Origin of the sequence: Arsenophonus nasoniae (genome assembly GCF_004768525.1) — a bacterium.
GTDB lineage: Bacteria > Pseudomonadota > Gammaproteobacteria > Enterobacterales > Enterobacteriaceae > Arsenophonus > Arsenophonus nasoniae.
Window position 1 is genome coordinate 114,643 of the sequence record NZ_CP038614.1, and the last position, 57,345, is coordinate 171,987.

Genomic DNA, 57,345 nt, shown 5'->3' on the forward strand with positions numbered 1-57,345 from the left:
GGGCGCAAATGGGTAAAAAAGCAACGGAATTGTTGTCAGAAAGACTGCATAACCTGGAGAAAAAGCGATGGTTACGCAGCTAAACGCAGGATCAATGTGTCTAAAATAAGGAAATCAGGTTAGAAATTACACTCTCTGAGGAAATGTTAACTGGCACTAAACACAATAAATCGATCCCCATCTCCTTTTTGCAATAAGGGATGGCTTTTGCTACTCACTTTAAAAGCGATTCAATTTCCTAACCATGAACACTGACATAGAGTGTTATTTTTTATTCACAATCACTTTATCTTTTTCATCAATTTTACAAGACCATCCTGTAACAGAAGATAATTCAGCAAGAGACTTTTTTATCATACGTCGAAACTCTTTAGTTTCTGAGTTACTTCCTGAAATGAGCTTCAATGTTTCTATTTTTATTGGAAACGGCTTAAAATGACTACTGTAAAACCCGTATAGCCATTGTGTTAGTTGTTTTCCTCTCAATGCTAATCTTAAAGCATGATTAATCGCTGTCCAACTAGAACTTTCAAAACAATCAATGATTTTATCATTTATTATCAAACAATTATCACCTTTTATTTTATCTTGATAATACTCGTGTAGTAGACTACCGCAATACATAAATCGTCCGTCAGATATTTCAATATCTGTAAATCGCATTCTTTTTAATGAAGTTTTAAGCCATTCATGCTGACTTTTTCCTGTCTTTCTATCAATTGATCTTAAAAAATCATTTGCTGCAAATCGTACTATTGTTCCAAGTTGACAACTTTGGCTACGTCTAATACATTCCAACCAAACATCAAGATCAGACTGATCTAATCGTTCTCCTGAATATTTTATTGAATATCCATTAACTGTTGCCTTCAAAACTCCTTTTTCTAAAATTCTCTTACCTTTTCCCACAACTCCAAATAATGCACTACGCAGTACAGTATTAGGAGTTGGGATAGTGGATTTTTTACTAATTGGTAGATAAACCACATTAGGCTCAAGTTTGTCTTTTTCGTCTAATTCATTGCTTGTTGTTATTTTATCTAGCCCACTATTTTTTAGTTTATTGCGTTCTAGCGATTTTTGTCGAAGAGATTTAACTCGTTCTATTAATGAATTATTCACAGACTAACCCCTCAATAGAAAAAATGAGAGGTTGCATAAAATTAGCTAACTGTTCTAAAATGGGAATCGTAGACATATAATTGTCTCCATCATTTAGTTATTCAGTCCCTTTTCTGTGGTAGGTGGAGGGACTGAGCTCAATTTAATAAATAATTTCTAACAGTATTTAATGATACAATAATATCTTTCCTGGCTAAGAATTCTACTATCTGACGATATGAATATCCTTTACTTCTCATAGAGAAAAGCTCTTCCCGATACTGATCTAATAATTTAGTTTTTTGCCCTAAAGGTTTTTCCACTTTCACCCTGTTCTTTTCCAAAAAATTCAATTATTTCATTTTATACTAAATTTTCATTTTTTTTAAAATCATTTTTTTAAATAAGATAAAACACGGCATATCACCCACCAAACTACGGCATATCACCCACCAAACTACGGCATATCACCCACCAAACTACGGCATATCACCCACCAAACTACGGCATATCACCCACCAAACTACGGCATATCACCCACCAAACTACGGCATATCACCCACCAAACTACAAAAGATTAAGACTACAAGCATAAAATGGGCTATAATAAAAGCAAAAAAATGAGATATAATAGCAATAAATACAATAACTTATAGTAATTCAGTGCAATAAAAAGGAAGGAAATAGTTCAATTCAGTAAATTTATAAACATTTGATTTTAAAGGAAAATAAAAAAATAACTGAATTTATAATTTATTGAAAATAAAAGGAAAAATAAAATAACAAATCCACCAAAAAAGCCAGCTAATCTTTTATAATCAAAAAAAATATAGTCTTTTTTAATCGGCTTTACCCCTGTGGATAACTTTTCTTCCAAAAAAACCCTAAACCAAAAAATATGTTACTACTGAGTGACCGTATTTCTTTTTGGCTAGTAGTGATATTCCGCTTCCTCGTCTGCTCACTCGCTTCGCTCGGTCACAGACTTGTGGCGAGCGGTGGGATTTTAATTAAAAAGATTTTTTGGTTAATTAACGCTGAAACATTGCACTTTTTAGTTGCTACAGCTAGCATCACTAGAATTAAGATATCCATTAATTCAGGCACAACATGAACAAAACAGAACTCATCAATCAAATTGCTGAAAAAGCTGACTTAACCAAAAAAGATTCAGAGAAAGCACTGAACGCATTGATTGAAACCGTGACAGAAGCGCTAAAGGCGGGAGATGAAGTACAACTCGTTGGCTTTGGTAGCTTCCAAGTTAAGCCAAGAGCAGCAAGGGAAGGTCGTAATCCAAAAACGGGCGAGGCACTTAAAATTGCTGCTTCAAACGTACCGAGTTTTAAAGCGGGTAAAACTTTAAAAGAAGCCGTTAATTAAAACTTCTGGAAAAAAAAGCCAACAGGCTGAGTTGGCTAACGGTGTTGAAAGGAAATTTTTATATAACTTTTTTATTTCTAATATGTAATGAGCAAATCCATCATAAACATTCTTTAAGCCAAAATTTGCCTAGAAGATCTCATCTTCGACAATTAACATCATTATCGCTGTCATATCGTGCCAATAGGCTTTGCAGGGATGCTACGCATGGGTTACGTGCAATATATCAATCTCTCACTGCTTCGTGGGCTTCGGCGATTTAATGGTTAGGAAATTGAATCGCTTTTAAAGTGAGTAGCAAAAGCCATCCCTTATTGCAAAAAGGAGATGGGGATCGATTTATTGTGTTTAGTGCCAGTTAACATTTCCTCAGAGAGTGTAATTTCTAACCTGATTTCCTTATTTTAGACACATTGATCCTGCGTTTAGCTGCGTAACCATCGCTTTTTCTCCAGGTTATGCAGTCTTTCTGACAACAATTCCGTTGCTTTTTTACCCATTTGCGCCCCGGTGAAAAGTAGCCTGTCGCCACACAGAATACATTTGTACGGATCGGTACGCAGAAATCCTTTCATCAGCACAGAAAAACCTGGGTTCATGGTTAGGAAATTGAATCGCTTTTAAAGTGAGTAGCAAAAGCCATCCCTTATTGCAAAAAGGAGATGGGGATCGATTTATTGTGTTTAGTGCCAGTTAACATTTCCTTAGAGAGTGTAATTTCTAACCTGATTTCCTTATTTTAGACACATTGATCCTGCGTTTAGCTGCGTAACCATCGCTTTTTCTCCAGATTATGCAGTCTTTCTGACAACAATTCCGTTGCTTTTTTACCCATTTGCGCCCCGGTGAAAAGCAGCCTGTCGCCACACAGAATACATTTGTACGGATCGGTACGCAGAAATCCTTTCATCAGCACAGAAAAACCTGGGTTCTCCGGTTTTTTACGTGCCGTCATCTCAAGTGCCTTATACACTTTCGGCAATAGTTTTCCCCGTTTACGATTCGACAAAAAACCAGAGTAACGCACCATTTTAAAATGCCTGGCCGGAATATGGCTTATATAGCGTCTAATCATCTCTTCCTGCGGCAGAGTCTGCTGCCGATGCTGGCCAGTTCGGTGGTCATGGTAGTGATGAACAACGGCACCCCCTCGGTAATGCCGCAGTTTTGACGCAGATACCGGTGGGCGTTTAAGGTAGCGACCGAGGTACTTAACACTATGCCATGCCCCTTTCGTTTTTTTAGCAAAGTGCACTTTCCAATAACGTCCGTACTGCGCCCTCAAGTAACGCCGCCAATGTTTTTTGTCACGGATATGGCCAAGACCGGGAAGAAGGCCAGGGTTAATTAAATCATAACTGTGACGCAGTAGTCGGATAACAGCCCCTCGCCAGATTTCTTCGACATCCTTTTTTTTGAAAAACAGCTTTCGCCATACACTATGTTTACTATCCAAACCCCCTCGAGTGACGGAAACATGAACATGCGGATGTTGATTGAGTTGCCGGCCATAAGTATGCAAGGCACAGAAAATACCAATTTCGATACCCTGTTTGCGAGCCAACTGCAGCATAGCTCGAGTGGCTGCCCGAAACAGAGCATTAAGTAGCGGCCAGTTATTGTTAAAAAAAGGCCAAAGGAGATGTGGCATGGTGAAAGTAATGTGTTGCCAGTCGCAGTCGGGTAAAATATGAACCTGCTGTGCTAACCACTGCTCGGTGGCTTTAAAGCCACATGAACTGCAGGCTTTTGACTTACAGCTTTGGCAGAAAAAACGGCTGTGAGAACAATCAGACGAAGCGCAACAATAGCGCCGGACACCCATGGCACAAGTGCCGCAGGCAAGCATGCGCTCCACAGATAAACTCGTCCACGAACTAACGCTATCGCCGTATTTTTCGAGGAATTTATTCCAACCGTCATCAATGGTGAAAAGTAGTTTAGCAGGACGAGGGATATACATCTGACTCAATTACCTTATGGGCATCTTGCCAAAGAAACAGAAATTGTCAGATTCGTCAGCCCAGTTATCGGTGTGTTTATCCCAGGGTTCAAAGGAAACAGGGATTATTCCTAGCTCCGTATAGGTGATGAATTCATCGGCAGGCAGACTTTCAGTTATTACCCCCTCAGTGTAGTCGTATCCAGCGTCATCGGCTTGGTCTTGGCGTTGTTCAAAACCCCTGATAATCGTGACTAGCGGCGGGTAATACTGCGTGTCGAGAAAAAATTGGGGGCCGAGTCGGACGCAGTGGCGTATGGCTTCTTTTAGGGTGTCATAAAAAAATTCAGGCGGTCTGTCATCATCATTTTCGGGTGGGAGAGAGATCATAAAACGTTTCGGATAAACAGGCGCTGTGGCACGTGAAGTGACGGGCAGCCTGCCTGATTTAACCGGTTTACGCTTTCTGGGAGATTTATTGCGAGCCATCGAGATGAATCCCTGAAAAAAATTAACCTACTGCAGAGTATAAAACAGTACTCAACTCATTAACATCCCCGAAGCAGCACCGCTGCGCCGCTCACGCGTAGCGTGCTACGTTCATGTCACACCGGTAGTGTTAAATGGTGACAGTGTCATGTTAACGGTGAAATCAAAAGCGGACAGTGTTTCAAATATTTCCAATGCAACGGATATTGTTTTTAATCAACGCTCAATTGATACGACGGTTCAGTTGAAAAATGGCGATACGTTGTTGATAGGGGGCTTAATCCAGCATAATGCGGTTAACTCCACTTCTTCGGTTCCTTTTATTTCTGCCATTCCGTTGATAGGTTGGTTGTTCGATGCCCGGTCAGATACGAAGGATAATACGGTGATGTATATTCTGATTAGAGCACGGGTATTGAATGTTGTTTAACTGACGGAAGGCCATACCCTAGCAGGCGCAGCCTGATGGGGTATGGTTGGAGTCAGTTGTTAAATGTTGTTTGTTATGCGTTAAGTTGTTGTTTAGCGCTGCATAGCCAGACGTCCATCTGACTATACAGCTATCACATAAACCTAAGTTGGAGGTCTATATGACTGTGTTCGATCCTACTCAATATCCGGAATTACGCAATCTTTTTCCTGAATTAACGCCAGTGCAGTTTGAAACGGCAATGTTATATGCTCTAGGATTAACCAAAAAAGAGATTGCCTGGGCGCGTGATGTGTCTTATCCGGTGGTAAGAGATACGTTACAAGACATTAAGAATAAATTTCAGTTTTATTCATTGAGTAATCTTATTTCGACGTTTCATATCCGTTTGGTCTTGTTCGCGTTTTATCAATGTACCTTGCCAAAGAGAAAATAGCCGTTTTTTTCTTTAAAGTGCCCTACATTTTGTAGGGTGTAATCTTTATTGTCATTTTTTATACTGACTGGGTATTAGATCATAACTTCTAAAATCAATCATGAAATACCGCCACTTCTGATTTTGAGTCGCATCACACTAACATCAGGAAAACCCGCTACTTTATGGCGGGCTTTTTTTTATGTTTTAAAATGTCCGTCAGGACATGTAAGGCGGCAGATTGAAATCACAAAGATAACTGAATGGAAAACCGCCGAAGCCAGGGGGGACTAATCGAGTAGCAGGAAACCCTGCGCTTGCGCCTCCTGCCAAGCCATCTTTTTACGGTAGCTAAAGCAACTAAGGCGCTTAAGGGGCGAAGAAAAAAGAACTTTTAACTATTTTTATGACTCAGTTTCTTTGAATATATTGGTCTATAATTAATGCTGACAAAAGAAGTTGTGAAAGTTTGTCGTAATCAGTTTGAATTAATTGATTTAAGGAGATTTATGATTATACGGTTATTATTTTTGTTGAGTTCTTTTAGTTTTTTTGGCGTTGCATTAGCTGAAGAACCACCTGTAGGATCTCCAGAATGGTGTGCTATTCATAAAGTTTGTGATGATCCGGCCACAGGTCCTAATGTTGGAAGTGATGAATGGAAACGTTGTCACGCTAGAGGTGGTTGTCAATATAATTAATCATCATTTAATTTTCTGACGAAGTAATTTAAGGTTCGCATAATATATAACACCGTTATGTTGAATAGCCGTCTGCGAAAATATCTCTTCGCAGACGGCGACCATTTACACATAACGCCATTGTGCGAACCTGTGGTTATTTAGTTTTTAGCGGATATTTTGCGCGATTGATTTGTTCATTTCAGCTATCATAGTTTGCATGCTATTAATTAAGCTAACTGTTATGTTATAGCTCTGCATGACTTTTTGAATTTGTAATTGTGATTGAGAAACAAAATCAGATGCTCTATCTGATACGGTTTTGATAGCAGCTTTAACAGCATTTAGTTGACCTTGATCTAAAGTTTGACCTTTTGGAACGTAATCATTGATGTTCTTTCTGTCAACAGTAATATTATTTTTTTCCATAAATTTTCTGACATCGTCAGGAATCTCTTCTTTAGCTTTATCGCCTTCCTTAGCTACCTTAGCGATGATTTCATCAACTCGGTTAGCCATTTCCTGCGAATCTCTTGAAAAATTCGCTTTATTTTGCATTTCATTAAATTTTGATTGAGCTAAATTTGTTAGTAACTCCATGAATGTAAATAATACTTCTATGCCTTGAGATAATATAGGATCTTGGTTATAGCTATATCCATTATTATATGATCCCCAAATAGCATTACTGTTAAATGATCCTACTGGCGAATTAATCATAATTTATTTCCATGGTTTATAAAGGTTATTTTGGTTTTTTCCATTTTAAAAAATACATATAACGAATTTTTATTGTTAAAATCAATTTTAATGGCGAATGGAAGAACTTATTCGACTGTGGAGTTCAACTAAATCTTTCGTAAAAGCTCTCATTTGTTCAGAAACTTGCCGAATTTTGTCTGCTAAATCATTAGTATTTTTTGCGTAATTTTGCGCATTGGTTGTTTGAAGTTCTCCTGTCAATTTATCTAGTTCTGCTAATTTTGTGTCGTTAGCCGATTGTATTTGTGTAATACCTTGAGTGCTTAGACCTAAACTATTTCCAAATTGTCCTCCAATTTGAGCTGAGCCCAAATATTTACCCGCTCCGATTCCTGCCAGACCAACTACTCCTGCAGCTATTTGTCCCCATGCTGACCATTTTGCTGCAGAATTTGCGTTATCTATTCCTTCACGTTTTTTATCCATTGAGGCAACTTGGATATTCCATCCTAGTTCTTGCTGTTTCTGGTTAAATTCTTGCAAGGTGTTACGGAGTTTTTTTAGCATTTCAGTTAGCATCATCATCAGTTCGTTGATTTGAGAAATGCTTTCCATACCATCACTGTATGACGATGTATTATATTGAGTTATTGAATTTGTATCGTGTAAGGTTGATTGAATATTATCCATTATTATTTTCCTTTTCATGAGAAATATTGAAACAAAATATATGATAATTTTGCTTGTACTTGGTTAACTTAAACTTCTTTATCTTCTAATATTCAAAAGCGATCAATCAGTTAAATACCGGAATTGTTTAGTATAAATTAAATAGGGTATAACCGATGAAGTCAGGGTTATTTTCTGTAAATGCAATTTCCATTTACATTAGTCATTTGTTAATTAAATGTTACGTAATTAAGAGTGCATGACTCTTTAATTATGTACTCTAATTATGTACTCTTGTATCATTTTGATATACTTTTACTTAAACTTAACTTTTATTTCCACATTTAATAACAATGATATTGTTATTTTATCTATGCTTTCCTGACAGTTTTTTTAGCTATTATATCTTTTACTGCATCATCAAGATAATTATCTATAAGATAACTTACTAATTCTGATTGTTTTAGTATATCTCCTGTTTTATTTCCTATTTCTAGTATTTTCCTTTTTAGTTCTAGCTTTCTTTCTTCGTTTATTCTTACTGTTGTATCTGCTCTCTTGGATGTCATAACAAATTTCCCCTTTTAGTTACTAATCATATCTTTTTTTTATTCAACATTTCACGCATGCGTATTTACAACATGCAAATGTTTCTTATATCATGTGTGCATGATGTAAATATTGAGATTTGTAAATGATAGATTTCCTTGAATTGCAGATTCCATTTAAAGACGAGTATGTGATGAGAACATCCCGTGATAGAGAGCACAGAGGGGGCTCTATCGATTTTATTCAGATTGCTAAATTAAGTGGTATTCGCCTGTCTGCTCGTGATGTGGAATTTGAAATAAAAGGGGATTTATCTGTTCAGGGATTAGCGCATCCTTTTGAATCGTTACCAACGCATTTTGCCAGTTTGGGCATGAAGATTTATCAGGGAACCCATTTGATTTTTCCGCGTGTCAATCTTAAAGCTTCACCTGCCAAACTTTTACAGGGGCATAACGTATTTGGTTCATGGTTAGGAATCTCAATCAATACAGTAAGGCATTAATGGAGGTGTTTTGAACTCAATATTTCTATTAAATTCTGACAGTTTTCTCGTTGATTAACCATGAGAACAGTAATTCGGTTAAATTATCATCTAAAAGCCTAATAATAGGCACACTGCTCCTAGGCTGCGGTTTGTAACCATCGTTTTTTGACCATTTTATCCCGCCTTTCTGACAGTAAAGTGACGGCGTGTATTCCTTTTTCCGCACTCATAAACCGCAATCGGTTTCCACATAAAATACATTGGTACGGGTCAGTATTTAAAAAACCTTTGATAAGGGTGTCACCGATCATGCAAAACTGATCCACTAACGATCATCTAAAACTGATCCACTTGGTATTATTCGCACATTTTTGTACGGATAATTTATGTTAACCAAGGAGATATTTGTGGATATTCATGTTCGCTTTGCACAAGGACAAAGCCTTCGAAAAATTGCCAGTGAGTTGGGTATATCCCGTAACACCGTAAAACATCATTTACAACAACAGACAATGCCAACTTATGCTAAAAGAAGTCAACAACCGACTAAATTATCCCCCTTTAAACCTTATTTGCTTCAGCGAATTGAACTGGCTAAACCTGATTGGATCCCTGCAACAGTCTTATTTGATGAGGTAGTTGAAAACGGCTATCAAGGTGGTATTGCTCAATTACGCCGATTTGTTTGTCAATTTAAACCAAGCATTGTTCCCGAAGTAGTCGTCCGTTTTGAAACACAGCCAGGTCAACAAATGCAAATCGACTTCACCAGCATCCGGCGAGGTAAAAAATCGCTGAAAGCGTTTGTTGCAACGCTAGGCTATTCGCGTGCGAGTTATGTAAAGTTCTTTGATAATGAACGAGCAGAATCGTGGCAGCAAGGTTTAAGAGAAGCTTTCGACTACTTTGGTGGTGTACCACAGGAAGTATTGTGTGATAACGCAAAATCCCTCATCATCGAACGGGATGCTTATGCAGAAGGTGATCATAAATTACATGTCGAAATGCTTCAAATGTCGAAAGATTACGGGTTTAAATTGAAGGCTTGCAAGCCCTACAGGGCAAAAACGAAAGGGAAAGTAGAGCGCTTTAACCACTATTTAAAAAACAGCTTTATCGTGCCATTAAACACCGACCTTCGTGCTCATAATCTTGAACTGGATATTGAAATAGCTAATGCAAAAGTGGGTCCATGGTTACAACGCGTTGCCCATCAGCGAATTCATGGAACAACGTTAGAGAAGCCAGCAGATAGATTAGCTAAGGAAGTGAAGTCTCTTCTACCCTTACCAGCAAGGGTTTGCCAATCTATCCCACAGACTAATACGCTTAATATCCCTATCGTACCGCCCCTTGAATCTGTCAGTTTGCAACACTCAATCAGCGTATACGAAGCATTACTGGGAGGTGAACATGTTATTGCATGAACAAATTGAACACCTGTGTGAGTCATTGAAATTAAATTCTATTCCGACTCATTGGTCATCACTTGCCGAAAAATGCATTGCCCAAGACAAAAGCTACGGAGAGTTTTTACTGTCCCTGTTAAAATGTGAGCAACAACAACGAGATGAACGAACTCGTAATCTTTTGAGTCGGATGGCAGGATTCCCAGCACATAAAGAACTTAATACGTTCGATTTTAAGTTTGCAACGGGGATCCCCAAACAACACATACAGGAATTAAGCGCATTAACGTTTATTGAACGTAATGAAAATGTCGTGTTGCTTGGCCCAAGCGGTGTAGGCAAAACGCATTTAGCTATTGGGTTAGGATTAAAAGCAGTACAGGCCAAGAAGAAAACCCGCTTTACCACGGCAGCTGAACTGATGTTGCAACTCTCAACTGCCAAACGACAAAATAAGCTCAAACAATATCTATCACGTTCGGTGATGGCCCCGAAGTTGTTGATTATCGATGAGATTGGATACCTGCCGTTTGGGCGAGAAGAAGCAAACCTGTTTTTCAATGTGATTGCCAAGCGTTATGAGCATGGCAGTGTCATATTGACGAGTAACCTATCATTTGGGCAATGGCCAAGTGCTTTTGCTGATGACGCAACATTAACTGCCGCTATGCTTGATCGTTTACTTCATCATTCGCATGTACTGCAATTAAGCGGTGAAAGCTACCGATTGAAAGATAAGCGGCGCTCAGGAGCAATAACTGAGTAAAACAGTGGATCAATTTTGATTGATCGGATTTAGATAAAAAGTGGATCAGTTTTCGGTGATCGTTGACATCATAAAACGTTTCGGATAAACAGGCGCTGTGGCACGTGAAGTGACGGGCAGCCTGCCTGATTTAACCGGTTTACGCTTTCTGGGAGATTTATTGCGAGCCATCGAGATGAATCCCTGAAAAAAATTAACCTACTGCAGAGTATAAAACAGTACTCAACTCATTAACATCCCCGAAGCAGCACCGCTGCGCCGCTCACGCGTAGCGTGCTACGTTCAAGGGATCGTTAATTATTTTCTTTATTTTGAATTTATCGCATTAATAATTAAATATTTTAATTCTTTGTATCATTTTCCTTTACAATATTTTGTCTATATAGGTGTTACTGCTATCATTCGATTAATTATCGTAGAACATAAGGATTCATTTTCTGTATTGATTTATGCAATCTCGATATTATTTATGGTCTTAGCCTTGTATTTAGCTAACGCAAAACGTCTCGTAGAATAAATAAACTATTGATTAAAACGATAAAGTATGGCTTAATTAAATCTCTCTCTGGAGATTAACAATCTCTTTTTATTAGTAAAAAATTTTAAGTAATTCAAAATTTAGCGATATCAATACCTCTCTTCATTAATGAGTTCCTTTGGATTAAATACCATTAGTAAAATTATGTTAATCTTTGAGATTTTTGATTAATTAACAAAATTAAGGAACTTATATGTCAAGCATCAATACAGGTATTGTTAAGTGGTTTAACGCGGACAAAGGTTTTGGATTTATTTCACCTAAAAACGGCAGTCAGGATGTGTTTGTTCATTATTCTGCGATTCAGGGTAATGATTATAAAACGCTCTATGAAGGGCAAGAAGTAAACTTCTCAGTCGAAAGTGGCCATAAAGGACCTTCGGCAACTAATGTAATAGCCTTATGCTAGTACATTGATTTATATTATCGCATAGTATAAAGATAACTATGCGATAATCACATTTAGTACCTATTAAAAGTTAATCCCGATACTCTTTTTCTTTGATTTTTTGTTTTTTTTCTTCCTCATGATGATATGAAATATTTATCTCATCATTTTCTTTTTCCAGTTTCGATGGTTCTTCTTCAAGTTGAATATCCGGCATCTTTTCTTCATCATGTAAGCGTATTGATTCGAAAATTACATCTTTATTATCATCGACTTTTTTTAATTTATCTTCTTGAGGTAATTGCGGTGATACTTCATTATCCGGTTCATGGTTAGGAAATTGAATCGCTTTTAAAGTGAGTAGCAAAAGCCATCCCTTATTGCAAAAAGGAGATGGGGATCGATTTATTGTGTTTAGTGCCAGTTAACATTTCCTCAGAGAGTGTAATTTCTAACCTGATTTCCTTATTTTAGACACATTGATCCTGCGTTTAGCTGCGTAACCATCGCTTTTTCTCCAGGTTATGCAGTCTTTCTGACAACAATTCCGTTGCTTTTTTACCCATTTGCGCCCCGGTGAAAAGCAGCCTGTCGCCACACAGAATACATTTGTACGGATCGGTACGCAGAAATCCTTTCATCAGCACAGAAAAACCTGGGTTCTCCGGTTTTTTACGTGCCGTCATCTCAAGTGCCTTATACACTTTCGGCAATAGTTTTCCCCGTTTACGATTCGACAAAAAACCAGAGTAACGCACCATTTTAAAATGCCTGGCCGGAATATGGCTTATATAGCGTCTAATCATCTCTTCCTGCGGCAGAGTCTGCTGCCGATGCTGGCCAGTTCGGTGGTCATGGTAGTGATGAACAACGGCACCCCCTCGGTAATGCCGCAGTTTTGACGCAGATACCGGTGGGCGTTTAAGGTAGCGACCGAGGTACTTAACACTATGCCATGCCCCTTTCGTTTTTTTAGCAAAGTGCACTTTCCAATAACGTCCGTACTGCGCCCTCAAGTAACGCCGCCAATGTTTTTTGTCACGGATATGGCCAAGACCGGGAAGAAGGCCAGGGTTAATTAAATCATAACTGTGACGCAGTAGTCGGATAACAGCCCCTCGCCAGATTTCTTCGACATCCTTTTTTTTGAAAAACAGCTTTCGCCATACACTATGTTTACTATCCAAACCCCCTCGAGTGACGGAAACATGAACATGCGGATGTTGATTGAGTTGCCGGCCATAAGTATGCAAGGCACAGAAAATACCAATTTCGATACCCTGTTTGCGAGCCAACTGCAGCATAGCTCGAGTGGCTGCCCGAAACAGAGCATTAAGTAGCGGCCAGTTATTGTTAAAAAAAGGCCAAAGGAGATGTGGCATGGTGAAAGTAATGTGTTGCCAGTCGCAGTCGGGTAAAATATGAACCTGCTGTGCTAACCACTGCTCGGTGGCTTTAAAGCCACATGAACTGCAGGCTTTTGACTTACAGCTTTGGCAGAAAAAACGGCTGTGAGAACAATCAGACGAAGCGCAACAATAGCGCCGGACACCTATGGCACAAGTGCCGCAGGCAAGCATGCGCTCCACAGATAAACTCGTCCACGAACTAACGCTATCGCCGTATTTTTCGAGGAATTTATTCCAACCGTCATCAATGGTGAAAAGTAGTTTAGCAGGACGAGGGATATACATCTGACTCAATTACCTTATGGGCATCTTGCCAAAGAAACAGAAATTGTCAGATTCGTCAGCCCAGTTATCGGTGTGTTTATCCCAGGGTTCAAAGGAAACAGGGATTATTCCTAGCTCCGTATAGGTGATGAATTCATCGGCAGGCAGACTTTCAGTTATTCCCCCCTCAGTGTAGTCGTATCCAGCGTCATCGGCTTGGTCTTGGCGTTGTTCAAAACCCCTGATAATCGTGACTAGCGGCGGGTGTAGTGGTCTAATAAAACTGTAGAGATTTATAGCTTATAATTAAGCAAAATCTTATAGGTATAAATATGACCCGAAAAGTAAAAGTAACCTTTAGCGGAAAGCAAAAACTGGAATATGCAAAACTCATGGTTGAAGGTGGATATAGCAATATCCAAGTTGAAAAAATATCCGGTGCGGGTAAATCTGCCGTATCACGATGGAAGCAACAATATCTTGCCGAGTTAAATGGGAATACGCCTGTAAAATCAAAAGCGTTAACACCCGAGCAACAGCGCATACAAGAATTAGAAGTTCAACTTAAGCGTGCTCAGAGGGATAATGACATATTAAAAAAAGCCGCGGCTTACTTCATCCTCGACAATCAAAACTCAAAATCGTGAAGCAACTGAAAATCATGTACTCCAATTTTACGGTCACTGAGTTATGCCATCTTTTTGAAGTAAGCAGCAGTAGTTTTTATTATGAAACGAAAATACCGACAGTTGAAAATGAAAGACTGTGTGGCGAAATCAAACGTATTTTTTATACATCGGGTCAAATTTATGGCAAAAGACGTATTCAAGCCGAGTTAAAGGGTTTAGGGCACCAAATTGGCACTTATAAAATATCGAACATCATGAAATTAAATCAATTAGTTGCAATTAGACCAACGAAAAAGCACTACTATCACTCATTGGGTAACGAACATCGATATGCCCCTAATTTGCTTAAACGACAATTTTCCCCTGAACAGCATAATCACTATTATGTCGGGGATATCACGTATATTAGACATCACTATGGGTGGAGCTATTTAGCCTGTGTGTTGGATTTAGCCACCAAAGAAATTATTGGTTATGCCTTATCAACAAAACCGGATTCGAAATTAGTGAAAGAAGCCTTAGATAACGCAATTGAACGGCAATTACCGGATACGACAAGTTTGATGTTCCATTCAGATCAAGGTTGCCAATATTCATCGGAGGAGTTTAGGGCGCACCTCTTTGAACGGAAAATAACTCAAAGCATGAGTCGGCGAGGTAATTGCCTCGATAATGCCGTGATGGAAAGATTTTTTAGGAGTTTAAAGACAGAAAGACTTAACCGTTTATCGTTTATGAATCATCAATCTGTTGTCTGTGAAGTTGAAAATTATATTCAGTTTTACAATTATTATCGACGCCATTCAACGATTGGTTATTTAACGCCACATCAAAAATATCATGAACTAAAAAATGCCGCTTAGATCTTCTACAGAATTTGTTGACCATTACACAGCCTGCCTGATTTAACCGGTTTACGCTTTCTGGGAGATTTATTGCGAGCCATCGAGATGAATCCCTGAAAAAAATTAACCTACTGCAGAGTATAAAACAGTACTCAACTCATTAACATCCCCGAAGCAGCACCGCTGCGCCGCTCACGCGTAGCGTGCTACGTTCATGGTTAGGAAATTGAATCGCTTTTAAAGTGAGTAGCAAAAGCCATCCCTTATTGCAAAAAGGAGATGGGGATCGATTTATTGTGTTTAGTGCCAGTTAACATTTCCTCAGAGAGTGTAATTTCTAACCTGATTTCCTTATTTTAGACACATTGATCCTGCGTTTAGCTGCGTAACCATCGCTTTTTCTCCAGGTTATGCAGTCTTTCTGACAACAATTCCGTTGCTTTTTTACCCATTTGCGCCCCGGTGAAAAGCAGCCTGTCGCCACACAGAATACATTTGTACGGATCGGTACGCAGAAATCCTTTCATCAGCACAGAAAAACCTGGGTTCTCCGGTTTTTTACGTGCCGTCATCTCAAGTGCCTTATACACTTTCGGCAATAGTTTTCCCCGTTTACGATTCGACAAAAAACCAGAGTAACGCACCATTTTAAAATGCCTGGCCGGAATATGGCTTATATAGCGTCTAATCATCTCTTCCTGCGGCAGAGTCTGCTGCCGATGCTGGCCAGTTCGGTGGTCATGGTAGTGATGAACAACGGCACCCCCTCGGTAATGCCGCAGTTTTGACGCAGATACCGGTGGGCGTTTAAGGTAGCGACCGAGGTACTTAACACTATGCCATGCCCCTTTCGTTTTTTTAGCAAAGTGCACTTTCCAATAACGTCCGTACTGCGCCCTCAAGTAACGCCGCCAATGTTTTTTGTCACGGATATGGCCAAGACCGGGAAGAAGGCCAGGGTTAATTAAATCATAACTGTGACGCAGTAGTCGGATAACAGCCCCTCGCCAGATTTCTTCGACATCCTTTTTTTTGAAAAACAGCTTTCGCCATACACTATGTTTACTATCCAAACCCCCTCGAGTGACGGAAACATGAACATGCGGATGTTGATTGAGTTGCCGGCCATAAGTATGCAAGGCACAGAAAATACCAATTTCGATACCCTGTTTGCGAGCCAACTGCAGCATAGCTCGAGTGGCTGCCCGAAACAGAGCATTAAGTAGCGGCCAGTTATTGTTAAAAAAAGGCCAAAGGAGATGTGGCATGGTGAAAGTAATGTGTTGCCAGTCGCAGTCGGGTAAAATATGAACCTGCTGTGCTAACCACTGCTCGGTGGCTTTAAAGCCACATGAACTGCAGGCTTTTGACTTACAGCTTTGGCAGAAAAAACGGCTGTGAGAACAATCAGACGAAGCGCAACAATAGCGCCGGACACCCATGGCACAAGTGCCGCAGGCAAGCATGCGCTCCACAGATAAACTCGTCCACGAACTAACGCTATCGCCGTATTTTTCGAGGAATTTATTCCAACCGTCATCAATGGTGAAAAGTAGTTTAGCAGGACGAGGGATATACATCTGACTCAATTACCTTATGGGCATCTTGCCAAAGAAACAGAAATTGTCAGATTCGTCAGCCCAGTTATCGGTGTGTTTATCCCAGGGTTCAAAGGAAACAGGGATTATTCCTAGCTCCGTATAGGTGATGAATTCATCGGCAGGCAGACTTTCAGTTATTACCCCCTCAGTGTAGTCGTATCCAGCGTCATCGGCTTGGTCTTGGCGTTGTTTAAAACCCCTGATAATCGTGACTAGCGGCGGGTAATACTGCGTGTCGAGAAAAAATTGGGGGCCGAGTCGGACGCAGTGGCGTATGGCTTCTTTTAGGGTGTCATAAAAAAATTCAGGCGGTCTGTCATCATCATTTTCGGGTGGGAGAGAGATCATAAAACGTTTCGGATAAACAGGCGCTGTGGCACGTGAAGTGACGGGCAGCCTGCCTGATTTAACCGGTTTACGCTTTCTGGGAGATTTATTGCGAGCCATCGAGATGAATCCCTGAAAAAAATTAACCTACTGCAGAGTATAAAACAGTACTCAACTCATTAACATCCCCGAAGCAGCACCGCTGCGCCGCTCACGCGTAGCGTGCTACGTTCGAATCAGATATGTTGTCAGCATTGGAATTAATAATTAATTTTTCTATAAAATTTCAACAAGACTTTTTGTACGATAAAAAACCAGTTTTAAAAAATGAAATAAGTGATAAAAAATATTTATTTAATACTAAAATGTAGTAGCTCAGACTAGATCTGACAGTTACCGGTTATTTATACAGTATCTGTCAGATCTAGTCTGAGCTACTACATTTTTATTTGCCCGATTGATGAAGATAGTTATACTTTGTTGCCCGAATAAAGAGGAGAATGTCAACGCAGTCGTTTGCTAGCAAGTTTATAAACTTCACTATGTTCACGTTTTCCAACGGCAACAACTGCAATGATTAACTCATCCTTAAAGATTTGGTAAACAAGTCTGAAGCCAGATGATCTGAGTTTAATCTTATAGCAATTTTGCATTCCTCTCAGCCTGGCTGCTGGAATATGCGGATTCTCAGCGCATTTCTTCAACTTCCTGGCGAATTGCTGTTGAATGGAACGATCAAGATTGTTCCATTCTTTGAGTGCATCAGTTCTGAACTTAACCTTGTAGATCATAAGTAACGATCCAGATTGACATCATGTAATGTCTGCTCTGCACGCTCTTTGACTAGGTTTGCTAATTCCTGGTCATCAATAAACTCTAACATTTGTTCATATAACTCGGCAGGAATGCAGTAAAACGCAGGTTGATTACGATTCAAAATTGCAACCGGATACCCATCTCCTGAATTGACTGTTGCCATAGGGTTTGTTTTCAATTCCGTAATGCTAGCTGTTGTTGTACTAAGAATGGTTGTTGGCATAAAAACCTCACTAAGAAACCTATTTATAGGTTTTATTTTAACACCAAAAAACTCATTAACAAGTCTTTTTATGGAGCCGATATGTTTTCTTCTTTATCTTTTGCAGGCCTCCAACCTCACCTCAAAACGGCAATTCGCTGGATATATCAGAAAACCTTTTCCGCTAAAGACCGCATCGCCTTCTACGACATGCTGGCCTTTTTGCTGGATAACAACAAATCGTTGCAACAAGCCTTTATCGATATGCGCAACGTGATCACCGATTTTGGCCGCAAACATCATCCCTACGCGGTGCTGTTGACCGATTGCCTGTCTGCGCTGGATGAGGGGCAAGGGGCGTTTGAAAAAGTGCTGTTCGATTGGGTCCCGGTTCAGGAAGCCACCTTGATTGGCTCAGGTATCCTTTCCGGCAAGCTCTCCGATGCCTTGCGTCGTGCCAGCCAAATTGTGGAAGGCAAGAAAACCATGGTCTCCGCCCTGTTCGGCGCATTGGCCTACCCCTGTTTTCTACTGGGGATTGTAGTGCTGATGATGCACATGGTCTGTGAAAAGTTTATCCCCAAGCTGGCAAGACTAGTGCCGCGTGAGAAATGGGATGGGCCTTTAAGCCTGCTCACCGGTATTTCTGAATTTATTGTTAATTTTGAGTGGTTACTGCTGTTTGGCCTGCTAGCTCTGATCGGATTGATGGTATGCTCAATGGGGCATTGGGTCAGTCGAAAAATTGCCGACAATCTGCCGCCATGGTCAGTCTATCGCGCCGTGCAGGGCGTTTACTTTTTGCTGAATATCGCCGCCTTGCTGCGCGTCAATATCCCGGTCATGCAGGCGGTCAATATGCTTGGCGAAACCGCTAGCCCGTGGCTGGAAAGGCGCATTAATGAAACGCTCCATTATATGCGACAAGGTCAAGGTCAAGGTGAACGTAGCACGCTACGCGTGAGCGGCGCAGCGGTGCTGCTTCGGGGATGTTAATGAGTTGAGTACTGTTTTATACTCTGCAGTAGGTTAATTTTTTTCAGGGATTCATCTCGATGGCTCGCAATAAATCTCCCAGAAAGCGTAAACCGGTTAAATCAGGCAGGCTGCCCGTCACTTCACGTGCCACAGCGCCTGTTTATCCGAAACGTTTTATGATCTCTCTCCCACCCGAAAATGATGATGACAGACCGCCTGAATTTTTTTATGACACCCTAAAAGAAGCCATACGCCACTGCGTCCGACTCGGCCCCCAATTTTTTCTCGACACGCAGTATTACCCGCCGCTAGTCACGATTATCAGGGGTTTTGAACAACGCCAAGACCAAGCCGATGACGCTGGATACGACTACACTGAGGGGGTAATAACTGAAAGTCTGCCTGCCGATGAATTCATCACCTATACGGAGCTAGGAATAATCCCTGTTTCCTTTGAACCCTGGGATAAACACACCGATAACTGGGCTGACGAATCTGACAATTTCTGTTTCTTTGGCAAGATGCCCATAAGGTAATTGAGTCAGATGTATATCCCTCGTCCTGCTAAACTACTTTTCACCATTGATGACGGTTGGAATAAATTCCTCGAAAAATACGGCGATAGCGTTAGTTCGTGGACGAGTTTATCTGTGGAGCGCATGCTTGCCTGCGGCACTTGTGCCATGGGTGTCCGGCGCTATTGTTGCGCTTCGTCTGATTGTTCTCACAGCCGTTTTTTCTGCCAAAGCTGTAAGTCAAAAGCCTGCAGTTCATGTGGCTTTAAAGCCACCGAGCAGTGGTTAGCACAGCAGGTTCATATTTTACCCGACTGCGACTGGCAACACATTACTTTCACCATGCCACATCTCCTTTGGCCTTTTTTTAACAATAACTGGCCGCTACTTAATGCTCTGTTTCGGGCAGCCACTCGAGCTATGCTGCAGTTGGCTCGCAAACAGGGTATCGAAATTGGTATTTTCTGTGCCTTGCATACTTATGGCCGGCAACTCAATCAACATCCGCATGTTCATGTTTCCGTCACTCGAGGGGGTTTGGATAGTAAACATAGTGTATGGCGAAAGCTGTTTTTCAAAAAAAAGGATGTCGAAGAAATCTGGCGAGGGGCTGTTATCCGACTACTGCGTCACAGTTATGATTTAATTAACCCTGGCCTTCTTCCCGGTCTTGGCCATATCCGTGACAAAAAACATTGGCGGCGTTACTTGAGGGCGCAGTACGGACGTTATTGGAAAGTGCACTTTGCTAAAAAAACGAAAGGGGCATGGCATAGTGTTAAGTACCTCGGTCGCTACCTTAAACGCCCACCGGTATCTGCGTCAAAACTGCGGCATTACCGAGGGGGTGCCGTTGTTCATCACTACCATGACCACCGAACTGGCCAGCATCGGCAGCAGACTCTGCCGCAGGAAGAGATGATTAGACGCTATATAAGCCATATTCCGGCCAGGCATTTTAAAATGGTGCGTTACTCTGGTTTTTTGTCGAATCGTAAACGGGGAAAACTATTGCCGAAAGTGTATAAGGCACTTGAGATGACGGCACGTAAAAAACCGGAGAACCCAGGTTTTTCTGTGCTGATGAAAGGATTTCTGCGTACCGATCCGTACAAATGTATTCTGTGTGGCGACAGGCTGCTTTTCACCGGGGCGCAAATGGGTAAAAAAGCAACGGAATTGTTGTCAGAAAGACTGCATAACCTGGAGAAAAAGCGATGGTTACGCATCTAAACGCAGGATCAATGTGTCTAAAATAAGGAAATCAGGTTAGAAATTACACTCTCTGAGGAAATGTTAACTGGCACTAAACACAATAAATCGATCCCCATCTCCTTTTTGCAATAAGGGATGGCTTTTGCTACTCACTTTAAAAGCGATTCAATTTCCTAACCATCAAGATTAGTTTTTTTGAAAAAAAAATATGTCAATACTAAAAAAGTTATCAACTCTGACAATAAAATAGACATAACTATTCCCATAGTTCCAAACCGGAAAATAAATAAATACGCTGTAATTGAAATTAGTATTATATTGATAAATGTTATTTTTGTAACAAAATTCTCTTTGTTTGTTGGTATAAACCATAAGATTATCAATGACATTATCCAAGCTCTTAATGGAATTATCCAAATGATGGCATTAATTAAAGGAATGGCATTTTCATATCCTTCACCAAAAACTAAAAAAATAATTTTTTTAGAAAAAATAAAAACTACGACAGAGAATACTAAAGACAAAATAGATAACACCAAAGAATATTTAACGATTTTTATTTTTATTTTTATTCTATCCTTATTATTTTTTATGTCTCCGAGTGATTTTACAAATTTTGGATATGCAATGTTTAGTATTGTCGTTATCAAGGTAGTCATTACCTTTGTTATTTTTTCAGACGGAACAAAATACCCAACAGATTTTCCTCCCCCAAAAAAACCTAACAATAATGATGACATGGTTATCATTATTCCTTGAGAGCTTTTGTATAAAAATACGCTAAAACCAGACTTGATTTCATTTAAAGCTTTTTTTATATTAAACGAACCAACTCCTGACATATAGAACAAAAAAAATGTAGTTATTGATGTATTAAGCATTCCAACCATGGATTGAATAAATATTGTAGTTTCTGCGTCATTCGAAGTTCTAATAAAAACAACAATAAGAACCAATTCAATTATTCTAAGTGAAAAATCAAGAATTGTAGGGAAAATTATTCTTTCCATTGATATGTAATACCATAATGGGGTGAATCCGAAAGACAATATAAATAAAAAAACCCAGAAAAACCAAGAATATGGTATTGATATATCACTTGGTGTTACGTAAATAAGAAAAAAAGCCAAAATAATAGGAATAATACTAAGAATTAGTTTTGCAAAAAAAACATCTGTTGAAACTTGCGAAATATATTTTTTGTTTTTTTTCCCCGTAATCTTTTTAACAGCGCTGAAATTGAATCCATATTCAATAAAAACCGAAGCTATTATGGCGATAGCTAAAACATATACAACCTTCCCGTATTCATTAGCTCCGAGTCTCCTAGCTAACAATGGTTGTTCAATCAAAGTGATTAAAATGCCCCCAATCTGAGAAATCATCAGCCAAAATACATTCGAGAAAATTTTGCTCATAAGATAAAACCATTAGTTAAAAATTTTTACATGTTAACATGTTTATGTGTAGTGTTAGGATATTATTGAATAATAGGGAATCGTGCTGTTTTGCCATACTCGTTTTTGCGGAAAATGCTTGTCGCCTTAGGTGTGCCGTTTTCTTACGCAACCTAACTGCATGATTTTACATTGCTAGGATCAGCAGTTGCACTGGATGGGCAGTATAAAATATATTTATTCAACAAAACTAGTATTATGATACATTAAGAATAATATTATTGGATAACTTTCTATTAAGTTAATAATTATGATTTTTAAGCTATCTATTTGTACATTTCCTTTTCTATTATGGTCACTTATGGGAGGAAATAAACAAGAAATTCTAGGTCTAAACAGTGACCACATAGTTACGATATACACATTCTTTTCCTGCTTACTGTTAAGTGGTTACACCATTATAAAAAACAAATATCCCATAAAAAAAATCCATATATTGAGTATTTTTTTGTTGGTTATTTATTTTATTATTAATGTAACAGTATACGATGTTAGTGCCACTACTCTAACTATTAGTCATGCGATATATATCGTAATATCATTATGCTTTATAGTTATCTTTGATAAAAAACCAATATTACTATCATATTTAATTGCTTCAGGACTGATTTTTGTTAGTTCTTTTTTGTTGATTCAATTATATCATCTTGGCTTTGGAGATTGGGAACGGTTAACCTTTCCTGTATTTTCAAATAATAAATGGTCATATTTTCCTTCCGGTTATGAAAGTTCAAGTGACCCAAATATTTTAGCTTTCATGTTATGTATTAGTTCTATTTATATATTATTTACTCTCCCTAATAAATTTATAATTAATTTTATTTTTGTGTTATCTGTGGCATGTTCTTTTTTAACATTATCAAGAAGCTCTTTATTGTCTTTTTTTATTTCTTTTCTTATTGTAAATATGTATTCGTTTTTTGTATTAAAAAAATTTCAATTCAGATTTTTTATATTATTTATACTATCGATATTTCTTTCTTTCATTGTAATAAAAACGGTTCCTTTTAAAGGAATTGAAACAATAACTACGAAAGAGAATATAGAAATTAAAAATAATAACAGCCAAAAGATATTAGAAATGACACTCAGAGAAAAAAGTAATAGTGACAGAATAGCAAGACTAAATAATGCCGTAATGCAATTAAGTAATCTGAAATCATTCTTTATTGGGAATGGTATCGGTTATAGCTCATCAACGAAGGATCCTCATAATTTTTACTTATCAACAATCATTGATTCAGGTGTTTTTATATTAACAATCATAATAATGATACTGATAAAGCCATTATTATTTCTTTTGAAGAATGGAAGGAGCTCCAATTTTGTTTTGGGCTGCATGTTCATTACTATATACTTTTTATTGATTTCACTCTTCTATTGGCAAGTAAGGGTTCTATACTTTTCTAATATATTGCTTTTTACCTTTATAAACATGAATAGTATAAAAAATGATGAATAATAAAGTAAGCGTAATCATACCGTGTTTCAACAATGAAAGAACTATAGAGAGATGTATTCTCTCAGCATTAAATCAAACTCATAAAAATATAGAAGTAATTTGCATAAATGATGGATCAACAGATGATAGCTGGAGTATTTTGAAAAAAATAAAAAGATCGCATGACAATCTTTTTATTTTTGATAATGAACAAAATTTAGGACCATCATTTTCCAGAAATAAAGGTGTTTCATTATCGACAGGGAAATTCATATCATTTTTGGATGCCGATGACCACTGGCATAAAAAAAAATTAGAAATGCAACTTATTTTTATGAAAGAACAATCTTTAGATTTTATTGGTGCAACATGTGCTATTGGTGTAACAGATAAAAGAAAAATAAACAAAGAAGATTTAAAATTAAAAATAGTTTCATTTAACATGCTCTTATTTAAGAATTATTTCCAAACACCGTCAGTTGTTATGAAAAGAGATATCTTTGTTGCATTCAATGAAAAACAGCGATTCTCAGAAGATTACATGTCATGGTTGCTTATTACTTGTAACAAAAAAAATAAATGCGGATTAATTTATGGTCGATACTTAGTTTTTCTTGATAAATTTAACTTTGGAATATCAGGGTTGAGTAGCAATTTATGGTTAATGGAAAAGTGGGAAATAAAAAATATCACCTACTTTTTGTTTAGAGGAAAAATAATGGCGATACTTGCAATTATAGTGTCTTTTATAAAGTATATAAGAAGATGTATTTTAACTATAGTAACCAAAAAAAAGGTTTTTAGTAATGAAAATAGCAATAATAGGTAACACAGCTAATGCTATGATTCTTTTTAGAATAGATTTAATCAAAATGTTAAACAACAAAGGTATTGAAGTTTATGCTTTTGCCACTGATTACGACGATTTTTCGAGAGAAAAAATATCAAGCTATGGGGGTATTCCTGTTGATTATGATTTTAATCGCAGTAGCATTAACCCTATAATGGATTTGTTAAATACTTATGCTTTAAGTAAAAAACTAAAAAAAATAAACCCCGATATCACGTTATCTTTTTTTGCAAAGCCAGCCATTTTTGGCTGCTTAGCTGGACTTATTTCGGGAGTTAAAAACAATAATGCTATGCTTGAAGGATTGGGTTATTTATTCACAGATCAGCCATACAGAATATCATTAAAAACTAATATAATTAAGAGAATTCAGGTTTTATTGTATAAGCTAATATTTCCACATATTAATTCATTAATACTTCTTAATAACGATGATTATCATGATCTGATAAAAAAAAACAAAATAAAAACTAAAAAAACCCATATTCTTGGTGGAATCGGTTTAGACCTAAACAGCTATGTCAAAAGTGTACCACCAACAGATAAAATCTCATTCATATTTATTGCGCGGTTGCTAGCAGAAAAAGGAATTAATGAGTACGTTGCTGCTGCAAAAAAAATAAAACAAACTCATCCTGATGTAGAATTCATCATACTTGGTGATATAGACAAGGAAAATCCAGGAAGTTTATCTGAATCAGACGTAGATAACTTAATTAAATCAGGTGTTATTACTTATCCTGGTTTTGTTTCTAACGTGGCCGAATGGATTAAAAGATCAAGCGTATTTGTTCTTCCTTCCTATTATAGAGAAGGGGTTCCTCGTAGTACACAAGAAGCGATGGCTATAGGCAGACCTATACTAACTACTAATTTACCTGGCTGTAAAGAAACAATTATTGATGGTGTAAATGGATATGTTGTAAAACCATGCTCACATGAAGATCTTACAGAAAAAATGCTAAGATTGATTAACAATCCTGAAAGAATAATTCAAATGGGTGAGGAAAGTCATAAGTTGGCATGCAAGAAATTCAATGCAAACATAAATAATAAAAAATTATTAAAATTTCTGGATATTTCTAACTAATAGTGATCAGATTGTAGTTGCTAACTACATCTTGCCACCCTACCTGACTGTTCATAGAATAAACGTTCTGATTCATTTGAACCCACTAGTATACCAGTGGGCATTACATCGCTATACTAGACGTCATGTAGCGACCAATGGGTTTATCGCCCAAATGACCAATTAAAATAACTTTGTTAATTCCTCTACTTGCCATAAAAAATCCTCACATTTTAACAAATCATTAATTACTGAAACTTACTTTTCAGTAATTTTCTAATTTCATCAGCTATTGATGTACCATTTATTGCACAAGTTGATTTGATTTTTTTATGTAAACTTTCAGGAATATCTATCGTTAACCGTTTATTTATTTCAATACTTGATGTTTTTATTTCTCTTTTCTCGACCCAATCATCAGCATTTTTTTTAATATTTTTTGTTTTAAAACTAATTTTTTTAGCCATTTAAAACTCCAAAATCTCATCAACTAAACTAGATATTTCTTTACTTGAAATTCCATCTGGATCGGATTCAAAAACAACATTTCCAGAAGCAGCAGTTTCGGCATAAATGACCCGTTGAGAAACGAATGAGCCAAAAACCTTTGTTTCATATTGCGATAACGCTTCAGTGACATCTCTCCCAATCGCTGTATTTGCGATTTTACGATTAATAACAAAGGCGTATTTAAGTTTATCTTTAAAAATAATCGCTTCTTTGATTAAATCAATAACTTCTTGTGCTGCCCAAATATCGTATGGACTTGATTGAACTGGCCAGCATCGGCAGCAGACTCTGCCGCAGGAAGAGATGATTAGACGCTATATAAGCCATATTCCGGCCAGGCATTTTAAAATGGTGCGTTACTCTGGTTTTTTGTCGAATCGTAAACGGGGAAAACTATTGCCGAAAGTGTATAAGGCACTTGAGATGACGGCACGTAAAAAACCGGAGAACCCAGGTTTTTCTGTGCTGATGAAAGGATTTCTGCGTACCGATCCGTACAAATGTATTCTGTGTGGCGACAGGCTGCTTTTCACCGGGGCGCAAATGGGTAAAAAAGCAACGGAATTGTTGTCAGAAAGACTGCATAACCTGGAGAAAAAGCGATGGTTACGCAGCTAAACGCAGGATCAATGTGTCTAAAATAAGGAAATCAGGTTAGAAATTACACTCTCTGAGGAAATGTTAACTGGCACTAAACACAATAAATCGATCCCCATCTCCTTTTTGCAATAAGGGATGGCTTTTGCTACTCACTTTAAAAGCGATTCAATTTCCTAACCATGAACATAAGCACACCTTTGGCGTGAGCATCGCGGCAAAGGCGCTCTATTTCTAGGCAATTCCCTTCTCGTCTTTTATACTCTGCTCTATGTACATCCCCAGACCTGCAAAACTGCTATTTCAATACGATGACGGATGGAACCTTTTCATCGAAAATAATCACGTAGATGAATGGCAACTACTCTCTGTCGAAAAGATGCTCGCCTGCAGCACCTGCGCTATGGGCGTTCGCCGTTATTGCTGTTCTTCACCTGAATGCTCTCATTCACGCTTCTTTTGTCAAACCTGTAAATCCAAAGCCTGCAGTGCGTGTGGCCTCAAAGGCACCGAACAGTGGATTGCCCAGCAGCGCCATATTTTGCCGGATTGCGAATGGCAACATATTACCCTCACTATGCCTCACCTACTTTGGCCTTTTTTTAACAATAACTGGTACTTGCTCAACCAACTCTTTCGCTGTGCAACCCGCGCCATGCTCAAAAACGCCAAGCGCCAAGGCCTCGAAATTGGCATTTTTTGTGCGCTGCATACTTACGGTCGCCAACTCAATCAACATCCGCATATTCATTTATCCGTCACGCGTGGGGGACTCACTCAATATGACACCTGGAAACCGATTTTCTTTAAAAAGAAAGACGTTGAAAAGGTCTGGCGCAGTGCGGTCATTCGACTCCTTAGGGATAACTATTTTCAGTTACAACCCAATAAATTGCCTGGCTTCGGGCACATTCGCAATTATCAGACCTGGTGCCGTTACCTCAATGCCCAGTTTCAACGTTATTGGAAAGTACATTTTGCCAAAAAGACACGCGGGGCCTGGCATAATGTGAAATATCTGGGCCGTTATCTTAAACGTCCCCCTATCTCCGCTTCTCAATTGAAACACTACAGCGGCGGCACCGTGGTTCATCATTACTATGACCACCACAGCCAACAATACAGACGACAGACCTTATCCCAAGAAGAAATGATACGGCGTTATGTCAGTCATATCCCTGCGCGACATTTTAAGATGATCCGTTATTACGGTTTTTTAGCCAATCGCAAACGCGGGTGCTTATTACCGAAGGTGTATGAGGCGTTAGACATGATATCTCCTAATGTGCCTGAAAAACCTGGGTTTGGGGCCCTTATCAAAGGTTTTTTAAATACTGACCCGTACCAATGTATTTTATGTGGAAACCGATTGCGGTTTATGAGTGCGGAAAAAGGAATACACGCCGTCACTTTACTGTCAGAAAGGCGGGATAAAATGGTCAAAAAACGATGGTTACAAACCGCAGCCTAGGAGCAGTGTGCCTATTATTAGGCTTTTAGATGATAATTTAACCGAATTACTGTTCATGGTTAGGAAATTGAATCGCTTTTAAAGTGAGTAGCAAAAGCCATCCCTTATTGCAAAAAGGAGATGGGGATCGATTTATTGTGTTTAGTGCCAGTTAACATTTCCTTAGAGAGTGTAATTTCTAACCTGATTTCCTTATTTTAGACACATTGATCCTGCGTTTAGCTGCGTAACCATCGCTTTTTCTCCAGGTTATGCAGTCTTTCTGACAACAATTCCGTTGCTTTTTTACCCATTTGCGCCCCGGTGAAAAGCAGCCTGTCGCCACACAGAATACATTTGTACGGATCGGTACGCAGAAATCCTTTCATCAGCACAGAAAAACCTGGGTTCTCCGGTTTTTTACGTGCCGTCATCTCAAGTGCCTTATACACTTTCGGCAATAGTTTTCCCCGTTTACGATTCGACAAAAAACCAGAGTAACGCACCATTTTAAAATGCCTGGCCGGAATATGGCTTATATAGCGTCTAATCATCTCTTCCTGCGGCAGAGTCTGCTGCCGATGCTGGCCAGTTCGGTGGTCATGGTAGTGATGAACAACGGCACCCCCTCGGTAATGCCGCAGTTTTGACGCAGATACCGGTGGGCGTTTAAGGTAGCGACCGAGGTACTTAACACTATGCCATGCCCCTTTCGTTTTTTTAGCAAAGTGCACTTTCCAATAACGTCCGTACTGCGCCCTCAAGTAACGCCGCCAATGTTTTTTGTCACGGATATGGCCAAGACCGGGAAGAAGGCCAGGGTTAATTAAATCATAACTGTGACGCAGTAGTCGGATAACAGCCCCTCGCCAGATTTCTTCGACATCCTTTTTTTTGAAAAACAGCTTTCGCCATACACTATGTTTACTATCCAAACCCCCTCGAGTGACGGAAACATGAACATGCGGATGTTGATTGAGTTGCCGGCCATAAGTATGCAAGGCACAGAAAATACCAATTTCGATACCCTGTTTGCGAGCCAACTGCAGCATAGCTCGAGTGGCTGCCCGAAACAGAGCATTAAGTAGCGGCCAGTTATTGTTAAAAAAAGGCCAAAGGAGATGTGGCATGGTGAAAGTAATGTGTTGCCAGTCGCAGTCGGGTAAAATATGAACCTGCTGTGCTAACCACTGCTCGGTGGCTTTAAAGCCACATGAACTGCAGGCTTTTGACTTACAGCTTTGGCAGAAAAAACGGCTGTGAGAACAATCAGACGAAGCGCAACAATAGCGCCGGACACCCATGGCACAAGTGCCGCAGGCAAGCATGCGCTCCACAGATAAACTCGTCCACGAACTAACGCTATCGCCGTATTTTTCGAGGAATTTATTCCAACCGTCATCAATGGTGAAAAGTAGTTTAGCAGGACGAGGGATATACATCTGACTCAATTACCTTATGGGCATCTTGCCAAAGAAACAGAAATTGTCAGATTCGTCAGCCCAGTTATCGGTGTGTTTATCCCAGGGTTCAAAGGAAACAGGGATTATTCCTAGCTCCGTATAGGTGATGAATTCATCGGCAGGCAGACTTTCAGTTATTACCCCCTCAGTGTAGTCGTATCCAGCGTCATCGGCTTGGTCTTGGCGTTGTTTAAAACCCCTGATAATCGTGACTAGCGGCGGGTAATACTGCGTGTCGAGAAAAAATTGGGGGCCGAGTCGGACGCAGTGGCGTATGGCTTCTTTTAGGGTGTCATAAAAAAATTCAGGCGGTCTGTCATCATCATTTTCGGGTGGGAGAGAGATCATAAAACGTTTCGGATAAACAGGCGCTGTGGCACGTGAAGTGACGGGCAGCCTGCCTGATTTAACCGGTTTACGCTTTCTGGGAGATTTATTGCGAGCCATCGAGATGAATCCCTGAAAAAAATTAACCTACTGCAGAGTATAAAACAGTACTCAACTCATTAACATCCCCGAAGCAGCACCGCTGCGCCGCTCACGCGTAGCGTGCTACGTTCTTGAATTAGAAACAATATAATCTAGAATGAATTTGCCTATTTCTCTAATGACTAATCCAGTCATATCAAAAATTGATATTTCTTTTTTTTCTTGAAAAATACCAGTGATGTCTTGAATACCAATATCTCTACGTGCTCTCGTAGTAGAACCACCATTTTTATCATTAAAATCTTTTTCTTCTGCATTGTTAATGATGTAAAGAATGGGCTCGTAGTTTTTTTTATCAGACTTATTGTTATTATTTGATGTCATGGCTGTTTACCTTATTATTATACTATAACTTCTTACTATTTTATTATTTATATTTTATTTAAAACTTATGATTTTATTGTTAGATAGTAGTTTAACATATAGTGCATTTTGATTCGGGAGGTTCAATATTTTTGATTTTATCACGATCTTCATTCATTTTATTTATTGTTCGTTTAATATTAACATTATTAATGTATTCGTTTATATTAGGAAAATCTTTGCTTACATTTTCTGATGTCATGTTAACATAGGTATCTTGGATATTTAAATTTTTAAAACTTTTCGTTTTACCTAATAAACGTAAATAATATATAACAAAACTGTCTGCGTTTCTCATTGTTGCTTTTTTTAGAGTGTTCTCATTTTCAAATAATTTATCTATAAGTTCTTCTTCAGAAAGGTTAATTTTATTTTCTTTAAAAAGTGTTTTTATTAAATAGTTCCCAGAAAAAATTTTTGATTTCTCATAAGATCTATCAACAGATTTATTAAAAATTTTAGTTAAAAAACTAGGATTTTTAAAAATATTTTTCAATCCTCTATAATATAATTCAAAGTTTGTAATTAAAGTAAGAGGAAGATGTTCATTATTAACAGTAGATAAAATCTCTGCGTTCTTAAATACTAGCCTTACATTAAAATCCTTAAGATAATAATTATCTACTATGATAAATTCTTTTAAAGAATGCATAATTTCATGTAATATGGTCAAGTGGCATGCTGCATTGTTTCTCTTGAAGAAATCTTCATATAATACGATAAAATTATATTCTCTAAAGTATTCAGCGATAGTACTCCTATCTTTGTCTTCTTTTTTATTCGCAAAATAAACTCTATTATCTATTTTTTTATAAAATTCCTCACTATTATTCTTAACCTCATTAGTTATTTTTCTGAATTCAAGAACATCTTTATCATCGTGCTTGTACAATGGGAATATATTATCCAATAATTTACGTAGTTCTTTATCTGTTTGTTTTTCCACTATTTCTTTTATTTTTATTGTTATATTATAGACATTTTCAAATCCCTTCCTAACTATTTCCACTCTTTCTTGATTTAATATTTCTGCAATTTTTAATGGATACCCTATGGGTTTTTTAATTTGTTTTGTTTTTTGATCATATAAACTTTCCACCCAAACTAGTTCTTCTTCAGAAAAATTAAAATTAGAGTTTTTTGAAATAGGATATGTGGGACTCAATAGATAACCTATTTTTCCATTTCTTCTCTGCGGAGGATTAAATTTAACAGTTAAAAACTTAAATTTGAGTTTTGGCAACTTGCTTAAAACTCCAAATAACAGGATAACCCCTAAATCAATAGCAAGACTTGTTGCAGCTTCATTACGTTCTTCTTCAGTATCGCCCTCAATCGCTTTATCTATCCTTAATCCAATTTCGCCTGATACTCCAATAAAAGTAACTACCCCAACAAGAATAGAACCCGAGAATAGCGAAACAGGAAACATTAATAGATTAAACATATTTAATCCATCAATCCAGGTATCTTTCGTGATTTCGCTATCAGATCTAATTAAGGTATCAGCATCACTATTTAATTTTTTCTGTAAATTTTCTGTCATTATTTGGAATACATCATTTGAAATAATAGTATTATTTTTATTTATATTCTTTCCGCTGTAGTCCCAGTCACCAGAACCTAATTTCTTTAATCCATTATACACTCCAGTCTTTCCAATAATGGGCACACCATCCTGATTATTATATAAAGAAAAATGTTGAGCGAATTTTATTCTTTTATCGTCATCTTTTCCTTGTTCTGCAATCCATTTCCGCATTTCCGTATCGTCATTAAAAACACGGAATGGTTGATTTTCATTAGGGTAATAAACTATGGTTTTTCCTTTATCATCGACAAACCGTAATATATCAACAGAATTATAACCATTTATGTCGATAAGATAGATGCTTACATTTGATTTAATGGGAGTGGCATTCAATTTTAATGTTGATAAATCATCAACAGTCTCCTCTAGAGGAATTTTAGGAACTGCACTTATCATGACCATTTCATAGTCATGATAAGACAGTATTCCATTGTATAATGCCTTTTTTGCGTTAGTAACAAAATTTATTCTGGCAAGTGTACAGACATCTTCTTTATGAGTTTTCCAAAAATTATCATATTGATTTTTTACTTTAGAAGGAAAGTCAATTTCCGACATAATATCTTTTAATTCTGTGGGTGTTATTTTTATTTCATTGTGCTCATCATAACTTTTTGCACTTTTGCCGTCTTTATAAAGACCATATACGCTATTGAGGTGAGAGGGTACAAGTTTATCAAAAACACCTTCGTCAAATCTTCTAAAAAGAAAATCTGTTAGTGTCCAGCATCTCAATGAACCTGTATGAGAAAAACCGGTATAGGCTCCTTTTGATATGTCACCTATAGTTCTCATTGATATGCCTAGGTCATCTCCTGAAGATAGCGCTAAGTCTGGGAATTGGTGAACGTATACCTTATCAGGGTCAATCTCGATATTTTTTTTCTCTTTAATGGATTTTTTTATTAATTCTTTTGCTAAAGAAGATAAATCCGGAAATGAATCATTGACTGATTTTTGGATATTCAGTAATTCGTTGATGGGTTTAAATGTTTTCTTGAATTGATCGCCTTCTTGTAAATTGGAAACAATATAATCTAGAGTAAATTTTCCTATTTCCTTAATGGCTAATGCAATAAAATCATAAATTGATATTTCTTTTTTTTCTTGAAAAATACCAGTGATGTCTTGAATACCAATATCTCTACGTGCTCTCGTAGTAGAACCACCATTTTTATCATTAAAATCTTTTTCTTCTGCATTGTTAATAATGTAAAGAATGGGCTCGTAATTTTTTTTATCAGACTTATTGTTATTATTTGATGTCATGGCTGTTTACCTTATTTTTATTATAAATAACTGTATTAATATACAGTTATTTGATCAATAAGTAAACATTTTTATGCAATCATTCTTACTATCTCACTATTCTTTGAAAATTTTTGAACGAAAAGGCCTTTTAAAAACCCATTGACGTCTGTGGGATTAAGTTAAGACTAGGCTGTGTCCCTTAATTGCTTGAGCTATAGTATCCATCTGTTTCTACGATACTTTGAATTATGGCTCGCTACGATCTTTCTGATGAAGCATGGGCAATCATTGAGCCCTTGTTGCCAACCGTTTTGACATCTTCGCGGGTCGGTCGGCCGTGGGCAGAACATCGCAAAATCGTCAACGGCATGTTCTGGATACTGTGTTCAGGCGCCCCATGGCGTGATTTACCTGAACGTTACGGCCCATGGAAAACCGTTTATAACCGTTTCAACAGATGGTCAAAGGATGGAACTATTAACATTATTTTCAATAAGTTGCTTTCATTTCTTGATGCTCATGAACTGGTTGACTGGTCAGCCATTGCGCTGGATGGCAGTAATATTCGTGCTCTCAAATGTGCGGCTGGTGCTCAAAAAAACATCCCGATATTACCGACGATAACAGCTTGGGTCGCTCACGAGGTGGTTATGGCACCAAAATCCACATGGCGACTGACGGAAGCGGCATCCCGCTAAACATCGTACTGAGTGCTGGGCAGGCTCACGAAAGCCTGTTCGCGCTACGACTCCTGGACGGCATTGGCGTGCAACGCCAGAACGGCAGCATGAAGCGTCGTGGTCATACGGTACTGGCTGACAAAGCCTACTCTGGGAATGCGCTACGTAACGAGTTGAAAAGAAAAGGGATGAAAACGGTTATTCCCCGAAAATCAAATGAAAAACTGGCTTCAGATGGACGCTCGCAACTTGATCGTGATGCTTATCGCCATCGCAACGTTGTGGAAAGGTGTTTTGGCCGTTTAAAGGAATATCGCCGGATCGCTACACGTTATGAAAAAACGGCAAGAAACTATCTAGCAATGGTGAAACTGGGCTGCATTCGCTTGTTTTACCGCCGATTACGCAATTAAGGGACACAGCCTAACGTCTCTGCTAACGTCAAACGCAATATCAAAAAACTGCACAAATTCCGGCAAATCACCTATTCAATCAATTTCTGGTAAACTTATTGCATTGAGTTATGCAGGAGAAAATTTTGATAAACCCAACGCCAGAACAACAAGCTGTCATTGATTGGCAAGGCGATAAGTGTAGTGGTCAACTAGAATTGAAAGATAAGAGGTGATCAGGAGCAATAACCGAGTAAAACAGTGGATCAATTTTCGGTGATCTTTGACCGGATACCTCTACTTTCTTATTCCTTATTCTATTTGTAATAAAATTGAGCGAAATTTGGTTTTTTTGTTTACAGCTTATGTTTATATTTTTTATGAAAATAAAAACAAGAGTTAGCGTTTGTGACACCCAATTATAACGTTTTTTGTTACTTACTAATCACTTCTTTTGCACAATCAGCGACAATGGATGCGACCCAACAACAGCAAAAAGCGTTATTAGATGAAGCAAATCAGCAAAGAAACGCGTTGCAAAAATCCCCTTCATTTTTAGTGCCGTTGCTGCCTCCGGTTGCAACTGATTCACATCCCGCGCCGTGTTTTACGCTTCGCACTATCCAGTTTGAAAATGCTCGTTCGCTTTCGCCATCAACCCAATCTGCGTTAAAAGCCGCTTATCTTTACCGTTGTCTTACATTGATTGACATTCAGCAACTGGTACGCGATATCACGAATACCTATATTGAAAAAGGATATGTCACGTCTCAAGCTTATTTACCGGCGCAGGATATTCGTCAGGGGACGCTACGAATTGCTGTCATGGAAGGATTGACTGAATCGGTGGAGATTGAAGGGCAACCGCTTCGTATGGTAAATATGGTTTTTCCAAACTTGACCGGTCAGGTATTAAACCTGCGGGATATTGAGCAGGGATTAGAGCAGCTTAATCGCTTGGCCTCTGCCCGTTATACGATTGATATTCAGCCTGGGATGCATCCAGGCTATTCACGGGTCTTAATTCGCCGTCAGGTCGACGGCTTGCCCGGTAAAATAAATTTCAGTGTGGATAATAGCGGCCAGAAAAGCCCCCCGAAACCAAAATGCAGGTCGGACTGGTCTTCGATACGCCTTTAGGACTGGGAGAGCAGTGGCAGGCTTCCTTATCGCGTGATGTTGATTTTAGTGCATCCAACTCTACACGGAATCTGTCTGCTAGCCTTAGTCTCCCTTATGGTTATTGGACGGGACGGTATAGTTATCTTCATAGTACGTCACCGCAATCCATGACGGTGATGAAAAAATCCTATCTTTATCTCGGGAAGAATGAAACCCATCAACTGGATGTGAACCGCACAATGTACCGTGATAGGCAGCAAAAGCTGACCTTACAAGTCGGCGGGCGCCACAAAACGGTCAAAAACACGCTTGCTGGACAAACTTTAGTGACCAGCAGTGCTACTTTTAATACCGTGTTTTCGCAAGTACAGTACAGTTCTGTCGTTGCGGGTGGTTACCTGACGGTAAATCCGGGTGTTGAATACGGTCTGTCTATCTGGGACACCACAGCCCGTCACGCCAACCGGATGGCCCCGCAAGCGGATTTCCTGAAATTCACGTTAAGCAGCAGCTATTTTACTTTGTTAACCGACAACATGAGTTATTTGACCAGTTTTTATGGTCAGATGACATCACATAACCTCTTTCTCTCAGAACGCCTATCCTTAGGTGGGCTTTATTCTGTCCGTGGTTATAAGGAGCAAACACTCAGTGGTAATCAAGGCTTTTACTGGCGCAATGAGATGAGCTACCCCGTGATACGCCAGGGAGCATTAACCGTCAATCTCACCGGCGCGGTCGATTACGGTTATTTGCATCACCAGCCTAAGTATGGAATTGAACGTGCTCATCTTCTTGGTAGTGGGGTTGGTCTCTCTGCCTCCGCCAGGCTGTTCAATACCCAGATACTGCTGGGTAAGCCGCTTTATTATCCCACTTCATTACAGCCTGACCGGTGGAGTGTTTACTGGTCTGCGGGGATTGAATGGTGATTTTGTTTTTTTCTTTTTCTTTGAAAATTGTTGGACAAACCCATGTTAACTGAGCCCCCGTCTTTTCGAATGAAAATCATCAGCTACTTGCTGACTGGCTTAACGGCATTTTACCCGCTTCATCCTGCCATTGGGGCGGGCATCAGTGTGGCGGGGAATCAGACGCAGGTGATACAGCAAGGTCAAGTGCCGGTGATTAACATTGCCACCCCGAATGCGGCGGGTGTTTCTCATAACCAGTATCAAGATTTTAATGTTGCCCCCACCGGGGCGGTGCTCAATAACGCCGTCTCGTCGGTGACATCACAACTGGCCGGACAAATGAGTGCTAACGGTAATCTTAACGGTAAATCGGCCGACCTGATTATCAATGAGGTGGTTAGCGGTAATGTGTCTAGCCTGCAGGGTAAACTGGAAGTGGCCGGACAAAAGGCAAATATCCTGATTGCTAACCCAAACGGGATTACCTGTGATGGCTGTGGTTTTATTAACTCGCCATCGGTGACCTTATCAACCGGTAAACCGGTATTTGACAAACAGGGGGCGCTTGAGGCGCTGGCGGTGAAAAAAGGTGCCGTGACCATTGGTGATAAGGGATGGGATGCAAAAGCACAGGATTATGTCGATATTCTTAGTCAGGCCACCGTGTTAAACGGAAAAATACAGGCAAAAAACCTATCATTGACGCAGGGGACGAACCGAATTGATTTAAAGCAGGGAACTATCACCCCGATAAAAGGGGATAGTCCGGCACCGAGCTTGGCCGTTGATAGCGCAGCGTTAGGGGGTATGTACGCCAACAAAATCCGTTTAGTCGCCACCGAAACTGGGGTGGGCGTCAATTTAGTGAATATCGTCACTGACCAGAGCGCGATTACGATGACGGTGAAAGGCGAAATCACGGTCAATAACGCGAATGCCAAAACGGATATCAATGTTAGCAGTCAATCCTTTATAACGCCCAAGCCGACCGACATCGTGAAGGCGGGTCGCGATATTACGCTGGCGACCGACAGGCTGAAAAACAGCGGAAAAATAACCGCTGGACAGGATATGCGTTTATTCACCGACCGTTTGACCAATATGGGTCAACAAGCCGTCATTCAAGCCCATAATCATTTATGGATACAAAAAGATGCAACGGGCAAACCCAACAGTTCTGTTTATAATCACGCCGCAACCTTAAAGACCAATACCGGTGACCTCATTGTGTAATGGTCAACAAATTCTGTAGAAGATCTAAGCGGCATTTTTTAGTTCATGATATTTTTGATGTGGCGTTAAATAACCAATCGTTGAATGGCGTCGATAATAATTGTAAAACTGAATATAATTTTCAACTTCACAGACAACAGATTGATGATTCATAAACGATAAACGGTTAAGTCTTTCTGTCTTTAAACTCCTAAAAAATCTTTCCATCACGGCATTATCGAGGCAATTACCTCGCCGACTCATGCTTTGAGTTATTTTCCGTTCAAAGAGGTGCGCCCTAAACTCCTCCGATGAATATTGGCAACCTTGATCTGAATGGAACATCAAACTTGTCGTATCCGGTAATTGCCGTTCAATTGCGTTATCTAAGGCTTCTTTCACTAATTTCGAATCCGGTTTTGTTGATAAGGCATAACCAATAATTTCTTTGGTGGCTAAATCCAACACACAGGCTAAATAGCTCCACCCATAGTGATGTCTAATATACGTGATATCCCCGACATAATAGTGATTATGCTGTTCAGGGGAAAATTGTCGTTTAAGCAAATTAGGGGCATATCGATGTTCGTTACCCGATGAGTGATAGTAGTGCTTTTTCGTTGGTCTAATTGCAACTAATTGATTTAATTTCATGATGTTCGATATTTTATAAGTGCCAATTTGGTGCCCTAAACCCTTTAACTCGGCTTGAATACGTCTTTTGCCATAAATTTGACCCGATGTATAAAAAATACGTTTGATTTCGCCACACAGTCTTTCATTTTCAACTGTCGGTATTTTCGTTTCATAATAAAAACTACTGCTGCTTACTTCAAAAAGATGGCATAACTCAGTGACCGTAAAATTGGGGTACATGATTTTCAGTTGCTTCACGATTTTGAGTTTTGATTGTCGAGGATGAAGTAAGCCGCGGCTTTTTTTAATATGTCATTATCCCTCTGAGCACGCTTAAGTTGAACTTCTAATTCTTGTATGCGCTGTTGCTCGGGTGTTAACGCTTTTGATTTTACAGGCGTATTCCCATTTAACTCGGCAAGATATTGTTGCTTCCATCGTGATACGGCAGATTTACCCGCACCGGATATTTTTTCAACTTGGATATTGCTATATCCACCTTCAACCATGAGTTTTGCATATTCCAGTTTTTGCTTTCCGCTAAAGGTTACTTTTACTTTTCGGGTCATATTTATACCTATAAGATTTTGCTTAATTATAAGCTATAAATCTCTACAGTTTTATTAGACCACTACATTGTTAGAACAAAGATGCTCAGTCTCGTTAACGGACGAGATAGACAGGTATCTGACCCCGTTTCGACACTCTCTGCCGGGCGTCATGCTTACGTGAATGCAAGCAACCTTAATAGCGAGCAAGGGCAGCTCAGCGCCGATAACAATATGATTTTAAGCGGTATATACCTCGATTTTAAAGAAGATATAAGCGCCCTGCCAGGCGCCAGAGGCGGTATTCATGCGGGGGGCAATCTGGTGGCTGATTTTTCGAAAGGCGTGAAGCTACTCGCTGAGCCCCCTCATCAGGGTGACCATAAACACGTTGCCGTCAGCGGAAAGAATGTGGTACTCAAAGGCCAATATATCCGAAACAGTATTTATGCAACAGCAAAAGATAACCTGTCTATTATTGCGGAAGATGACCTAGAAACAAGTCACGGCAAACTGGAAGCGGGTAACGATTTGTCGGTCATGGTGGTTCGTGACATTGATGCTTATCAAACTGAGTTACGGGGCAAAAACGTGAGTCTGGTCTCCCGAGAGGGACACATCCAGATGGGGACATTAGACAAATCGCGTTATTTTAATACCGATGGCGGTCGTTTGGTTCCGTCTATCACTGCGACGAATACCTTATCTCTCTCTTCCGGCAGAAACATTAGTTTGCTTGACACCTTAGTCAACAAAACCAACCATGTTTCTTTACATGCCGGACAGAATATTAAAATCGGTCAGACGCCGGAAGCTTATCAGATAGGTAGTGCACTACAAAACGCTAACGCCCTAAAAAGCGGTTTGATTAATCAGAAATATACCCTGCTCAATAAGCTTGAAGCAGCAGAAGAAATCAGCCTGGTGGCCGGCAATGATTTAATTTTACGCGGCTCACAATTAAATGCAGGTAAACACCTGATACTGCATGCAGGTCATGATATCGACATGCATGGCAAAGCATCTCCGCCGGTTCCGGCCCCTTTATTTGCCTTATCTCGCCTGTCGGAAGCGGGTACCAGGGTGACTTCCGGTGACGACCTGTCTATCTACGCAGGTCGCGATATTGTTGCCCAAGCCTCGACGTTATCTTCCCAAAAAGGCAATGTGATGGTCAATGCGGGGCGAGATATGATGTTATCGGCACAGCAATACTCGCCGGTTAACGATGCGCAAAAAAAATCGGTTTACGCCACCACCCACATTAAATCGGCAAAAAAACTGAATCTTTCCATCGGCGATAAGTTTTCAGCGTATGCATCGGATTTAACCTCAAACGGTCATCTCTTTTTAACGTCGAATGGGAACATGACCTTTAATGCCTTACAGGAATACCAAAATGAGGGGAATACTGAAAAAACCACCCAACACATCACCCAGCTTAACAGCGGCGGAAACCTGACCGTTCTCTCTAATGGCAGTATCTTGTTCCAGGCGACCAAACTGGTTGCTAAAGGCGCAATGGACATTGCGGCGAAAGGGGGATTTCTCTTCGCTCAGGCGATGGAAGAAACCTACAGATGGGAAGAAACAAAGAAAAGTTGTAACCGTTTTTTAGGGATTAAATCTTGCCGCGTTTTTGGCTCCGAAACGCAAACTCGCCAAAAAAGCAATGCCACCAATAAAGTCACCGAGTTTACCGCCGACGGCAATATCACGCTAATGGCAAGAGATGATATCACCCTCGAGGCAACTAAGGTTAATACACAAAAAAATGCCAAACTAACCAGTCAAAAAGGGAAAATTAATTTTAAAGCGGTTAACAATACGGCCTTTGAACAAACGATTACCGATAGCAAAGGCTTCTTTATTACCCATCAGGATAAAGGCTTTGCCGAAAATAAATGGGTGCTACCGAGTCTCCATTTGGGCGGTAAGCTGGTCTTAGAGGCGGCAAACGGTCTTTCAGCAGATGTAAAAGTAAAAGAAGGCCAGTCATTTGAGCAGGCGGTGGCGGTATTAAGCCATACCAAGGGATATGAGTGGCTTAATGAAATCAAAAATAACAAAAACGTAAACTGGCGGGTTGTAAAAGAAGCTTACAGCCAGTGGGATAAGAAAAGTGAACATCTCAACCCCGTGGTGAGTGCCGTGATTACGATAGCGGTGGCGGCGGCGACCTACGGCACCGCTGCAGCGGCCAATATCGGGGGACTGGTGAGTTCGGCGGTGACCAGCGCAGGTGGCTTTCCGACCACCGCGGCGATTCTCTCAGCGTCGGCGCAATCGGGCTTTTCAGCGCTTGCCGCGCAGGCCGCTGTGGCGCTAGTGGAAAACAAAGGCAACCTGTCGAAAACGTTATCTGCGCTCGGTAAAAGCGATAATGTCAAATCGCTGGTTACCAGTATGGCGATGGCAGGGGCATTTCAAGGGTTTGATATGGCGTTATACGGTAAAGCCACTGACCCCGCCATCGTCCGTTTACCGCAATTAAGTCATGGTGACTGGAGTCAGGCAGCGCAAAGGGTTGCGGGGCAAAGCGTGATTAGTGCAACGTTAGGCACGGCTATTCAAGGCGGAAGTTTTACTGATAATTTTAAAGCGGCCCTCTTAAGCCAGGTATCCGGTCAAGTCCATACCGAAGGGGCTAATTTTATTGGCACTCAGGGGGAAATACTCGGTTATCCAGGCAAAGCCCTTAGTCATGCCGTCCTTTCAGGCTTAACCGCTGAAATCAGTCGGGGAAATGTTAAGGGCGCGGTGGTGGGTGGATTAGCTGCTGAGCTGGCCGCCATTTCGTTGGGGAATAACCTGATTAACGCTGAGCAGTGGCAGAAAAAATCCGAAGCACAGGCGCAGTTAGCGCGGGCATTTGGAGGGATTGCCGGCGCAGTGTTTACGGGTCAGCCTGGAGGCGTGTACAGTGGCGCGACCGCTGCCGAGAACAGTTTTCGCTATAATTATTTATCTCATCACCAGCAGACATTAATGGAAAAAGAGCTGGCGGCAACCCCGAATGATTTTAAAAAAGCGCTGATTTCCCTGAAATGGGGATACACCTCCCTTGACCAGGATGTCAGTCTTGGGGCGGGCATGGTGTCGGGTGCGCCGGTTGGACTTTATGAGACAATAGACGGGTTAGCTAACCTGGCGAGCAACCAGAAAGAAACGTATACGGCGATAAAAGCAGTTCTGCAAAGCGATGACACATTAGGAATGATAACCGATGCGGTGAAACACTCGTATATCGCGCGTCTTGAGCGAATGGAAGCCGAATATCAAAAGGCCGGAACCGCAGGGGCATTTAACGCGGGCATTGAAGGCGGTAAAATCATTTTTGATATCGCTAGTACCCTTGCCGGGGGTGCAGGAGTCGCCAAGGGTGGCTTAAAATTGGTAGAGAAAGTCTCGGCAAAAATGGCTGGGGCTGAAAAGGTTGTTCATAAACCTCTTGGTTTGGGTTCGACGGGTCGAAGTATTCCAAGGAATTTGCAAGAGCAATTAGCACTTGAGGAAGCTATCTCTAAGTCTGGGGCGGGCAAAGTATTAGATTTTACTTTAGGAGATACAAGATGGCCTTCATCAGAGGGTTGGGTAAAAATGGCGCAAAAGATAAATGATATTGAAATTCATTATGTAAGAAATACAAAAACAGGCGCTATAGATGATTTCAAATTTAAGGAGAAAAAATAATGCTCATTAAGTGTATTTTTAATAAAGGTAAAAATATACCTTTAGAATATCGTTGCCTTTATGAAACAGATGAGACAGATTATTCATATCTAAAAATAGGTGATAAGTTTCGTGTCTATGGGATTAAATTTTTTCCGACACGAGTTGATTACTTAATTTGCAATCATTATGGAAATAGAAATCCTGATTGGATACCTGGTAACTTATTTGAAGTTATCGATCATACATTACCTAACAATTGGTCTATATGTATCACTTATTTAAATCAAGATTTTAAGCCTCTATATGACTCTTTTAAAATACATTCAATTATCAGTTATCCAAAATTAGTCACATCTATTTCTCATTATGAAGGAATTATAGAAAGAGAATATGATGATTTACTGTATTTTTTTCTTGAAAAGGAAAAGTTTGATAATCGATGTGAATACCAAAGTGAATCTTGATCCACTTAGCTAAAGTAAAAAAACGCCTGAGAGAGCATTCTAGGATGCTCAAAATCGATTCCTAATGACTACATCAAACTTAAAACTCAACATCAGCCTCTACAAAGCGATTCTGAAAACCAAGAGCTAAAATCCGGATAGCCTAAAGTAGAGAAAGCGCTTCTATACCCAATTAACTTGATGGTTAGGAAATTGAATCGCTTTTAAAGTGAGTAGCAAAAGCCATCCCTTATTGCAAAAAGGAGAGGGGATCGATTTATTGTGTTTGGTGCCAGTTAATATTTCCTCAGAGAGTGTAATTTCTAACCTGATTTCCTGATTTTAGACACATTGATCCTGCGTTTAGCTGCGTAACCATCGCTTTTTCTCCAGGTTATGCAGTCTTTCTGACAACAATTCCGTTGCTTTTTTACCCATTTGCGCCCCGGTGAAAAGCAGCCTGTCGCCACACAGAATACATTTGTACGGATCGGTACGCAGAAATCCTTTCATCAGCACAGAAAAACCTGGGTTCTCCGGTTTTTTACGCACCGTCATCTCAAGTGCCTTATACACTTTCGGCAATAGTTTTCCCCGTTTACGATTCGACAAAAAACCAGAGTAACGCACCATTTTAAAATGCCTGGTCGGAATATGGCTTATATAACGTCTAATCATCTCTTCCTGCGGTAGAGTCTGCTGCCGATGCTGGCCAGTTCGGTGGTCATGGTAGTGATGAACAACGGCACCCCCTCGGTAATGCCGCAGTTTTGACGCAGATACCGGTGGGCGTTTAAGGTAGCGACCGAGGTACTTAACACTATGCCATGCCCCTTTCGTTTTTTTAGCAAAGTGCACTTTCCAATAACGTCCGTACTGCGCCCTCAAGTAACGCCGCCAATGTTTTTTGTCACGGATATGGCCAAGACCGGGAAGACGGCCAGGGTTAATTAAATCATAACTGTGACGCAGTAGTCGGATGACAGCCCCTCGCCAGATTTCTTCGACATCCTTTTTTTTGAAAAACAGCTTTCGCCATACACTATGTTTACTATCCAAACCCCCTCGAGTGACGGAAACATGAACATGCGGATGTTGATTGAGTTGGCGGCCATAAGTATGCAAGGCACAGAAAATACCAATTTCGATACCCTGTTTGCGAGCCAACTGCAGCATAGCTCGAGTGGCTGCCCGAAACAGAGCATTAAGTAGCGGCCAGTTATTGTTAAAAAAAGGCCAAAGGAGATGTGGCATGGTGAAAGTAATGTGCTGCCAGTCACAGTCGGGTAAAATATGAATCTGCTGTGCTAACCATTGCTCGGTGGCTTTGAAACCACATGAACTGCAGGCTTTTGACTTGCAGCTTTGGCAGAAAAAACGGCTGTGAGAACAATAAGATGAAGCGCAACAATAGCGCCGGACTCCCATGGCACAAGTGCTGCAGGCAAGCATACGTTCGACAGATAGACGGGTCCATGGTTAGGAAATTGAATCGCTTTTAAAGTGAGTAGCAAAAGCCATCCCTTATTGCAAAAAGGAGATGGGGATCGATTTATTGTGTTTAGTGCCAGTTAACATTTCCTCAGAGAGTGTAATTTCTAACCTGATTTCCTTATTTTAGACACATTGATCCTGCGTTTAGCTGCGTAACCATCGCTTTTTCTCCAGGTTATGCAGTCTTTCTGACAACAATTCCGTTGCTTTTTTACCCATTTGCGCCCCGGTGAAAAGCAGCCTGTCGCCACACAGAATACATTTGTACGGATCGGTACGCAGAAATCCTTTCATCAGCACAGAAAAACCTGGGTTCTCCGGTTTTTTACGTGCCGTCATCTCAAGTGCCTTATACACTTTCGGCAATAGTTTTCCCCGTTTACGATTCGACAAAAAACCAGAGTAACGCCCCATTTTAAAATACCTGGCCGGAATATGGCTTATATAGCGTCTAATCATCTCTTCCTGCGGCAGAGTCTGCTGCCGATGCTGGCCAGTTCGGTGGTCATGGTAGTGATGAACAACGGTACCCCCTCGGTAATGCCGCAGTTTTGACGCAGATACCGGTGGGCGTTTAAGGTAGCGACCGAGGTACTTAACACTATGCCATGCCCCTTTCGTTTTTTTAGCAAAGTGCACTTTCCAATAACGTCCGTACTGCGCCCTCAAGTAACGCCGCCAATGTTTTTTGTCACGGATATGGCCAAGACCGGGAAGAAGGCCAGGGTTAATTAAATCATAACTGTGACGCAGTAGTCGGATAACAGCCCCTCGCCAGATTTCTTCGACATCCTTTTTTTTGAAAAACAGCTTTCGCCATACACTATGTTTACTATCCAAACCCCCTCGAGTGACGGAAACATGAACATGCGGATGTTGATTGAGTTGCCGGCCATAAGTATGCAAGGCACAGAAAATACCAATTTCGATACCCTGTTTGCGAGCCAACTGCAGCATAGCTCGAGTGGCTGCCCGAAACAGAGCATTAAGTAGCGGCCAGTTATTGTTAAAAAAAGGCCAAAGGAGATGTGGCATGGTGAAAGTAATGTGTTGCCAGTCGCAGTCGGGTAAAATATGAACCTGCTGTGCTAACCACTGCTCGGTGGCTTTAAAGCCACATGAACTGCAGGCTTTTGACTTACAGCTTTGGCAGAAAAAACGGCTGTGAGAACAATCAGACGAAGCGCAACAATAGCGCCGGACACCCATGGCACAAGTGCCGCAGGCAAGCATGCGCTCCACAGATAAACTCGTCCACGAACTAACGCTATCGCCGTATTTTTCGAGGAATTTATTCCAACCGTCATCAATGGTGAAAAGTAGTTTAGCAGGACGAGGGATATACATCTGACTCAATTACCTTATGGGCATCTTGCCAAAGAAACAGAAATTGTCAGATTCGTCAGCCCAGTTATCGGTGTGTTTATCCCAGGGTTCAAAGGAAACAGGGATTATTCCCAGCTCCGTATAGGTGATGAATTCATCGGCAGGCAGACTTTCAGTTATTCCCCCCTCAGTGTAGTCGTATCCAGCGTCATCGGCTTGGTCTTGGCGTTGTTCAAAACTCCTGATAATCGTGACTAGCGGCGGGTAATACTGCGTGTCGAGAAAAAATTGGGGGCCGAGTCGGACGCAGTGGCGTATGGCTTCTTTTAGGGTGTCATAAAAAAATTCAGGCGGTCTGTCATCATCATTTTCGGGTGGGAGAGAGATCATAAAACGTTTCAGATAAACAGGCGCTGTAGCACGTGAAGTGACGGGCAGCCTGCCTGATTTAACCGGTTTACGCTTTCTGGGAGATTTATTGCGAGCCATCGAGATGAATCCCTGAAAAAAATTAACCTACTGCAGAGTATAAAACAGTACTCAACTCATTAACATCCCCGAAGCAGCACCGCTGCGCCGCTCACGCGTAGCGTGCTACGTTCTCAACAAACAAGCCGATAGGCTTATCGCCGGAATAGAGTTTTACCGCAGCATTAATGTGCTGCTCCATGGTATGTGGATAGCGATAATAACGAATGATGCCGTGGGGTTTGTCAGGACCAAACAAGCGATTGGTGCGTGAGAATGCTTGAATTATATGTTGGTATTTAATTACCTTGTCTAAATACAAGGTATTAAGCCATTTAGAGTCAAAACCCGTGAGCATTTGATCCACTACAATCAGTAAATCTAATTGCTTCGAAGGATCGGTATGAATGCGCTCGTAAGGCTTTTTGTGGGCAAGCCGCTTGGCTACATCTTTTTTAAAAGCTGCATGGCACGCAAAATCAAAATCCTGACCGTAACGCGCGTTGTAGTCGGCCATAATTTCGTCTAAGCCATCACCTTTAAAGGTGGGACCATGGTCGCCCCTGCCGTCCTTATCAATATTAGGATCAAATAAGGCTGAGATTTTTAGCTCAGGTTTAGCCGCTTTTAAACGCCGGTAATAGTCAATCGCTTCAGCGATACTATTCGTGGCTAAAATCGCGTGAAATTTATTGCTTTGGCTGAGCACATCCCATTTATCTAAGATGTCACTAACGACTTTTTCCTGGTGGGTGACAGTTAAATATTGGCTTTTAGGTACATAGTCTTCAATGCCTTTGTGGTATTTGCCTGTGGCATCTTTGTAGCCAGTCATAGGTACATCTTTTATAAAGTGATTAAATTTTTTCTTTTTAGCTGGATCCGCCATCGCATCAGCAACCGAACCAGCCTTGGCTTGTTCTAATGCAACTTCTTTCCTTAGGTCACTATCTTTAAAGGTAGGCACTTTGTAAGGATCAAAGCCCAAAACGTTACCATCACGTATACCATCTGCTATGCTATAGCGATGCAACTCGTTACCAAACACATCAGCGGAAGTATTGTTATTGATTTTATTTTCATCATGAATCGGCGTACCGGTAAAACCAAAAAAGAGTGCCTTAGGGAATTTTTTTTTAATGCTTACCAACATGCCTAGTTTATTTTCTTTGCCTCCACTCATCGTTGAACGGTGTGCTTCATCAATAATAAATACCAAGCGCTTAGCCCGGATTTTTTCTATGTCAGCCGAATTTTTTGCTATTACATCATCATCAACTTCCGCAAAAATATTACTCATTTTTTGAATGGAGCTAACAATTAACGTATCGGAAGTTGCACTGCTTTTTAATTTGGTGAGCAGTACGTGAGTATTTTCAGTAGTTTGTACGTCTTCGCTATCGCTAGCAAAATTGCGATATTCCGTCAGCGACTGGGTACCCAGCTCAATCCTGTCCATTAAAAAAATCACTTTATCGGCATCTTTCGATTGTGCAATTAACTGTGCCGATTTAAAACTAGTCATGGTTTTGCCCGAACCGGTAGTATGCCACACATAGCCCCCGAGACGATCAGGGTTATTGGCAGCGCTACCCAGTTGCTGCCAGTTGGTTTTGGACACTTTGTCAGATATCGCATTGGCGGCGTAATACTGATAACTGCGCATAACTTTAAGCACGCCATCAGTATCGTCGGCGACGGTATAAAAACCAATCAACTGGTGCGCCATAGGGATAGAAAGCAAGGTAGAAGCGATGTCTTTCCAATAGTTCATGGGTTCGTTATTAAAATCGGCCCAGTTAAACTGATAGTTTGGGTTAAAATTGCCGTCTAGCCCGGGGTTGGAAAAGTATTTGGTCTCTTCTGGCTCCACAGCCACAAATACTTGGATAAGCGAAAACAAACCACTGAATATGCCCTCTGCGCTGTACTTTTCAATTTGGTTCACTGCTTGGCTAACCGGAATACCGCTACGCTTTAGCTCGACATGGATCACTGGCATACCATTTATCAGTAATAGTACATCGCCACGTCGGTCGTTACGCAAAGGGCTCCCGCGTTCAAATTTGGGCTGCTGCACAATTTGGTAGCGGCTTTGTCCTGCGGCGATTTCTTGGCGATCGTATATTTTTAAGCTGATTTCTTTGCCAAAATGCAAGGTATCGTCAGGGTTGTCGCGTTTAATGGCGACGGTTTTACCATTAATTAACCCGTTGAGTTTGAGCGGCGTTTTCAGTTCTTTGATTTGCTCAATAATTTGCTGCATTTCGGTGTCAGTTAACGGCACATCGTTTAATCTGTCTTGTTGGCGGTTGTTTTCAAACAAAATGGTTGCCCAGTTATGCAATAACTCCGCTTCAGTTTTGTTTTTTAGAATCTCTGGTTCCCAACCCTTTTGGGTAAGTACCTCAATAAAGGCCTGCTCAAATTGTGCTTCAGTTTTAAAGGTGGTCATACTTACTCCTAGACAAACATTTTGCTCAAGCAGGCCTGCTTGATATTATTGAGTTTAGTGATTTTCTGCTGGTGCTGGTTGATCAGCGCGTCGAGTTTTTGAAAATAATTGCCGATAGCGGCTTGTTCTTTTGAACTCTTTGGAAATATAACGCTTGTGTTCTGTATTGTCTTTTTTGAGATTGATAACACTTTTGTACCCTGCATCAATGACAAAAGTTGATCATGGAATGAAGATGAATTTAAGTAGTAGCCTAGATATTTAGAGGCAAAAGACAAGGTAGGTCTAGCCGCAATCGTGTGCAATCCAGAAACAACTAACTGCTCATCTATATTAAGTAACTCTGTGCATTTTCCAACAGTACTATCTTCGGCTGCATCTGCAATGATAATGTCCCCATCCTGCAAGGCAGCATGATTTAGCTTATTGGCTACGCTATCGTTTGTAATAAATGGTAAGCGTTCATGACGTACATCCAGAACTTCACCAAATTTAATTAATACGTCGCCATAGTGAATATTTTTTACCGAGCCAGCGCTGTAATTTAAGTCGGCTCGAGAAAGGGTATTGATTGGTACATTAGCAAAGCAAACGCCAAATAGCTTCACCGTCCACTCCCCACTAAATCCTTTAAACCTGATTTCAGGCATGGTTTCGCCTTGCTTGGGAAACATTTTTTCCAGCATGGCTTTTTTAATGTTGCTGAGTTTGTCATGCTTTTGTTGGTGCTGATTGATTAGGCTATCGAGCTTTTGGAAGTAGTTGCCGATGGTGGTTTGTTCCTCTGAGCTAGGCATAAGAATTTTCATGCGCCCAAGTTGCTTACCGGAAACTTCTAAAAAAGTAGAGCCTGATGCATGTTTAAGCGCAAACTCTTTGATTTGTTTACCTGCTGAATAGAGGAAATAGGGTGAAAATCCTTCTTTAACAATAAATGATTGAAAACCTTGATTAGTGGCGCCAGGTTTAGCAAGAATTGCCATATCACCTATGCCTGCCCTGCTGGTAAAAAGAACTGTATTACCCGCGGGAAGGATCTTTGCAGAAGAACTTTTCAGACCTAGAGCCGTAATCTTTTTCTGACTACCTTCAGCATACACATTGCTTCCAATTTCAGTAGGTGAATACCAATCAATATCACCGCACCAAAACTCAGAAATTGACGTGCTGGGTGTACCGCCCCCTATAATTTCAGCGACATCAGTACCTAGCCTTTTTTCCTCCCACTCCTCACTAAACCCCTTAAAGCGGATTTCAGGCACTTTATTATCCATACTCATCTTATTCACCCTTCAATAAGTTGGTAAGTTCGGTTAAGCCCTGCATATCAAATTCGTTGCCAGTGAGTTCACCCATCATTTGTGCCAGTTCTTGCTCGGTGGTTTTTATTTCATTCGCCACTTGCGAATAGGTCACGGCGTATTTTTCGGCAAGGGCTTGCACTTGTCTGGTGAGCTGGGTAATTACTGTGTTTGGCATCGCCGCAAGTTCATTGCACAGCGGTGTAATCCATTTCAAGTGCAGTAGATTATTCACTTGTTCATCACTGAAGGCTTCAATGGTGGTTTTGGTTTTTAAGTGCAGGGCAGTAGTGGCATCTTTGATCGTTTTTTTCAGGGCTTTTTCTTCATCAATTAATGTGTTCGCGCGAATGACTTTTGCTTCATAGCTGTCTTCGGCAAATTTAGCTTTAAGATCTTTTTGCTCTTTTAAGAACACTTTGGCAGCCTTACCGACTTCGACATTAGCAAAGCCGTCTTTGCTTTCTTTGACCGTATCTTGTTCTTTTTCTTCTTCACTTAGTGATTTTAGAATTTCTTCCAACTCGTTGGCGATTTCCGCTAGGCGAGTTTCTTGATCTTTCAATGCCTGTAAGTCATCACTCAAATAGGTTTGTTGAACTAAATCAAACGGCAGTATGTGACCTTTCCAACCCTCCTGAACTTCTATGTCTTGGCCATTTTTCTTCTTAATAACCATGTTGGGGTCAACTTGTTTGGTGACGGCAAACTCTTCGGTTTGCATCATTTCTAGATCAGCGCTGATAATTTGCCATTGGTTACTCAAAAATTGATAAGCTTGGTATCTGTCGATTAAGGCTATGGGAGCTAAGCGAGTAAATAACTCGGTACTTAATACCTCCTCTTGCTGGTTACGTGGTACGTTTTCCCAATTTTGAATTAACTGGCGGTTTAGAAGGTCATCAAGGCCATTAAAAGCATGGTGATAGGCGCTGATAAACGCTAGCACTTGAGGGTGCTCACTAATACAGGTGTTAACAGCTTGTTTGTCAATGTGTAGTTCACTGTAAGCGGCGGATTTTGGTGTAAACAGAGCGCCGTGCAATTGCGGAAACGCTTGCCAAAAATTGTGTAGCTCGGCAATTTCGCTATTGGGAATACCGCCGAGCATGGTGGCGTGTAAATCCCAGCTTTCTGCTGTCGCAAAGGAATCCACATAGCGCGATATGTTGAGGTTGTAACCGTTGTCGCGCAGGGTTTGTTTGCTCACCAGTTGCGAGAACTTGTCGATACTTTCGCGGTTAATCACCGCATCAGTAATGCGCTTGATATCACTGGCTTGCAGTTTGTTGTTTTTGCTATCTTTTATAAAATGTTTAGAGGCATCGACCACCAATACATCGTTGTTTTGGCGTTTTTGCTTGAGTGTCAAAATCACCGTGGGAATGCCAGTACCAAAAAAGATATTAGCTGGCAAACCGATAATCGTGTCAATGTGATTCTGTTCAATGAGTTGCTTGCGAATTTCACCTTCTTCACCGCCACGGAACAAAACACCATGAGGTAGTACGATAGCCATAATGCCATCAGGTTTTAGATGGTAGAGATCGTGTAGCAAAAAAGCAAAATCGGCTTTGGTTTTAGGTGCCAGGCCAAAACGTGAATAGCGTGGATCGCTTTCTTTAAAGCTGGGGTCCCAGTTTTGTGAGTAAGGGGGGTTGGACACCACGGCATCGACATGCAAGGCGTAGTATGAGCCTTGCGGGTCGCTGTCATCAAAATACGGCCAATCGTCTTCTAGGGTGTCGCCATTTCGGGTTTTAATGTTGCTAGCTTTAATACCGCGCATGATGAGGTTCATACGGGTTAGGTTGTAGGTATTGGCTTTTAACTCTTGAGCGTAATAGGTAATACAGTCTTTATTTTTCGCGTATTTCTCGAATGCCTCACCGATATTGATCAGCAACGATCCAGAGCCGGAAGTGGGGTCGTAAATTTTGATGGTATCTTTGTGTTTTAACTCATGAGCGATGATGTTCGACATAAGTACCGAAACTTCATGAGGCGTGTAAAACTCACCGGCTTTTTTACCTGCATTGGCAGCAAATTTTTCAATCAGGTATTCGTAAATGTAGCCCAGTACGTCATACCCTTGATTGCCATTCATGGGGATGCTTTTGATCAGGTGTAGTAAGTCGCTGATGGCTTTGGTGCGTTTGCCTGCACTTTCATCCAGTTTGCTTAAACCTGTTTCCAGTGTGGTAAAAATGCCTTCAAACAGTTTTTTGTAAGTTGGCGAAATCAAACGGCTAAAGGCCGAGAGCGCATCACGCACGTTAGATTCATCAAATTCGGATGTTGGATCAATCCATGTAGAAAACAGATTATCGTAGGCAATAAAGTAGCCCAAGTTGCTTTGTACGTATTTAACGGTGTCAGCGTCTTTTTCATTGAGCGCTTTGATGTCTTCGGGCGTCATTCCCTGTCTGGTGACAAACTGCACCAACTGGTCGCTTAGATACTTGTAGAAGATAAAGCCGAGTATGTAGTCTTTGTATTCGTTGGCTTCAATTTTAGAGCGCATCTGGTTGGCAGATTCCCATATTTTTGCCGCAAGCTGTTGTTTATTCACTATAATTCCTGTTTAGAGCAATTCTTTTTGAAAAGGCTATTTTAGGGTTTGATTGTACGTTTGATAAAAGCTTCTTGCTAGGGTCTGTCATCAAATGCGTAAGCTCCCAGTGTAGGACAGTACGTCTGTCAGATCATCGTCAATCCGGAGCAATTGTTAAAAAATTAATGTCATGTAGTGAAAAGATTGCTCATTCAATATAGCGCTTTCGTTTGTTATGATGCAATTTGTTATGTAAACAGTGAAAATATGAGATGAGTAAAAACCGCAGTTTGAAAAAGTTAAACATCAAACGTAAAGACAATGCTTTTGTAGCTAAACCGTTTTTGGTATTTGATATTAATAATCAGCATTCTTCACAATTTTTTGATACTTACGATGAAGCAGCCGATTACTGTATTGATAAGGGATTATCAACATTTCTGGAAGTCGGAGAGGTGAGTTACATTAATTCTAATGAGCTTTCCCTCTCTCCCGTTAATTTTTACTTTGTACCAAAGAATTCATCAACAATCTATGTGATTGATGTTGATGATTTTGAGGAAGTGAGCAAAGAGATTATGGCTGATAAGGTCTTTTTACCTTGTCCTTCAAACTCTCTTCATTGATATTTTTCTAAGTTAAAAGCGAACATTACAAGATGAATAAAAAATTCACCCCAACCCCACACGATGCTGTGTTTAAACAATTTCTAAGCGAAAAAGAGACGGCAAAAGACTTCTTTGATGTCTGGCTACCGGATGAGATTAAAGCACTATGCGACTTAGAGAGCCTAAAAGTGGAATCTGGCTCTTTTATCGATAGTGAGATGAAAAATTACCAGAGTGATATTCTCTATTCAGTCAGTATCTCAAAGGGAAGCGGATATATATATGTATTAATTGAGCACCAATCCACTCCTGATAAGCTCATTGCATGGCGATTAATGCGTTATAGTATGGCTGCGATGCAGAAACATTTAGAACAGGGAAATAAGCAATTACCGCTCGTTTTCCCAATGTTATTTTATTGTGGTGAACAAAGTCCTCATCCCTATAGCACTAATTGGTTGGACTGTTTTCATGACAGAAAACTAGCCGAGCGTATTTATACCAATTCTTTTCGATTGGCCGATGTCACCACACTTGATGATGGTGAAATAATGCAGCATAGGCGAATGGCTTTGTTGGAATTAATACAAAAGCACATCCGCCGACGGGATATGACCGAGCTTTTGAGTGAAATTATCACACTGTTGTCGTATAATTATTATACCGATAATCAGGTTATTACACTGTTTAACTATCTCATTCAGGAAGGTAATGCTCAAAAACCGATGGAATTTATCACCGAGATAGCCAAACAATCAGAGAAACACGAAGGAGCACTTATGACTATTGCTCAAGCATTAAGACAAGAAGGGTTACAAGAAGGATTACAAAGAGGAAAGCTGGAAGGCTACCAATTAGGCAAAAATGATGGCGTTCAAGAAGGTAAATTAGAAGGTAAATTAGAAGGTAAACTTGAAGGAGAAAAACAGGCTTCGATGAAGATAGCGCGTCAACTTCTTGAGAAAGGGGTAGAAAGAGATATCGTGAAACTATCAACGGGTCTCACTGATACTGAAATGAGTAACCTGTTTAAAGATTAAACGATGACAGAACGCCAAAAATTAAGCCTCAATCGACCTAGAAAGGCTTCTCAGGAAGAGCAGACTTCAAGTACCCCTGTTTATGGTAAAAAGGTATGGGTAAATCCTGCGTCCAAAAAAAAGTTAAAAAAACCGAAATCCCAAAAGGTAGCAAAACAGCAGCCCCAGAAATCGGTAGTTAAACCTAAACAGGAAGTGAAGGTTAAAATACCAAAACCACCTACACCGCCTAAAAAGCGATTGCCGTTAGAAGAAGCGATTTCCCAGATAACCACTTTTTGGCCTAGTCTATTTCCTGATGGCAAGTTATGCCCAATGAAAATTGGTATACAACAAGATATGTGGCAAGAAGTGAAAGAAAAGGGCTTACCAATAGCCAGAAGGCGTTTGAGAGCCTGTTTAGGGAGTATTGGGCATCATACTGATTATCGCGCACTTATCCAGTTAGGGGCGTTTCGTTATGACAAAGACGGTCAGATAGCCGGAGAGGTCACCCAAGCCGATGTTGAGGATAATCTAAAGCGTCTGGACAGACTTAATAAATCGCCTAAACAACCTGTTGATGGTTATGTTAGTTTGGCGTTGGGAAAATGATGCTCGCTGGTATGAAGCGGAACTCTGTTATGATTTATTTGGTGATTTATTGCTTATTCAGCGTTGGGGCGGATTGGGTAATCGACTTAATGGACAAAATACGAAAGTCGTTTCTGATTTACTGACCGGAGTTGCACAGCTCCACGTGATTGATAGGCAGCGCCGGAAAAGAAAAAATCCTTATCATCGGGTAGAATAACCTAATATCTATTTCCTTTTTAATTTTACTTAATGTTTTTATAATCGATGACCAAACAAGAGTTAACAGCCCTGAATATGGCGGGTTTTATCAAAAGCCAGACATTAATACTCTTAGATAAGCTCAATCAACTTAATCTGGATGATTGTGCAGATGAGTGCGAAGAATTGCACGACATGGCAGAAGAACTTTATCTTAATTTGAAGAAAAAACTGGAAAGATGATTACTCACTCCTATTCTTTTCACAGAAAAACAAGCAAAATATTGTAGCTATTCATAAAAATAAGGATGTCGCCGCTAATGGCGGCTCCGCTGATGTTTCCCTACGGGATGTCAGAAGCATAGTGAAAAAAAGCGTATCGCTTAAATAAATTGAATTCCGCCTGTAAATCAGATTTATCCATCGCATTAATTTAAAATTTGAAGGATTTCCCTTACTGCCCGATGCCAGCTTGCCATTCGCCCATTTTTAGGGGACGGCAAGCCTTAAAGTGGCTTTCGCGGCATATCCTCGCCACACATGGCTCCGGTATTCCACGTTCCACTTGACCCCAAATGGTCAATGGCTTCGTGACATCGGGCAGTAAGGGAACGGTGACATGGGGTCACCTCCTGCTGTTCCACTAAATAGGAGACACTGCTATGTCCCGATTTATACAAGGCGACAGCCAGAAAATTATGTCAACTTTTCCTGATAATGCAATCGATTTTATCCTCACCGATCCGCCTTATCTGGTTGATTACACGGATAGCTCAGGGCGCTCAATTGCCAACGATAACAATGACGAATGGCTAAAGCCCGCCTGTCAACAAATGTTTCGCGTATTGAAGCCCAATAGTTTGATGGTCAGTTTTTACGGCTGGAATCGGGTTGAAAAATTTGTTGATGCCTGGAAAAAATCCGGCTTCCGTATTGTTGGTCATCTCGTTTTCAAGAAACGTTATGCGTCGAAAACTGGTTTTTTGGGGCACAGCCACGAAAATGCTTATCTGCTGGCGAAAGGCCGTCCCGTGATGCCCGTCAAGCCAATGAGAGACGTACAGTCATGGCAATATACAGGCAATCTTTATCATCCAACTCAAAAGCCCGTTAGTAGTTTACAACCGCTCATAGAGTCTTTTACGCAGCCTAACGCAATTGTACTCGATCCGTTTGCGGGTTCTGGCTCTACCTGTATTGCTGCTGCGCTTTCAGGACGGCGTTATATCGGTATTGAGCTTCTTGCTGAATATCATGCCATTGGTCAACAACGTATTGCTGCTTTGCGTACTCGTCGTGTTGCTTAAAGAAGGAAATAAAAAATGAATTATTCCGGTCATGAAGTACTACGAAAAGATGTGGCTTTACTCGTTGAGAAAATAGATATGTTTTATATGCAGCTTTTTGAATTTGAGCGTAAATATTTATATAACGCTGACGACCTTACGGAACGTTTAACGGCGCAACTGATGAAGCCGATTAAAAATCAAATGCAAGATATTTATAAAAAAGTTATTGCGGTGGACAGTGCTTTTAAAGATTAATTAAACGGGCGGTATATCCGCCCAGTTGTCAGATAATTTTTGTTGTGTGAAACTCAGCTTGCAGCGTCCATACGGACGCGCCGCATTAACCGCACTGGCAAAAAACTGTAATGGTCAACAAATTCTGTAGAAGATCTAAGCGGCATTTTTTAGTTCATGATATTTTTGATGTGGCGTTAAATAACCAATCGTTGAATGGCGTCGATAATAATTGTAAAACTGAATATAATTTTCAACTTCACAGACAACAGATTGATGATTCATAAACGATAAACGATAAACGATAAACGGTTAAGTCTTTCTGTCTTTAAACTCCTAAAAAATCTTTCCATCACGGCATTATCGAGGCAATTACCTCGCCGACTCATGCTTTGAGTTATTTTCCGTTCAAAGAGGTGCGCCCTAAACTCCTCCGATGAATATTGGCAACCTTGATCTGAATGGAACATCAAACTTGTCGTATCCGGTAATTGCCGTTCAATTGCGTTATCTAAGGCTTCTTTCACTAATTTCGAATCCGGTTTTGTTGATAAGGCATAACCAATAATTTCTTTGGTGGCTAAATCCAACACACAGGCTAAATAGCTCCACCCATAGTGATGTCTAATATACGTGATATCCCCGACATAATAGTGATTATGCTGTTCAGGGGAAAATTGTCGTTTAAGCAAATTAGGGGCATATCGATGTTCGTTACCCGATGAGTGATAGTAGTGCTTTTTCGTTGGTCTAATTGCAACTAATTGATTTAATTTCATGATGTTCGATATTTTATAAGTGCCAATTTGGTGCCCTAAACCCTTTAACTCGGCTTGAATACGTCTTTTGCCATAAATTTGACCCGATGTATAAAAAATACGTTTGATTTCGCCACACAGT

At 40.2% G+C, this 57,345-nt stretch carries 55 protein-coding genes and 9 pseudogenes (2 of these 64 cut by a window edge); 32 read left to right on the top strand and 32 right to left on the bottom strand.

Features of this window, described 5'->3' with window-relative positions:
* Positions 1–83, top strand: a pseudogene (locus tag ArsFIN_RS20190) (transposase); its annotated part reaches 277 nt to the left of the window's first position; the annotation flags it as partial.
* Between the two features lie 181 nt (positions 84–264).
* Here the strand turns inward: ArsFIN_RS20190 and trfA are convergent.
* The 3 genes from trfA to ArsFIN_RS26615 form a co-directional block, all read right to left on the bottom strand.
* Positions 265–1,122, bottom strand: coding sequence for a plasmid replication initiator TrfA (trfA, locus tag ArsFIN_RS20195; RefSeq protein WP_051297203.1), 858 nt, complete (start codon positions 1,120–1,122; stop codon positions 265–267).
* A 137-nt stretch (positions 1,123–1,259) separates the two neighbouring features.
* Positions 1,260–1,424, bottom strand: a complete 165-nt coding sequence (locus ArsFIN_RS26610; protein WP_167876725.1) for a hypothetical protein — start codon at positions 1,422–1,424, stop codon at positions 1,260–1,262.
* A gap of 395 nt (positions 1,425–1,819) precedes the next feature.
* Entirely contained in the window at positions 1,820–1,978 is a 159-nt protein-coding gene (locus tag ArsFIN_RS26615; protein WP_155847045.1) for a hypothetical protein, read from the bottom strand.
* 233 nt (positions 1,979–2,211) lie between these two features.
* Here ArsFIN_RS26615 and ArsFIN_RS20205 point away from each other — a divergent pair, with 233 nt between their 5' ends.
* The gene (locus ArsFIN_RS20205) at positions 2,212–2,484 is read left to right on the top strand and encodes an HU family DNA-binding protein (RefSeq protein ID WP_135678357.1); all 273 of its coding nucleotides are present in this window, start codon (positions 2,212–2,214) and stop codon (positions 2,482–2,484) included.
* A gap of 425 nt (positions 2,485–2,909) precedes the next feature.
* Here the strand turns inward: ArsFIN_RS20205 and ArsFIN_RS20210 are convergent.
* From ArsFIN_RS20210 to ArsFIN_RS20220, 3 genes and pseudogenes are all read right to left on the bottom strand, one after another.
* Positions 2,910–3,077 (bottom strand): annotated as a pseudogene (locus ArsFIN_RS20210) (IS91 family transposase); the annotation flags it as partial.
* Positions 3,078–3,244: 167 nt separating this feature from the next.
* Positions 3,245–4,447: an IS91 family transposase gene (locus ArsFIN_RS20215; protein ID WP_135678014.1), complete on the bottom strand. Its 1,203-nt coding sequence runs from the start codon at positions 4,445–4,447 to the stop codon at positions 3,245–3,247.
* A 9-nt stretch (positions 4,448–4,456) separates the two neighbouring features.
* Positions 4,457–4,915 (bottom strand): hypothetical protein, encoded by a 459-nt coding sequence (locus ArsFIN_RS20220; RefSeq protein ID WP_210409124.1) that lies wholly within the window; start codon positions 4,913–4,915, stop codon positions 4,457–4,459.
* Between the two features lie 148 nt (positions 4,916–5,063).
* On the opposite strand from ArsFIN_RS20220, the gene ArsFIN_RS20225 reads away from it, so the two are divergent.
* The 3 genes from ArsFIN_RS20225 (at position 5,064) to ArsFIN_RS20235 (ending at position 6,461) form a co-directional block, all read left to right on the top strand.
* Positions 5,064–5,345, top strand: coding sequence for a hypothetical protein (locus tag ArsFIN_RS20225; protein ID WP_246067477.1), 282 nt, complete (start codon positions 5,064–5,066; stop codon positions 5,343–5,345).
* 160 nt (positions 5,346–5,505) lie between these two features.
* Positions 5,506–5,781 carry a helix-turn-helix transcriptional regulator gene (locus ArsFIN_RS20230; RefSeq protein ID WP_135677695.1) on the top strand — a complete coding sequence of 92 codons (276 nt, stop codon included), beginning with the start codon at positions 5,506–5,508 and terminating at the stop codon, positions 5,779–5,781.
* Positions 5,782–6,203: 422 nt separating this feature from the next.
* Positions 6,204–6,461 carry a hypothetical protein gene (locus ArsFIN_RS20235; RefSeq protein WP_135677694.1) on the top strand — a complete coding sequence of 86 codons (258 nt, stop codon included), beginning with the start codon at positions 6,204–6,206 and terminating at the stop codon, positions 6,459–6,461.
* A gap of 147 nt (positions 6,462–6,608) precedes the next feature.
* On the opposite strand, the gene sseB is transcribed toward ArsFIN_RS20235, so the two are convergent.
* From sseB to ArsFIN_RS20250, 3 genes are all read right to left on the bottom strand, one after another.
* Positions 6,609–7,160, bottom strand: coding sequence for a type III secretion system translocon protein SseB (gene sseB, locus ArsFIN_RS20240; RefSeq protein WP_135677693.1), 552 nt, complete (start codon positions 7,158–7,160; stop codon positions 6,609–6,611).
* A gap of 87 nt (positions 7,161–7,247) precedes the next feature.
* Positions 7,248–7,832: a type III secretion system translocon protein SseD gene (gene sseD, locus ArsFIN_RS20245; RefSeq protein WP_167876727.1), complete on the bottom strand. Its 585-nt coding sequence runs from the start codon at positions 7,830–7,832 to the stop codon at positions 7,248–7,250.
* A 350-nt stretch (positions 7,833–8,182) separates the two neighbouring features.
* Positions 8,183–8,380: a hypothetical protein gene (locus ArsFIN_RS20250; RefSeq protein ID WP_026823657.1), complete on the bottom strand. Its 198-nt coding sequence runs from the start codon at positions 8,378–8,380 to the stop codon at positions 8,183–8,185.
* Between the two features lie 173 nt (positions 8,381–8,553).
* Between ArsFIN_RS20250 and ArsFIN_RS20255 the strand changes: the two genes are divergently transcribed.
* Positions 8,554–8,865, top strand: a complete 312-nt coding sequence (locus ArsFIN_RS20255) for a phage/plasmid replication protein, II/X family (RefSeq protein ID WP_246067479.1) — start codon at positions 8,554–8,556, stop codon at positions 8,863–8,865.
* Between the two features lie 119 nt (positions 8,866–8,984).
* Here the strand turns inward: ArsFIN_RS20255 and ArsFIN_RS26620 are convergent.
* Positions 8,985–9,143 (bottom strand): annotated as a pseudogene (locus tag ArsFIN_RS26620) (IS91 family transposase); the annotation flags it as partial.
* A gap of 90 nt (positions 9,144–9,233) precedes the next feature.
* Between ArsFIN_RS26620 and istA the strand changes: the two are divergent.
* Together istA and istB are read left to right on the top strand one after the other, a co-directional pair.
* The gene (gene istA, locus ArsFIN_RS20260; RefSeq protein WP_135677417.1) at positions 9,234–10,274 is read left to right on the top strand and encodes an IS21 family transposase; all 1,041 of its coding nucleotides are present in this window, start codon (positions 9,234–9,236) and stop codon (positions 10,272–10,274) included.
* Positions 10,261–11,022 (top strand): IS21-like element helper ATPase IstB, encoded by a 762-nt coding sequence (istB, locus tag ArsFIN_RS20265; protein WP_135677409.1) that lies wholly within the window; start codon positions 10,261–10,263, stop codon positions 11,020–11,022. Before istA ends, istB begins: the two co-directional genes overlap by 14 nt.
* 45 nt (positions 11,023–11,067) lie before the next feature.
* On the opposite strand, the gene ArsFIN_RS28345 is transcribed toward istB, so the two are convergent.
* Entirely contained in the window at positions 11,068–11,193 is a 126-nt protein-coding gene (locus tag ArsFIN_RS28345; protein WP_276489426.1) for a hypothetical protein, read from the bottom strand.
* Positions 11,194–11,302: 109 nt separating this feature from the next.
* Between ArsFIN_RS28345 and ArsFIN_RS20270 the strand changes: the two are divergent.
* Positions 11,303–11,539 (top strand): annotated as a pseudogene (locus ArsFIN_RS20270) (phosphate-starvation-inducible PsiE family protein); the annotation flags it as partial.
* Between the two features lie 214 nt (positions 11,540–11,753).
* Positions 11,754–11,969, top strand: a complete 216-nt coding sequence (gene cspE / locus ArsFIN_RS20275) for a transcription antiterminator/RNA stability regulator CspE (protein ID WP_026824204.1) — start codon at positions 11,754–11,756, stop codon at positions 11,967–11,969.
* Positions 11,970–12,039: 70 nt separating this feature from the next.
* Here the strand turns inward: cspE and ArsFIN_RS20280 are convergent, their stop codons facing one another.
* Positions 12,040–12,315, bottom strand: coding sequence for a hypothetical protein (locus tag ArsFIN_RS20280; RefSeq protein WP_026824203.1), 276 nt, complete (start codon positions 12,313–12,315; stop codon positions 12,040–12,042).
* A 124-nt stretch (positions 12,316–12,439) separates the two neighbouring features.
* Positions 12,440–13,642, bottom strand: coding sequence for an IS91 family transposase (locus ArsFIN_RS20285; protein WP_135678365.1), 1,203 nt, complete (start codon positions 13,640–13,642; stop codon positions 12,440–12,442).
* Between the two features lie 311 nt (positions 13,643–13,953).
* On the opposite strand from ArsFIN_RS20285, the gene ArsFIN_RS20295 reads away from it, so the two are divergent.
* Positions 13,954–15,113 (top strand): IS3 family transposase gene (locus tag ArsFIN_RS20295; protein ID WP_135678367.1). Its coding sequence is split into 2 segments (ribosomal slippage): positions 13,954–14,233 and positions 14,233–15,113, totalling 1,161 coding nucleotides; the frame shifts between segments, so codons are not numbered across the junction.
* A gap of 359 nt (positions 15,114–15,472) precedes the next feature.
* Here ArsFIN_RS20295 and ArsFIN_RS20300 read toward each other — a convergent pair.
* The 4 genes from ArsFIN_RS20300 to ArsFIN_RS20315 form a co-directional block, all read right to left on the bottom strand.
* The gene (locus tag ArsFIN_RS20300) at positions 15,473–16,675 is read right to left on the bottom strand and encodes an IS91 family transposase (RefSeq protein WP_135678014.1); all 1,203 of its coding nucleotides are present in this window, start codon (positions 16,673–16,675) and stop codon (positions 15,473–15,475) included.
* A gap of 9 nt (positions 16,676–16,684) precedes the next feature.
* Positions 16,685–17,143, bottom strand: coding sequence for a hypothetical protein (locus ArsFIN_RS20305; protein ID WP_135678330.1), 459 nt, complete (start codon positions 17,141–17,143; stop codon positions 16,685–16,687).
* 383 nt (positions 17,144–17,526) lie between these two features.
* The gene (locus ArsFIN_RS20310; RefSeq protein ID WP_026824095.1) at positions 17,527–17,814 is read right to left on the bottom strand and encodes a type II toxin-antitoxin system RelE family toxin; all 288 of its coding nucleotides are present in this window, start codon (positions 17,812–17,814) and stop codon (positions 17,527–17,529) included.
* Entirely contained in the window at positions 17,811–18,062 is a 252-nt protein-coding gene (locus ArsFIN_RS20315) for a type II toxin-antitoxin system Phd/YefM family antitoxin (protein WP_026824096.1), read from the bottom strand. Before ArsFIN_RS20315 ends, ArsFIN_RS20310 begins: the two co-directional genes overlap by 4 nt.
* Positions 18,063–18,143: 81 nt before the next feature.
* Here ArsFIN_RS20315 and ArsFIN_RS20320 point away from each other — a divergent pair, with 81 nt between their 5' ends.
* Genes ArsFIN_RS20320 through ArsFIN_RS20330 form a run of 3 tightly spaced genes read left to right on the top strand, consistent with a single transcriptional unit; the run spans position 18,144 to position 20,767 of the window.
* Positions 18,144–19,037, top strand: a complete 894-nt coding sequence (locus ArsFIN_RS20320) for a type II secretion system F family protein (RefSeq protein WP_081700726.1) — start codon at positions 18,144–18,146, stop codon at positions 19,035–19,037.
* A gap of 59 nt (positions 19,038–19,096) precedes the next feature.
* The gene (locus ArsFIN_RS20325) at positions 19,097–19,555 is read left to right on the top strand and encodes a hypothetical protein (RefSeq protein WP_210409124.1); all 459 of its coding nucleotides are present in this window, start codon (positions 19,097–19,099) and stop codon (positions 19,553–19,555) included.
* Positions 19,556–19,564: 9 nt separating this feature from the next.
* On the top strand, positions 19,565–20,767 hold the full coding sequence (locus ArsFIN_RS20330) for an IS91 family transposase (RefSeq protein ID WP_135678369.1): 1,203 nt from the start codon (positions 19,565–19,567) through the stop codon (positions 20,765–20,767).
* Between the two features lie 155 nt (positions 20,768–20,922).
* Here the strand turns inward: ArsFIN_RS20330 and ArsFIN_RS20335 are convergent, their stop codons facing one another.
* Positions 20,923–22,167, bottom strand: coding sequence for an oligosaccharide flippase family protein (locus tag ArsFIN_RS20335; protein WP_026823913.1), 1,245 nt, complete (start codon positions 22,165–22,167; stop codon positions 20,923–20,925).
* 340 nt (positions 22,168–22,507) lie between these two features.
* Between ArsFIN_RS20335 and ArsFIN_RS20340 the strand changes: the two genes are divergently transcribed.
* From ArsFIN_RS20340 to ArsFIN_RS20350, 3 genes are read left to right on the top strand one after another with little or no spacing between them, the layout of a single operon-like run.
* Positions 22,508–23,668, top strand: coding sequence for an O-antigen ligase family protein (locus ArsFIN_RS20340; protein ID WP_026823914.1), 1,161 nt, complete (start codon positions 22,508–22,510; stop codon positions 23,666–23,668).
* Entirely contained in the window at positions 23,661–24,476 is an 816-nt protein-coding gene (locus ArsFIN_RS20345) for a glycosyltransferase family 2 protein (RefSeq protein ID WP_246067481.1), read from the top strand. Before ArsFIN_RS20340 ends, ArsFIN_RS20345 begins: the two co-directional genes overlap by 8 nt.
* Positions 24,454–25,587, top strand: a complete 1,134-nt coding sequence (locus tag ArsFIN_RS20350) for a glycosyltransferase family 4 protein (RefSeq protein ID WP_026823915.1) — start codon at positions 24,454–24,456, stop codon at positions 25,585–25,587. The genes ArsFIN_RS20345 and ArsFIN_RS20350 overlap by 23 nt, the downstream gene beginning before the upstream one ends.
* 106 nt (positions 25,588–25,693) lie before the next feature.
* On the opposite strand, the pseudogene ArsFIN_RS27770 reads toward ArsFIN_RS20350, so the two are convergent.
* Both ArsFIN_RS27770 and ArsFIN_RS20360 read right to left on the bottom strand, forming a co-directional pair.
* A pseudogene (locus ArsFIN_RS27770) lies at positions 25,694–25,783 on the bottom strand (single-stranded DNA-binding protein); the annotation flags it as partial.
* A gap of 31 nt (positions 25,784–25,814) precedes the next feature.
* Positions 25,815–26,033 carry a plasmid partition protein ParG gene (locus tag ArsFIN_RS20360; protein WP_135678371.1) on the bottom strand — a complete coding sequence of 73 codons (219 nt, stop codon included), beginning with the start codon at positions 26,031–26,033 and terminating at the stop codon, positions 25,815–25,817.
* 307 nt (positions 26,034–26,340) lie between these two features.
* Between ArsFIN_RS20360 and ArsFIN_RS20365 the strand changes: the two are divergent.
* Both ArsFIN_RS20365 and ArsFIN_RS20370 read left to right on the top strand, forming a co-directional pair.
* Positions 26,341–26,694: pseudogene (locus ArsFIN_RS20365) on the top strand (transposase); the annotation flags it as partial.
* Positions 26,695–26,944: 250 nt separating this feature from the next.
* A complete protein-coding gene (locus tag ArsFIN_RS20370) occupies positions 26,945–28,144 on the top strand; it encodes an IS91 family transposase (protein WP_135678373.1) in 1,200 nt (399 codons plus the stop codon).
* Positions 28,145–28,362: 218 nt separating this feature from the next.
* Here ArsFIN_RS20370 and ArsFIN_RS20375 read toward each other — a convergent pair whose 3' ends face one another.
* The 4 genes from ArsFIN_RS20375 to ArsFIN_RS20390 form a co-directional block, all read right to left on the bottom strand.
* Positions 28,363–29,565, bottom strand: coding sequence for an IS91 family transposase (locus ArsFIN_RS20375; RefSeq protein ID WP_135678014.1), 1,203 nt, complete (start codon positions 29,563–29,565; stop codon positions 28,363–28,365).
* A 9-nt stretch (positions 29,566–29,574) separates the two neighbouring features.
* Positions 29,575–30,033: a hypothetical protein gene (locus tag ArsFIN_RS20380; protein ID WP_135678330.1), complete on the bottom strand. Its 459-nt coding sequence runs from the start codon at positions 30,031–30,033 to the stop codon at positions 29,575–29,577.
* Positions 30,034–30,138: 105 nt separating this feature from the next.
* Positions 30,139–30,399: a hypothetical protein gene (locus tag ArsFIN_RS20385; protein WP_135678375.1), complete on the bottom strand. Its 261-nt coding sequence runs from the start codon at positions 30,397–30,399 to the stop codon at positions 30,139–30,141.
* Positions 30,400–30,490: 91 nt separating this feature from the next.
* Entirely contained in the window at positions 30,491–33,298 is a 2,808-nt protein-coding gene (locus tag ArsFIN_RS20390) for a dermonecrotic toxin domain-containing protein (protein ID WP_135678377.1), read from the bottom strand.
* A 230-nt stretch (positions 33,299–33,528) separates the two neighbouring features.
* Between ArsFIN_RS20390 and ArsFIN_RS20395 the strand changes: the two genes are divergently transcribed.
* The 4 genes from ArsFIN_RS20395 (at position 33,529) to ArsFIN_RS20410 (ending at position 37,621) form a co-directional block, all read left to right on the top strand.
* Positions 33,529–34,373, top strand: a protein-coding gene (locus ArsFIN_RS20395; RefSeq protein ID WP_135677415.1) for an IS5 family transposase whose coding sequence is annotated in 2 segments (ribosomal slippage) — positions 33,529–33,874 and positions 33,874–34,373 — 846 coding nt in all. Because the reading frame shifts where the segments join, the coding sequence is not laid out codon by codon here.
* A gap of 450 nt (positions 34,374–34,823) precedes the next feature.
* On the top strand, positions 34,824–35,492 hold the full coding sequence (locus ArsFIN_RS20400) for a POTRA domain-containing protein (RefSeq protein WP_135678379.1): 669 nt from the start codon (positions 34,824–34,826) through the stop codon (positions 35,490–35,492).
* Entirely contained in the window at positions 35,459–36,406 is a 948-nt protein-coding gene (locus ArsFIN_RS20405) for a ShlB/FhaC/HecB family hemolysin secretion/activation protein (RefSeq protein ID WP_135678381.1), read from the top strand. Before ArsFIN_RS20400 ends, ArsFIN_RS20405 begins: the two co-directional genes overlap by 34 nt.
* A 147-nt stretch (positions 36,407–36,553) precedes the next feature.
* Positions 36,554–37,621, top strand: a complete 1,068-nt coding sequence (locus ArsFIN_RS20410) for a filamentous hemagglutinin N-terminal domain-containing protein (protein ID WP_338023357.1) — start codon at positions 36,554–36,556, stop codon at positions 37,619–37,621.
* Between the two features lie 24 nt (positions 37,622–37,645).
* On the opposite strand, the gene ArsFIN_RS20415 is transcribed toward ArsFIN_RS20410, so the two are convergent.
* Positions 37,646–38,805, bottom strand: a protein-coding gene (locus ArsFIN_RS20415; RefSeq protein WP_135677411.1) for an IS3 family transposase whose coding sequence is annotated in 2 segments (ribosomal slippage) — positions 37,646–38,526 and positions 38,526–38,805 — 1,161 coding nt in all. Because the reading frame shifts where the segments join, the coding sequence is not laid out codon by codon here.
* A gap of 159 nt (positions 38,806–38,964) precedes the next feature.
* On the opposite strand from ArsFIN_RS20415, the gene ArsFIN_RS20420 reads away from it, so the two are divergent.
* A complete protein-coding gene (locus ArsFIN_RS20420; protein WP_167876728.1) occupies positions 38,965–42,477 on the top strand; it encodes a DUF637 domain-containing protein in 3,513 nt (1,170 codons plus the stop codon).
* Positions 42,477–42,923 carry a hypothetical protein gene (locus ArsFIN_RS20425; protein WP_026824307.1) on the top strand — a complete coding sequence of 149 codons (447 nt, stop codon included), beginning with the start codon at positions 42,477–42,479 and terminating at the stop codon, positions 42,921–42,923. Before ArsFIN_RS20420 ends, ArsFIN_RS20425 begins: the two co-directional genes overlap by 1 nt.
* Before the next feature lie 342 nt (positions 42,924–43,265).
* On the opposite strand, the pseudogene ArsFIN_RS20430 reads toward ArsFIN_RS20425, so the two are convergent.
* The 6 genes and pseudogenes from ArsFIN_RS20430 to ArsFIN_RS20455 form a co-directional block, all read right to left on the bottom strand.
* Positions 43,266–44,378 (bottom strand): annotated as a pseudogene (locus ArsFIN_RS20430) (IS91 family transposase); the annotation flags it as partial.
* A 162-nt stretch (positions 44,379–44,540) separates the two neighbouring features.
* A complete protein-coding gene (locus tag ArsFIN_RS20435) occupies positions 44,541–45,743 on the bottom strand; it encodes an IS91 family transposase (protein WP_135678387.1) in 1,203 nt (400 codons plus the stop codon).
* 9 nt (positions 45,744–45,752) lie between these two features.
* Positions 45,753–46,211, bottom strand: a complete 459-nt coding sequence (locus tag ArsFIN_RS20440; RefSeq protein WP_135678389.1) for a hypothetical protein — start codon at positions 46,209–46,211, stop codon at positions 45,753–45,755.
* Between the two features lie 106 nt (positions 46,212–46,317).
* Positions 46,318–48,645: pseudogene (locus tag ArsFIN_RS20445) on the bottom strand (type I restriction endonuclease subunit R); the annotation flags it as partial.
* A gap of 8 nt (positions 48,646–48,653) precedes the next feature.
* Positions 48,654–49,925 (bottom strand): restriction endonuclease subunit S, encoded by a 1,272-nt coding sequence (locus ArsFIN_RS20450; RefSeq protein ID WP_135678392.1) that lies wholly within the window; start codon positions 49,923–49,925, stop codon positions 48,654–48,656.
* Between the two features lies 1 nt (position 49,926).
* Positions 49,927–52,518, bottom strand: coding sequence for a type I restriction-modification system subunit M (locus tag ArsFIN_RS20455; protein WP_135678394.1), 2,592 nt, complete (start codon positions 52,516–52,518; stop codon positions 49,927–49,929).
* A 272-nt stretch (positions 52,519–52,790) separates the two neighbouring features.
* Between ArsFIN_RS20455 and ArsFIN_RS20460 the strand changes: the two genes are divergently transcribed.
* The 7 genes from ArsFIN_RS20460 (at position 52,791) to ArsFIN_RS20490 (ending at position 56,466) form a co-directional block, all read left to right on the top strand.
* Entirely contained in the window at positions 52,791–53,126 is a 336-nt protein-coding gene (locus ArsFIN_RS20460) for a hypothetical protein (RefSeq protein WP_167876729.1), read from the top strand.
* A gap of 32 nt (positions 53,127–53,158) precedes the next feature.
* Positions 53,159–54,148, top strand: a complete 990-nt coding sequence (locus ArsFIN_RS20465) for an Rpn family recombination-promoting nuclease/putative transposase (RefSeq protein WP_135678399.1) — start codon at positions 53,159–53,161, stop codon at positions 54,146–54,148.
* Positions 54,149–54,151: 3 nt separating this feature from the next.
* Complete coding sequence (locus ArsFIN_RS20470) at positions 54,152–54,742, top strand: ProQ/FINO family protein (RefSeq protein ID WP_135678402.1); 591 nt, start codon at positions 54,152–54,154, stop codon at positions 54,740–54,742.
* Complete coding sequence (locus tag ArsFIN_RS20475) at positions 54,717–54,941, top strand: hypothetical protein (RefSeq protein ID WP_135678470.1); 225 nt, start codon at positions 54,717–54,719, stop codon at positions 54,939–54,941. Before ArsFIN_RS20470 ends, ArsFIN_RS20475 begins: the two co-directional genes overlap by 26 nt.
* Before the next feature lie 47 nt (positions 54,942–54,988).
* The gene (locus ArsFIN_RS20480) at positions 54,989–55,165 is read left to right on the top strand and encodes a Rop family plasmid primer RNA-binding protein (RefSeq protein WP_135678404.1); all 177 of its coding nucleotides are present in this window, start codon (positions 54,989–54,991) and stop codon (positions 55,163–55,165) included.
* A gap of 419 nt (positions 55,166–55,584) precedes the next feature.
* Complete coding sequence (locus tag ArsFIN_RS20485) at positions 55,585–56,229, top strand: DNA methyltransferase (RefSeq protein WP_135678406.1); 645 nt, start codon at positions 55,585–55,587, stop codon at positions 56,227–56,229.
* Positions 56,230–56,244: 15 nt separating this feature from the next.
* On the top strand, positions 56,245–56,466 hold the full coding sequence (locus tag ArsFIN_RS20490; RefSeq protein ID WP_135678408.1) for a hypothetical protein: 222 nt from the start codon (positions 56,245–56,247) through the stop codon (positions 56,464–56,466).
* Positions 56,467–56,601: 135 nt separating this feature from the next.
* On the opposite strand, the pseudogene ArsFIN_RS20495 reads toward ArsFIN_RS20490, so the two are convergent.
* Positions 56,602–57,345: pseudogene (locus ArsFIN_RS20495) on the bottom strand (IS3 family transposase); it runs 430 nt beyond the window's last position.

What these genes read in the sequence shown, in the direction of transcription:
- ArsFIN_RS20205 (WP_135678357.1), top strand. Translation starts at nt 2,212, where the DNA reads ATGAACAAAACAGAACTCATCAATCAAATTGCTGAAAAAGCTGACTTA.
- ArsFIN_RS20215 (WP_135678014.1), bottom strand. Translation starts at nt 4,447, where the DNA reads ATGTATATCCCTCGTCCTGCTAAACTACTTTTCACCATTGATGACGGT.
- ArsFIN_RS20220 (WP_210409124.1), bottom strand. Translation starts at nt 4,915, where the DNA reads ATGGCTCGCAATAAATCTCCCAGAAAGCGTAAACCGGTTAAATCAGGC.
- ArsFIN_RS20225 (WP_246067477.1), top strand. Translation starts at nt 5,064, where the DNA reads ATGTTAACGGTGAAATCAAAAGCGGACAGTGTTTCAAATATTTCCAAT.
- ArsFIN_RS20230 (WP_135677695.1), top strand. Translation starts at nt 5,506, where the DNA reads ATGACTGTGTTCGATCCTACTCAATATCCGGAATTACGCAATCTTTTT.
- ArsFIN_RS20235 (WP_135677694.1), top strand. Translation starts at nt 6,204, where the DNA reads ATGCTGACAAAAGAAGTTGTGAAAGTTTGTCGTAATCAGTTTGAATTA.
- sseB (WP_135677693.1), bottom strand. Translation starts at nt 7,160, where the DNA reads ATGATTAATTCGCCAGTAGGATCATTTAACAGTAATGCTATTTGGGGA.
- sseD (WP_167876727.1), bottom strand. Translation starts at nt 7,832, where the DNA reads ATGGATAATATTCAATCAACCTTACACGATACAAATTCAATAACTCAA.
- ArsFIN_RS20250 (WP_026823657.1), bottom strand. Translation starts at nt 8,380, where the DNA reads ATGACATCCAAGAGAGCAGATACAACAGTAAGAATAAACGAAGAAAGA.
- ArsFIN_RS20255 (WP_246067479.1), top strand. Translation starts at nt 8,554, where the DNA reads ATGAGAACATCCCGTGATAGAGAGCACAGAGGGGGCTCTATCGATTTT.
- istA (WP_135677417.1), top strand. Translation starts at nt 9,234, where the DNA reads ATGTTAACCAAGGAGATATTTGTGGATATTCATGTTCGCTTTGCACAA.
- istB (WP_135677409.1), top strand. Translation starts at nt 10,261, where the DNA reads ATGTTATTGCATGAACAAATTGAACACCTGTGTGAGTCATTGAAATTA.
- ArsFIN_RS28345 (WP_276489426.1), bottom strand. Translation starts at nt 11,193, where the DNA reads ATGGCTCGCAATAAATCTCCCAGAAAGCGTAAACCGGTTAAATCAGGC.
- cspE (WP_026824204.1), top strand. Translation starts at nt 11,754, where the DNA reads ATGTCAAGCATCAATACAGGTATTGTTAAGTGGTTTAACGCGGACAAA.
- ArsFIN_RS20285 (WP_135678365.1), bottom strand. Translation starts at nt 13,642, where the DNA reads ATGTATATCCCTCGTCCTGCTAAACTACTTTTCACCATTGATGACGGT.
- ArsFIN_RS20300 (WP_135678014.1), bottom strand. Translation starts at nt 16,675, where the DNA reads ATGTATATCCCTCGTCCTGCTAAACTACTTTTCACCATTGATGACGGT.
- ArsFIN_RS20305 (WP_135678330.1), bottom strand. Translation starts at nt 17,143, where the DNA reads ATGGCTCGCAATAAATCTCCCAGAAAGCGTAAACCGGTTAAATCAGGC.
- ArsFIN_RS20310 (WP_026824095.1), bottom strand. Translation starts at nt 17,814, where the DNA reads ATGATCTACAAGGTTAAGTTCAGAACTGATGCACTCAAAGAATGGAAC.
- ArsFIN_RS20315 (WP_026824096.1), bottom strand. Translation starts at nt 18,062, where the DNA reads ATGCCAACAACCATTCTTAGTACAACAACAGCTAGCATTACGGAATTG.
- ArsFIN_RS20320 (WP_081700726.1), top strand. Translation starts at nt 18,144, where the DNA reads ATGTTTTCTTCTTTATCTTTTGCAGGCCTCCAACCTCACCTCAAAACG.
- ArsFIN_RS20325 (WP_210409124.1), top strand. Translation starts at nt 19,097, where the DNA reads ATGGCTCGCAATAAATCTCCCAGAAAGCGTAAACCGGTTAAATCAGGC.
- ArsFIN_RS20330 (WP_135678369.1), top strand. Translation starts at nt 19,565, where the DNA reads ATGTATATCCCTCGTCCTGCTAAACTACTTTTCACCATTGATGACGGT.
- ArsFIN_RS20335 (WP_026823913.1), bottom strand. Translation starts at nt 22,167, where the DNA reads ATGAGCAAAATTTTCTCGAATGTATTTTGGCTGATGATTTCTCAGATT.
- ArsFIN_RS20340 (WP_026823914.1), top strand. Translation starts at nt 22,508, where the DNA reads ATGGGAGGAAATAAACAAGAAATTCTAGGTCTAAACAGTGACCACATA.
- ArsFIN_RS20345 (WP_246067481.1), top strand. Translation starts at nt 23,661, where the DNA reads ATGAATAATAAAGTAAGCGTAATCATACCGTGTTTCAACAATGAAAGA.
- ArsFIN_RS20350 (WP_026823915.1), top strand. Translation starts at nt 24,454, where the DNA reads ATGAAAATAGCAATAATAGGTAACACAGCTAATGCTATGATTCTTTTT.
- ArsFIN_RS20360 (WP_135678371.1), bottom strand. Translation starts at nt 26,033, where the DNA reads ATGGCTAAAAAAATTAGTTTTAAAACAAAAAATATTAAAAAAAATGCT.
- ArsFIN_RS20370 (WP_135678373.1), top strand. Translation starts at nt 26,945, where the DNA reads ATGTACATCCCCAGACCTGCAAAACTGCTATTTCAATACGATGACGGA.
- ArsFIN_RS20375 (WP_135678014.1), bottom strand. Translation starts at nt 29,565, where the DNA reads ATGTATATCCCTCGTCCTGCTAAACTACTTTTCACCATTGATGACGGT.
- ArsFIN_RS20380 (WP_135678330.1), bottom strand. Translation starts at nt 30,033, where the DNA reads ATGGCTCGCAATAAATCTCCCAGAAAGCGTAAACCGGTTAAATCAGGC.
- ArsFIN_RS20385 (WP_135678375.1), bottom strand. Translation starts at nt 30,399, where the DNA reads ATGACATCAAATAATAACAATAAGTCTGATAAAAAAAACTACGAGCCC.
- ArsFIN_RS20390 (WP_135678377.1), bottom strand. Translation starts at nt 33,298, where the DNA reads ATGACATCAAATAATAACAATAAGTCTGATAAAAAAAATTACGAGCCC.
- ArsFIN_RS20400 (WP_135678379.1), top strand. Translation starts at nt 34,824, where the DNA reads ATGGATGCGACCCAACAACAGCAAAAAGCGTTATTAGATGAAGCAAAT.
- ArsFIN_RS20405 (WP_135678381.1), top strand. Translation starts at nt 35,459, where the DNA reads ATGCAGGTCGGACTGGTCTTCGATACGCCTTTAGGACTGGGAGAGCAG.
- ArsFIN_RS20425 (WP_026824307.1), top strand. Translation starts at nt 42,477, where the DNA reads ATGCTCATTAAGTGTATTTTTAATAAAGGTAAAAATATACCTTTAGAA.
- ArsFIN_RS20435 (WP_135678387.1), bottom strand. Translation starts at nt 45,743, where the DNA reads ATGTATATCCCTCGTCCTGCTAAACTACTTTTCACCATTGATGACGGT.
- ArsFIN_RS20440 (WP_135678389.1), bottom strand. Translation starts at nt 46,211, where the DNA reads ATGGCTCGCAATAAATCTCCCAGAAAGCGTAAACCGGTTAAATCAGGC.
- ArsFIN_RS20450 (WP_135678392.1), bottom strand. Translation starts at nt 49,925, where the DNA reads ATGAGTATGGATAATAAAGTGCCTGAAATCCGCTTTAAGGGGTTTAGT.
- ArsFIN_RS20465 (WP_135678399.1), top strand. Translation starts at nt 53,159, where the DNA reads ATGAATAAAAAATTCACCCCAACCCCACACGATGCTGTGTTTAAACAA.
- ArsFIN_RS20470 (WP_135678402.1), top strand. Translation starts at nt 54,152, where the DNA reads ATGACAGAACGCCAAAAATTAAGCCTCAATCGACCTAGAAAGGCTTCT.
- ArsFIN_RS20475 (WP_135678470.1), top strand. Translation starts at nt 54,717, where the DNA reads ATGTTAGTTTGGCGTTGGGAAAATGATGCTCGCTGGTATGAAGCGGAA.
- ArsFIN_RS20480 (WP_135678404.1), top strand. Translation starts at nt 54,989, where the DNA reads ATGACCAAACAAGAGTTAACAGCCCTGAATATGGCGGGTTTTATCAAA.
- ArsFIN_RS20485 (WP_135678406.1), top strand. Translation starts at nt 55,585, where the DNA reads ATGTCCCGATTTATACAAGGCGACAGCCAGAAAATTATGTCAACTTTT.
- ArsFIN_RS20490 (WP_135678408.1), top strand. Translation starts at nt 56,245, where the DNA reads ATGAATTATTCCGGTCATGAAGTACTACGAAAAGATGTGGCTTTACTC.